Source organism: Amycolatopsis sp. NPDC058986 (assembly GCF_042741125.1).
Lineage (GTDB): Bacteria > Actinomycetota > Actinomycetes > Mycobacteriales > Pseudonocardiaceae > Amycolatopsis.
This window is the reverse complement of sequence record NZ_JBHYJW010000022.1, coordinates 1-55,426: the sequence shown is the minus strand read 5'-3', so window position 1 is coordinate 55,426 and position 55,426 is coordinate 1. Positions and strand designations below refer to the sequence as shown.

Sequence of the window (55,426 nt, the reverse complement as noted above, 5' to 3'; positions counted from 1 at the left end):
GGGAAAAGCCATCGCGGCCTCCAGTGAGTAGCAACCGTTCGGTTGCTACCTTATGGCAACCGAACGGTTGCGTCAATGGGTGCGAAAACAGGTTGTGACCGCGGCGAAGGAGGTGCGAGCCTCGGCGACGTGCTCGCCGAACTGCACCTCCACTTCCATGGCTGTATCCGCGCTCCCGCGCTGCTCGATCATCTCGCGCGGGCCGAGCACGTGCTGTGGGACTGGTACGAAACGGAAATGGCGGCCGCGTATGGGGTCGTGCCGCCGGCGCGGCAGCTTGTCGAGCGGTACCGGGCTGGTGACGAGACCGCGGCCGACGAGTTCGGGAAGCTGTTCGTGTTCGGCGACGCGGACGCCGGCACGTTCGCCCGTTTCCAGGCCAAGGCGAACCTGCTGTGGCTCGCGGCGCGGCCGGAAGACCACTCGAAGCCGTGGTCCGACACCGCGGGCGAGGTCGCCCGGTTCGCCGCGGGGATCCGTGTCGAGCATCGGCGGCAGGGCGTCGAGTACGCGGAGTTCCGGATCAGTACCGACATGGTCGCGGCGGCGTGCAGTGGCGCCGAAGACGGGCTTATCGAGCGTTTCGCGATTTCGTTGCCACGTAAGGACCCCTGGCCGGAATGGGCACGCGTTCAGGAACTTGCCTTGGGTCCGTTTGGGGCTTCGGTGACCGGTGTGGATTTCTGCGCCAACGAGGAAGGACATCCGCCGAAGCGCAAGGCCGCGTTCTTCGCCGCCGTCCACGACTTCAACGCGGTGCATCCGGAACGCGCGCTGGCGATTCTGTACCACGTCGGGGAAAGCTTCGGCGACAAGAGCTTGGAAAGCGCGGTGCGCTGGGTGGACGAGGCGGCCGAACTCGGGGCGCACCGGCTGGGGCACGCGATCGCGTTGGGCGTGGAGCCCGCAGTTTTCGGCGCTCACACCCGTTCGGAGCCCGTTGCCGAGCGCCGGGACCAGATCGCCTACGACCTTCGCCACCACGACGGACTGCGCGCCGTCGGCGTCCACGTCGATCCGGCCTCGCTGCGCGAGGAACTCACCCGGCTCGATGCGATGCCCGACGACGCGAGCATCACCGTCGGCTACGACCACGCGCGACTCGCCGAGGTCCGTCGCCGCCAGGATTACGCCATCGCCAGGGTTCGCGCGACCGGTGCGGTGGTCGAGGTTTGCCCGACGTCGAACCGGCGGATCGGCGGATTCACCGACCCCGCACAGCATCCGGTCCACCGATTCCTGTCGGCGGGGCTGCCGGTCGTGGTCTCCTCCGACGACCCAGGCATCTTCGACACCACGCTGTCCGACGAACTCGACTGGGTCTGCGAACACACCGGCGGCGGCGAAGACCTACGTCGGACATTGCTGGAAACCGCACGGCAAAGCCGCTCCGAAGCCCTCACCGGCCGAGAACCCGCGTGACCAAACGGAGAACTCGCGTGATTGAACGGAGATCTCGCGTGATTGGGTGCGCACCCCGCCCAATCACGCGAGTTCCGTCTCTGATCACGTGAGATCTCCGGCTGATCACGCGAGACCGCTGTTCGATCACGTCATCAGCGTTTTGCGCGCCAGCCCAGGGCCAGGACGGCTTGGACCAGTTCCTGGTAGCTCGGCTTGACCTCTTCCAGGTAGCGCTCCAGGTACTGTGGCCGGGCGGTCGATACCGGTTCCGGCTCCTCGATGTCCAGCCAGACCAGCCGTTCCACGTTGTGCAGCGCCATTTTCCACCAGCGGGCGGCGCGTTCGGCGGCACGCTCCTCGCGTTCGGTGGCGGCGGCGACAGCGGCCTGCGCGTCGGCCATCGCGGCTTCGAGCTCGTCGACGCGGGCGAGTTCCCAGTTGCGCAGGTTCTCGGCCGAGCCCCTGGCCATGCCCACGATTTCCTTGTACCGCATGGCGGCGGTGACACCGTCGTCGGTGGTCATGACACGCCAGTCCCTTCGGAATCGGGCCGCTGGAACGGGATGATCACTTCGGGCGCGCCATGGGTGCTGCGGTCGAAGAACAGCGCCCGGCCCGGGCGCGGTGACCAGTGCACGACCTGGCCCGCGGCGAACGGCGACAGCTCGTTGCCCTGCACGTCGAGCGCCGCCCAGGTGCCGATGTCGTCCGTGCCGCCGAAACCGAGAGTGTCTTTCAGTCGCGCGATACTGCGCCACCAGCCGATGGTGTGAATACCGTGGCCGGGGCCCTGCTTGAGCAGCGTGCGCAGATGGTCGAGCCCGCTCTTCGGCTGCCCGACCGCCTTGGCCTCCAACGCGGGCAGTGCCGCGTCGACACCGTACAGCAGCAGAATCTTCGCAGTGTCCCCTGTGGACAGTCCGTCGACGATCTCGCCCAGCCGAGCTGGAAGATCATCGGTGAGATCGACCCGGTGGCCCTCGTGCCGCAACCGTTCGGCCAGCTCGCCGACGGCCGGGGCGCAGGCCTCGACCGGGCAGCTCACCACGAACTCGACCGCCCCGCGCTCGTACTGGCGGGCTAGCGACCGCACCGCAGAGTCCATGATGGACAGTGCCTCCGCGGTCGCCGCGCCCAGCACGGCGATGTTGCGGCCGGGCGCGGGCGGGAGGTCGACGCCGCAGGCTGCCTCGGTGACGTCGATCGACTGGCCGAGCAGCGCACGGGGTTTGGTGTTCGGTTCCAGGCCCGTGTACACCGGGAAGTGTTCCAGGATCGGCGAATGCGCGCCGTCGAACAGGCGCGGCCGAGCGAAGCTGTCCGCGTATTTCTCCCACAGCTTGTGCTGCAGGTCGACGAAGACGTTCTTGCTGCTCGCGTCCGGCACGTGGGCCAGCTGGTTTCCGTGCGCCACACCGGAATCGTGGTTGAGCACGGCGTGCCACTTCGGCGCGGACACCGCCGCGTTGTTGGTCTCGGCGAGTACGCGCCGCGCCTTCGGCATCGCGATGCGCAGCGTGCACTGCTCGAACACCGCGGGCTTGCCCCAGAACGCCTCGATGCCCGCGACGTCCTGGCTGGCCAGAACCAGGTGGATACCCTGCGAACGCCCACGCCGCGCGATGTCCTCCAGCAGCTGGGTCGCCTGCGCGGTGACACCGTCGCGCCCGGCGAACAGGTACTGGAACTCGTCGATCACCGCCACGATCCGCGGCCAGTGCCCCTCCGGGTCCTGCTCGCGCAGGTCCGCGAGGTTCGTGACCTCGTGTTCCTTGGCCGCGGCGGAGCGGCGCCGTAGTTCGTCGGCGAGGAATCGCAGTAGTGCCAAGCCGAATTCGCGGTCGGTGTTCACGTTGACGCCGACGAGCCGGGCGTGCGGCAGCCAGCTGGCGTCCTTGCGGCCGGGCGCGAGCCCGGCGAACGACACGCCTTCCTTGAAGTCGAGCAGGTACAGCGCCAGCTCGTCCGGACCGTACCGCGCGCACATACTGCCCAGCATCGCGTAGAGGAAGTTCGTCTTCCCCGAACCGCTCGGGCCGCCGATGAGCGCGTGCGGGCTCGCGTCGCCGATGACGACCTCGACCGGCTCACCTTCGAAAAACCCTACGGGCGCACGGAGTTCACGCGCGGAGCTCTCCTTGCCGAACTCGGTCGGCAGCAGATCGGCGAACGAACGCGGGCCGCCCTGCTTGGCGATCAGCGCCTCGGCGATCCGGCCCGCGGCGCGGATGACCTGGCCCGAGGGCAGTGGCGCATCCAGATCGACGACAAGGTCGGTCCCGGTCATGCTGCTGATCGCGCGGCGGTCGTCGATGAGGCTGAGCGTTTCGACCGCCGCGTTCACCGCGGTCGGCACGTCCACCATGATCAGGCAGATACCCGCCGCGAGCGCGCCGGTCGCGACCCGCTTGAGTTCCCTCGCCCGTTCGGGTTCCAGGGTTTCGCCGTTGCCGTAGAGCACCGCGATGCGGAACGGTTCGACCCGTTGCCCGCTCGCGCGGCGGATTTCCCGCAATGTCGTGTGCCCCGCCTGCATCCCGGTGGCGTGGATGCGGCGGATGTGCCCGGCGAGCTCGTCGAGCAGGTCTTCGAGCCGTCCCGGGTCGTACAGCGTCAGCGCGCTGGTGCGGCTGAGCGGATAGAGGTCCGGCAGGATCGCGGTCAGCTGCCCCATGTCCCAGAGGTGCACCCGGACCGCACCGGGTTCGAACGTGCTGAGCACGCGGATGAGCAGGTTCTGCACGATCGCGTCGATGGCGGGCCGGGTCTTCGGCGCCGACGTGATCGCCAGATGGGATTCGTCCAGCAACGGGACGGCGACGTCGAAGGTGCGGGCGATGTCGCGGCCCGCGGTGGTCACCGAGCCGACCCGCCACAACCCCGGCGCGGTGATGCCGGGGTTGTGGCCGACGCGGCCGAGCCATTCGCCCGGTGGCCGTCCGGCCGGACCGGGTGCGTTGGCGGCGACCAGTTCCCGCAACTCGTTCGGCCCCGAGGACCAATCGGTGTAGTACGCACTGCGGACGCCGCTCAACGCGGTGAAGACGTCGTGCGCGGCGGGGTGACGGGACCATTCGTGTTGCTGCTCGGTGCTGGCGTGGTCCATGCCGACCTTGACGATCTGCTGTTCCAGCTCGAGTTTGGCGAGCTCGGCCGCCGCGGCCTTGCGGGCGCCCGCGGCGGCGCCGAGCACCAGCCCGATCTGGTGCCGGACCCGGTTCAGCGCGGTCCGTACCCGATCGCGCTGTTCGGCTGCCTTGCTCTTCATGGGAATTCCCTAGAGACGTGACTGGTAACCGCTTACCAGGTCGTCGGCGGTGGCGAGCCGGGAGAGGAGCTGTTCGAGCCCCTCGTCGGCCTGCGCGAGCTGCACAGGGAGCCAGGGATCGGCCTTGGCCTGTGCGTCGACCAGTGCCCGCCGGGCGTCACCGAGCAGGCTCTTGGCCCGCTCGGTGTGGGCCCGCCCGTTCGCCAGTCCGTCCTGGACCGCGGTCAGCAGTTGGTGGAGCTCGGCGAGTCCCATGTGGGAGGTCAGAGCCGTGCCGAGTAGGAGTCGGCCGAGGAAATACCCGCCTCGATGGTGCTTTGCATACCGCTGATGCCATTCAGCGCTTCGGCGAGCAGGCCGTGAGCCTGGTTCACCTCTTGCTGACTGCTGCCCTGCGTCGCCTGCGCGAGCGATTGCTGGGCTTCTTCGAGAGATTGCGCGGCCTGCTGAAGTGCGGCGATGCTCGCGGACGCCTTCTCGTTCGCGAGCGCGATACCAGCGCGGATCTCTTCGACTCCGGCCATGGGGGCGGACTCCTTGGGAAGTGTGAGGCTGGAAACGAACTAGTACAAACTTAGCGTGATCAAGTGACTCTGGTAAGTGAAGGTTAGGGTGGAACCAACAAGGCCCCGGACGTGAAAAATGTCCGGGGCCTACGGGCTTGCGAACGTACCGGATTCGAACCCGCGCAGGTGTCGTGCATCGGGGCTTGTGCCCCGCTGGCCCCAGGTCAGTGGGGTATTCGTGACACGGTGAACCTCCGCGAACCGGTACGAACGAGACGGTGATTGAGACTAGCGTGGGCATCGGACCTCACCGCCACCGGAGCCGACTTCGTTGTCGCGGCAACGACGGCGGGGCGCCGGGCTCGCACCCGGCGGCGTTCGTGACCAGTGAGGACCGGTCGGGCGGCGACGCCGGCGCGCAGCCGGAGCCCCGTACCGGGTCGCCGAGCTGGATGAGGCCAGTATGGCGCTGCCGGAGGTGTTGGGGGACAAGGCAAATGCCAGGTTGGCAACAGGATTGACAAGCGGGGCGGGGATGTCACCGCCGCGTGGTTCGGCGCCGGTTACGCGGTTCGGCAGGCACCCGATCGGTCGTCTCCCCCGACGAAGCCCGCTACGGAAAACGCCGGGTGCTCGTTGAAGGAACACCCGGCGTTTCGCCTGGTTACCGCTGCGGAGGATACAGGATTCGAACCTGCGAGGGCGTGAACCCAACACGCTTTCCAAGCGTGCGCCTTAGGCCGCTCGGCCAATCCTCCGTGGGAAACGATACCGGATGGGTCGGCGCCGGTGCACAGGAGGTCTGACCTGCGCGAAGGTCAGGCAGGCGCGGCGGGGAACACGTCGGCGACGACGCAGGTGATGTTGTCCGGCCCGCCGCCGTCGTTGGCGAGGTCGATCAGGGTGGGCACGGCTTCGGCGGGGTCGGGCTTGGCGGTGAGAATCTCCCGGATGGCCGATTCGGCCGCCGGAGCGGTGAGCCCGTCGGAACACAACAGGTAGCGATCACCGGGTTCAGGGGTGAACGTCCACAGATCGGGGTCCGGCGCGCCGGTGCCTTGAAGCGCTTTCATCAGCAGGGAGCGGCGTGGGTGCCCGGCCGCTTCGTCGGGGGCGATCCGGCCGTCTTCGACCAGCGCCTGTACGAACGTGTGATCACGGGTGATCCGGTGCAGTTCGCCGTGCCGCAGCACATAACCGCGTGAGTCGCCGATGTGCGCGGCGGCGAAGCGGGAGCCGTCGAACAGCAGCGCGGTGAGGGTGGTCCCCATGCCTTCGGTGGCGGGTTCGCGGGCGGAGATCTCCGCCAGCCGGACGGGGATCCGGTGCACCGTTTCGCCCAGTGTCGCCTGGAGGTCGAGCGCGGCGGGGTCCAGTGCTCGCAGTTCGGCGTCGAGTTCGCCGAGTACCGCGACCGCGGCGGCGCTGGCGACTTCGCCGTACGGCTGGCCGCCGATCCCGTCGGCCACGGCGAGCAGGCGCCCGCTGGCGTAGACCGAGTCCTCGTTCACGTCCCGGCGTCGTCCGACGTCCGACCCGGCCGCGTAGCGCAGGACGTAGCGCGGCGTCTGCTGCTGTGTCATGGCTCCCATAAAAGCATTGGTTGACTCAGTTCACAAGCAAAGCTGGCGAAAACAGAAGTTGCGACTTACAGTGGCCGGTCATGGACGACGCGACGATCAGCGCGGTCGAGATCGCCCGGCTGGCAGGGGTGGGGCGCGCCGCGGTCAGCAACTGGCGCCGCCGGTACGCCGACTTCCCGGCACCGACCGGCGGCACCGCGTCCAGCCCGCTCTTCTCCCTCGCCGCGGTCCAGTCCTGGATGGCCGCCCGGGGCAAGCACTTCGAACTCACGACAGGTGAACGAGCCTGGCGGCGATTACGTGCCCTTGGCGACGATCTCGATCTCGGAGCCCGCCTGAGCAGGGCCGGGGAGTACCTCGTCCACCGGCACGAGGACGTCGATCCCGAACTCGCGTCGCTGCTCGACGACCTCACCGCCGAGATCGGCGCGGCGGCCGCCTTCGAGCTGTTGTTCGGCCGCTACGTCGAGGCGCACTCGCGGCAGCTTTCGAACACGCCGGAGCCGATCGCGTGTCTGATGGCCCGGCTCGTCGGCAGGGGCGCGGAGACCGTGCTCGACCCGGCCTGCGGGTTCGGGACGCTCCTGCTGTCGAGTGTGGCACCCAAGGTCCTCGGCAGGGACGCCGATCCGATCGCCGCGTCGATCGCCGCGTTGCGCCTGGCCCTGCACGACTACGACGGGGAAGTGCGCGTGGCGAATTCCTTGCGGGAGGACGGGTTCTCCGGGGCGATCGCGGACGCCGTGCTGTGCGACCCGCCGTTCAACGAACGGGTGTGGGGGCACGACGAGCTGATCGGTGACACCCGCTGGGAATACGGGCTCCCGCCGCGCGGTGAGTCCGAACTGGCCTGGGTGCAGCACTGCCTCGCGCGGGTGAAACCCGGCGGGCTGGTGGCGATCCTCATGCCCGGCGCGCCCGCCGCGCGCCGCAGTGGCAAGCGGATCCGCGGGAACCTGTTGCGGGCGGGGGCGTTGCGCGCGATCTTCACCCTCGCGCCTGCCGGGCCGGACCTTTGGCTGCTGCGACGTCCCGAGCCGGGCGGGCAACCGCCGTCGACCGTGCTGCTGGCAGGGCCGGTCGACGAACCGTCCACAGTGGAGCGACTGTGGCGGGAGTACGAGCGCGATCCCGGGGAGTCGGGGACCCGGATCATCGACGTGCTCGACGACGACATCGACCTCACCCCGGCCAGGCGTCAAGGCGGTGCGGAGGATTCCGGGCGCGCCTTCGCCGAGGCGTACGAACGGTTTTCCGCGCTACCGTTGGCCGTGCCGTCGTTCGAACCAGGCGACGCGGAGCCCGCGTTCACCACGATCGGCGAGCTGCTCAAGGCCGGGGTGATCGAACTGCGGCACGCCCCGGCGCGGACGGTCGAAGGCGAACACCCGCAGCTGACCCTCGACGACCTGGCCGCCGGACGCGCGCCGACCGGTCGGGCTGAGGCGGCGGCCGGTGAGGTGCTGGCCGCGGCGGGTGACGTCGTCGCGTCGGTGACCGGGCTCGCGCGTGTCCATAGTGGACCCACGGTGCGGGTCGGGCCCGCGCTGTCGGTGTACCGGGTGGATCCCGAACGACTCGACGCGTGGTTCCTGGTGGGCTGCCTCCGCGCCGCGGAGCTGCCGGCGAACTCCGGCTCGACCCGGATCGACGTGCGCCGGACGCGGATTCCGCGTCACCCGGTGGAAACGCAGCGTGTCCACGGCCGCGCGTTCGCCCGGCTGACCGCGTTCGACGACGCCGTGCGCGAGGCGGCGGAGATCGGCCGAACGCTGGTCAGGCTAGGATTTGCCGGGCTCACCGAGGGGCGCCTCGAGCCGGGAAGCGCGCAGGGGTGAGGTCGGGAGGTCACACAGGAGGCCGGATGCTCATCGCCGATCGCTACGAGCTCGACGAACTGCCGAGAGGGCGCGGCGGGATGGGCTCGGTGCACGGCGGCCACGACCGCAGGCTCGGCCGCCGGGTCGCGGTCAAACTACTGCGGCTGCCCGGCGGCGACGAGGAACTCGAGCAGCGGTTCGCCAGAGAGGCCCGCATCCTGGCGACACTGGATCATCCCGGTGTGCCGACGTTGTACGACTTCGGGACCCACGACGAGCGGTTGTTCCAGGTCATGCAGTTCGTCGACGGGGTGACCGTCGCGGATCTGCTCGCCGAGCACGGACCGCTGCCGGTGCCGTGGGCGGCGGCGATCGCGGCGCAGGCGTGCGCGGTGCTGACCGCGGCGCACGCGCTTTCGGTCTGCCATCGCGATCTCAAACCGGCGAACCTGATGTTGTGCCCCGACGGCAGTGTCAAGGTGATGGACTTCGGGCTCGCGGTGCTGCGGGAGGCCGACGTCGCGCAGTTCACCAGGGCGGGGCAGATCCTCGGCACACCTTCGTACATGGCGCCGGAGCAGATCCAGCGCGGCGTGGCCGAACCGCGCAGCGACCTGTATGCGCTCGGCTGTGTCCTGCACGAGATGCTCACCGGCGTCCAGCTGTTCAGCGGTCCGACCGCGTACGCGGTGTTCGAGAAGCAGGTCAAGGACGCACCGTCCGCAATACCGGGTGTGCCACGCGAACTCGACGCCGTCCTCGCCGAGATGCTGGCGAAGGATCCGGAACGTCGTCCGGCAGGTGCGGCCGTGCTGTACGACCGCCTCGGCCCGTTCGCGCGGAACCTCCCGCCACTGCCCGGTTTCCTGCGCCCGGCCGACGAGCCGAGCCCGGGACGGATGTATGCGCGCATGGTCGGCGAAGTCCTTTCCGGATAGTCCTTTGAGGACGACCGTTGTGGACGGTGGTCAGCGGGCGGCTGCGACGGCGCGCTGCTCCGCCAGCGGCAGCCGCAGTTGCTGGATGCGGTAGTAGGTCAGCGCGTTCTGCACGCCGATGCTGACCCCGATGGTCAGCGCGATGGACGCCGAGGTGAGCGGACCGGTGATGCCGAGCACCGTGCCCAGGCCGACGAAACCGAACCGCACCGCGATGGTGACCACCCAGAGCAGCACCGTCATCGCCGATCCCTTCTGGAACGTCGTCCCGGCGCGTTCGGTCAGCGTGGTGGAGGTGGAGCGGATCGCGCCGAGCACGGCGAGCACCGCGACGTCGGCGGCGAGCAGGCCGATTTCGGCGGCGGACGCGCCGGGCAGTGCCTTGATGGTGAAGAACCCGCCGATCGCCACGAGCAGCAGCGGCAGCTTCGCCAGGCCGCTCCGGGTGAGCAGCGTGCCGCGCAGCTGCGTGTAGATCACCTTGTAGAAGACGAGAGCCGCGACCCCGACGTAGAGCAGGATGGTGGTTGCGGTGTTCATGGCTGGGTACTCCTTCGATCAGGCGGGCTTGCCGTGTGTTCCCAGCATCGGCGGAATGGGCTGGGGAAACGTCGGCGTACGGGCCGGTCCCGGGTTGAACCCGATCTCAACCCAGGGGTGGAGACGCCAGGCCACTCGATCGTGGCCTTTCGGGGCGACCAGGACCGGGGCGATGCTCGTCAGCAAGGCGGATCACGAAAACGGGAGGTGACAGACATGCGGACGACGAAGCGGCTGCTCGCGGGGTCGGCCGCGCTGGCGACGACGTTCGTGCTGGCCGCGTGCACCGGTGGAGGTACTTCGGGCGGTGTGGCGGCGCCTGCCGCGATGGCCGTCCCGGCCCCGGCGAGCGCTCCGCCCCCGACCGCGCCCTTGCCACCGCGGACCGACACCGCCGCGTCGGTGGCGTCGCACGGCAAGGTCGTTTCGGCGACGTTGCATGGCACGACGAAACCCGCGTCGCAGCCAGTGGCGAAGGATTCCGGGGTGCCGTGCGCGGATGCGGTGAAGTCACCCGGTACGAGCGCGTGTGCCGACATCTCGGCACACCAGGCGTGGCTGCTGCAGGGCGGCAAGGTGATCTACGGCCCCGTGCCGATGCTGCCGGGCCTCAAGAGCTACCCGACACCGACCGGCACGTTCCACGTGCTGTCCAAGGTGAAGAACTTCTGGTCGACGGAGTTCAAGGCGCCGATGCCGAACTCGGTGTTCTTCTACCCCGGCGACGCGTTCCACTCGGGCAGCCTGTCGCAGTACTCGCACGGCTGCATCCACCTGTCGTCCGGCGCGTCGCTGACGTTCTTCAACACGCTCCACGTCGGTGACGTCGTGCAGGTCGTCTCGTAGCTCAGGTGCCGAGCAGGTCCGCTGGGGTCGTGCCGGTCGTGGTGAGCGGGAGGCCGAGCGCGGCGCGTTCGGTGAGCCAGGCGCTGGGCCGGTAGCGCGGGTCACCGGTGCTCGCGGTGAGGCCGCGCAGGATGAGCAGCAGTTCGTCCGCGCCGAGCGCCTCGCCCCAGGCGAGTGGACCGCGAGGGTAGCCGAGCCCGAGCCGGACGGCGGTGTCGATGTCGGCGGGCCCCGCGAGCCGCTGTTCGGCGATGAAGCAGGCGGTGTTGACGATCGAGGCGAGCAGGCGTTGCGCGATCGGGGCCGGTCCGTCGCGGACGACGCTCACCGGGCGCCCGGTCGCGGCCAGCGCACCCCACATCGCGCGTCCCGCGGCGCGGTCGAGGCCGGGATGCACGGACAGCGTCAGCCGCCGCTCGAAGCGGCCGAGCGGATCGACGCCGCCGACCCGCTCGGGCGGTAGTCCTGCCCGGCGCGCGGCGTCCACTGTGGACTCTCCGAACGGGGTGACCAGAAGGACGGCGTCGGGGTAAGCGTCCGAAACCACCTGGACGCCGGCGCTGCCCAGCAGCCGGGCGAGGCCTTCGTCGGCCGCGTACACCGGGCAGTCCGGCGTGGGCGGCGGGGTGGGCTCGGGTTCGACCTGCTGGACGCCGTCCTCGTAGCAGTAGAAGCCTTCGCCGTTCTTCCGGCCGAACAAACCGGCCGCCACGCGCGGTCGCGTCAGCCACGAGGGCCGCAGCCGGGGATCGCCGTGGAACCCGCTCCAGATGCTTTCGAGGACAGCATGGGAGACGTCGAGACCGGTGAGGTCCAGCAGCTCGAACGGGCCGAGCTTGAGGCCGAGCACGTCGCGGGCGATGCGGTCGATGTCGGCGGGCGCGGCGATGGCCTCGGAAAGGATCTGCAGCGCCTCGGTGCCCAGGCCACGACCGGCGTGGTTGACGAGGAAGCCCGGCGCGTCGGGGGCGAGCACCGGTTCGTGGCCCCAGCGGCGGACGAGGTCGAGGGCCGCGCCGGGCAGCCACTCGGCGGTCCGGGCGCCGGGCACGACCTCGACCAGGCGCATCAGCGGAACGGGGTTGAAGAAGTGCAGGCCGACGAACCGGGCCGGGTCTTCGAAGCCGGTGGCGATTTCGGTGACCGACAGCGAGCTGGTGTTCGTGGCGAAGACCGTTCGTGGCCCGCAGACCCGTTCCAGCTCGGCGAAGAGCGTCCGCTTGGTTTCCAGGTCCTCGCGGGCGGCTTCGATCACCAGGTCCACGTCGTCGGCCGGAGCGGTGGGACTGTCGACGGCGACGAGCCGGGCCTTGATGGCCTCGGCGTCCTCTGTGGACAGCTTTCCCTTCGTGGCGAGCTTGCCGGCCATGCCGCCGATGTACTCGATGGCACGCACGACGGCGTCCTGCTGGACGTCGGCCAGTTCGACGGTGACCCCGGCGGTGGCGGCGAGCTGGGCGATGCCTCGCCCCATCACGCCGGTCCCGACGACCCGGATCCTGCCGACCTGTGCTGCCCACTCCGTCACGTCGCGCCGCCTTCCGCCGATGTCCTTCTCCCGCGAAAGGTACCGTCTCGGCCGTGATGGCGAAGCGGCTGACGCGGGCGGAAAGCCGCGAACGGACGAGGGAGCGGCTGCTCACGGCCGCGGCCGAGCTGTTCGCCGAGCGCGGGGTCAACGGGACGTCGGTCGAGCAGATCGCCGAACGGGCCGGGTACACGCGCGGTGCGTTCTACGGCAACTTCGAGGGCAAACACGAGCTGGTCGTCGCGCTGCTCGCCCAGCGGAGAGCACGGGAAGCCGACGAGATCAGTGCTCTCGCCGAGGGCGTGGGGTCGTTCGAGGAGATGCTGCGACGCCTGCGCGGGTGGCACGTCGAACGGGCGCGGCACCTGCCGGACTGGTTTATCCTGCGGACCGAGCTGACGCTGTACGCGCTCCGCAACCCTTCGGCCAGGCCACTCGTGGGCGCGGGCGAACTCGAGGCGCGTGCTCTGCTCGAGGGCGGGATCTCCGCCGAGCTGTCCCGGCGTGGTGTGCGGTCCCCCGCGGATCCGGAGTTCCTCGCGCTGATCGTGCACGCGCTGGAGGACGGGCTGCTGCGTCAGCGATTACTGACCCCAGACGGCATCGGCGACGACGTCGTGGTGGACGCGCTGGAACTGCTCATGCGGTCCTGGTCTTCCAGTACTCCCGCGGGTCAGAGCCCGACGTAGTCCGCCATCCGCTCGGTCACGTAGTCGAAGTACATGTCGGACGGGTCGACGCTGCCCACGTACTGGCCGAACAGCTCGAAGCTGATCGTCCCGAACAGCTGGGTCCACGCCGTGATCAGCCGGAGCATCGTCTGTGCGTAGATGTCGACGCCCAGTTGCTCGGCAACCGTCTCGACCTGCTCGCGCAGCCGGGGGTCGAGGATCTCCTGACGCGGAGTGCGCAGGTCTTCCAGCCGCATCGCGTTGATCAGCGCCCGTGCGACCCGGCCCGCCGGGGCGATCGTGTCCTGGGGCGCCTGGTAGCCGGGGATCGGTGAGCCGTAGATCAGCGCGTACTCGTGCGGATGTTTCCTGGCCCATGCGCGGGTGGCGTGCCAGATCCGGCTCCACCGTGCGCGGGGCGCGATGCCCGGCTGGTTGTCGGCCTGTTCGGCCGCCTCGCCGATCGCGTTGTAGGCGTCGACGATCAACTCGGTCAGCAGGTGGTCGCGGCTCGGGAAGTACCGGTACAGCGCCGAAGAGACCATGCCCAGCTCGCGGGCCACCGCGCGCAGGGAAAGCCCGTTCGCGCCGACTTCGGCCAGCTGGCGGCGGGCCTCGTCCTTGATCTCCTTGGCCAGTTCGGCCCTGGCCCGTTCGCGAGCGGTCTTCGGCGCGGTCATGGTGCTCAGTGTGCCAGGAATGAGAGCAGTGCACAAAATCGAGAGCACTGCTCTTGACTAAGACCGGTGCTCTGGTGTTCACTGCTCTTAACCGAGAGCACTGCTCTCGCATGGGATCAGCGATCGCGGATCCGCGGAACGAGGAGGACGACATGGACAAGCGATACGTCGAACCGGGCAAGGCCACCGCAGTGTTCAACCGGGTGATCCAGGGCCTGACCAAACTGGGCGTGAGCGTGTGGGGCAGCCGGGTGCTGGTAGTGCGGGGGCGCAAGAGTGGCGAACCGCGGTCGGTGCCGGTCAACCTGCTGACGCTGGACGAGAGCCGATACCTGGTCGCTCCGCGAGGCGAGACCCAGTGGGTGCGCAACCTCCGTGCGGCCGGTGAGGGACAGCTCCGCGTCGGGCGCCGGACCGAGGACTTCGGCTACCGGGAGCTGACCGACGACGAGAAGCCCGCCGTGCTGCGGGCCTACCTGCGGCGCTGGAAGTTCGAGGTCGGCGTGTTCTTCGACGGCGTCGACGACAAGTCGAGCGACGAGACGCTACGCGGAATCGCCCCCGGATACCCGATCTTCCACGTTCTCGCCCGAGGCTGACGAAGCTGACGGCGCCCTCGGAGCCGATGGCTTCCGCCGGGTCGCGGTCGCGGCGACCAGCACGACTCCGCCGAGGAACGCGACCAGCCCGATCAGGAACCAGAGCTTCTGCCCGGTCATGAAGCTGCCGCCGAGCACGCCGATGCCCTGGAGCACCCAGACCGCGCCGACCAGTGCGAGCACCACCCCGACCGCGAGCAGGATCCAGCGCTTCATGGCTCAGCTCCTCCCGTCACCGGCGTCCAGTTTCGCATCGCGGGCGCCGGGAGGCGAGCCATGACCCGCCCACTGTCCACAAGGGACTCACTTGTCGACGAGATCGTTCTTGTAGGCGTAGACCACCGCGTGCACCCGGTCGGGCAACCCGAGCTTCGACAGGACCCGCGACACGTGCGTCTTCACGGTCTCCTCGCCGACGTGCAGCCGCCGCGCGATTTCGGCGTTGCTGCACGCGTTCGCGATGAGCAGCAGCACCTCGCGTTCGCGGGAGGTCAGGCGGGACAGCTCGGGCGGTTCGGCGGTGGGCGGTTCGAGGCTGCTGGTGAACTTCGCTACCAGCCGCCGGGTCACCGACGGATCGATCAGCGCGTCCCCGCGCGCCGCGACCCGCATCGCGGCGACGAGTTCCTCCGGTGCGAGGCTCTTGAGCAGGAACCCGGAGGCGCCCGCGCTCAGCGCGCGGTAGACGTACTCGTCGGCGTCGTAAGTGGTCAGCACGAGGACTCGGGTGTCGTTGCCCGGCGTCGCGAGGATCGCTTCGGTGGCGGCGAGGCCGTCGAGCCGGGGCATCCGGACGTCCAGCACGGTGACGTCGGGCCGCAGCCGCGCGGTCTCGGCCACCGCCTCGCGACCGTCCGCCGCTTCGCCGACGCAGGCGAAATCCGGCTGGGTGTCCAGCAACGCCCGCATCCCGGACCGGAACATCGCGTGGTCGTCGGCCAGCAACACCCTGATCATGAACTCTCCACGGGAAAAATCACCTTCACCTGCCAGTGCTTTCCATCGGGCAGCTGACCGTATTCGACCTTCCCGCCGAACAACGTCACCCGCTGCCGGATCCCGCTCAGCCCGTGATGGGCGCGGTTCGCGGCCGCGGCGGGGCGACGGTCACCGAGACCGTTGGTGACGGTGAGGACGAACTCGGTGCGCCGATGGTCGAGTTCGATCTCGACCGGTCCTTCGCCGTGGCGCAGCGCGTTCGTCAGCGCTTCCTGCGCGATCCGGTACAGCGCGATGTTCAGCGAATCCGGCAGATCCCGTGGCTGCCCGCGCACGATCAGCCGCGCGGGCAACCCGGCCGCGCGGACGGTGTCGAGCAGCTCGTCGAGATTTTCCAGCCCTGGTTGCCGTTGCGGCGCGTCGGTGCCGGTGGCGTGCAGCAGGTCGAGCAGCCGCCGCAGATCGGCCATGGCGGCCCGGCTGGACGACTCGACCGCGCCCAGCGAACGACGTACCGCGGACTCGCCGTCGGCGGGCAGCCCGAGCCGCGCGGCGCCGGCGTGCACGCCGATCGCGCTGACATGGTGCGAGATGACGTCGTGCAGATCGCGCGCGATGGTGGTGCGTTCCTCGATCACCGCGCGGCGTACGGCTTCCGCCTCGTTCTGGCGGCGTTGTTCGGCAGCGAGTTCGAGATCGGCGATGTAGGCCCGCCGTGCCGTGGTGTACCGGCCGACCAGCCACGGCAGCAGCCCGGACACCGCGATGCCGATCACGAGCAGCCGCCAGTCGCTTGCCGTGCGGCCGCCGGCGAGCAGGTCGTTCGTGGTGAGCCCGGCCAGCATCGCGGCGAGCGCGAGGAGCGCGGGCACCGTCCGCAACCACGCGCCGGAGCGATATCCGGCGATGAGGACGCCCGAGTTGTTGACGGCGATGTAGCCGCGGCAGTCGCAGAGCAGCAGCGGGGCGGCGACCAGCACTACCGCGTGGGCGAGCGAAACCCAGCCCGCGTACCGCGCCGGGCCTGCCAGCGCGGCGTTGACCGCGATACCCGCCAGAAGCAGCGCCCACGCGCGCCAGCCCGCCTCGGGGAACGGGCCGCGCAGGACGAACAGCGCGGCGTCGGCGATCAGGCAGACCAGCGCGACCAGCAGCGACTGGCGCGTCAGTGATCCGCTGATGTCCCGCACCAGCCCAACTCTGCCCTACTTCACCGCCGTCCGGGGCGGGTAAGCGTTAGTTGCCGCCCCGCCGTCCGGTGCCCTGTCCCTGGCGTTGTCCCTGCTGGCCGATGGTCGTCGCGGTGGCCGTCTGCCCGGACACCTTGGCGACCACGGTCACCGTCTGCCCGGTCTTCGGGTCGCCGGTCTTCTTGGTCGACGAGTCGATCGTGTAGGTCTGCTGGTAGCCGTCCTTGCTGGTCAACGAGATCGATGTCGCGCTGATCGCGGTGATGTCGCCGGTCTGCAGCCGCTCGGTGGTGTAGCCGCCATCGCGGTCCGCGACGACGAAGTCGCCGTGCAACGCGTTGCGCAGCGCCGCGGCGCCACCACCCGCGTTGTTGCCCTTGCCAGGCTGCCCGCCGGGGCCAGGACCACCGGGGCCGCCCTGATTGCTTGGCCCCTGCGTCTGCGCGTTGTCGCTCCCGCTCGCGCTCGCCCAGATCGCGGCGCCGCCGCCCGCCACGATCACGACCGCGATGCCCGCGGCGATCGCGGTCTTGCGGCCGGACCAGGACTTCTTGGCGGGTGGCTGGTCGCCCCAGTTCGCCTCGGACGGCGGGTTCGCCGGCTGCTCGGTGCTCATCGTGTTTCCTCCGGTCGTACCTGTCTGGACGCAGCGTCGTTCCGCCCGCTGTGCGAGACCTGTGGTGCCGGTGGGTGCCTGCTGTGTGGGTGACGGCCGTGGTCACCGGTTCAGGTGAGGCTCACAGGAAACGCACAGCCGTCCCACAGCGAGACCTCACGCGCGGGCCCGAGGATGAGGCACTATGAGGGAGCTTGCGACCGAATCGAGGACATAATGCGCCAAAAGGGATTGGGCACAGTCTCGCGGAGCGAGTCGATCGCATGAGCGGTATGGACGCGACGGCGCACGGCAAGACCGAGCTGCGGCGTGCCGACGGGAGCCCGGTGCGGGTGCTGGTCGTCGACGACGAGAACACCCTGGCCGAGCTGGTCTCGATGGCCTTGCGGATGGAGGGCTGGGAGGTCCGCAGCGCCGGTGACGGGGCCGAGGCGGTGCGCGTCGCGCGGGACTTCCGGCCCGACGTCGTCGTGCTCGACGTCATGCTGCCCGACTTCAGCGGCCTCGAAGTGCTGCGCCGCATGCGCGCCGAGGCACCGAACCTGCCGGTCCTGTTCCTGACCGCGAAGGACGCCGTCGAGGATCGCATCGCCGGGCTCACCGCGGGCGGCGACGACTACGTGACCAAGCCGTTCAGCCTCGAAGAGGTCGCGCTGCGGCTGCGCGCGCTGTTGCGCCGCGCGAACGGCGTGCTCGGCGCGAGCGGGTCCACCCTCGTCGTCGGCGACCTGACCCTGGACGAGGACAGCCGCGAGGTGCACCGCGGCGGCGATCTCGTGCCGCTGACCGCGACGGAGTTCGAGCTGCTGCGCTATCTGATGCGCAATCCCAAGCGGGTGCTGAGCAAGGCGCAGATCCTCGACCGCGTGTGGAGCTACGATTTCGGCGGCCAGGCCAACATCGTCGAGCTCTACATCTCCTACCTCCGCAAGAAGATCGACGCCGACCGTGAGCCGATGATCCACACCATGCGCGGCGCCGGGTATGTACTCAAACCAGCCGCCGGCTGAGCCCCGCCCGGCTCGTTCCCGCCGCCCGTGGTCGTTGCGGCGGCGGCTCATCGTCCAGCTCGCCGCCTTGCTGGCGCTGGTGTGCCTCGTCGTCGGCGTCGTCACGGAGTTCGCCCTGCGGGAATTCCTGATCGGCCAGCTCGACAACCGGCTCAGCGCGGCGAGCGACCGCGGCAGCAAGGGATCGTCCGACCGTCCACCGTGGACTTCCGGCGGCCGCCCGCCGCCGGATCCGCTGCGGGCGCTCGGCCAGGGTGACGGCACGCTGGCCGTCCAGGTGCACGGCTCCAGCGCCGACGGCAAGGTGCTGCGTTCGGTCAAGGGCCGGATGGAGTTCCAGGAGGTGCCGTCCGAAGATCTCCGTACCCTGCTGCGGGTGCCGCCGAACGGGACCAAGCGCACGGTCGACCTCGGCTCTCTCGGCGATTACCGGGTGGTGGCAGGGCACAACGCGAAGGGTGACTTCGTCCTCGTCGGGCTGCCGATGAAGGACCTGGCCGAAACCCTGTGGCGGCTGGGTTTCATCTTCGCCGCTGTCGCTTTCGGTGGGCTGGTGCTCGCCGCGGCCGTCGGCGCGGCGACGATCCGACGCACGATGAAACCCCTCGACAGATTGGCAGCGACCGCCACGAGAGTGTCGGAACTGCCACTCGATCGAGGCGAGGTGGCGTTGTCGGAACGAGTGTCCGATGTGGACACCGACCCGCGTACCGAGGTCGGTAAGGTCGGATCGGCGCTGAACCGGATGCTCGGGCACATCGCGAACGCGCTCGCCGCGCGGCAAGCCAGTGAGAGCCGGGTGCGCCAGTTCGTCGCCGACGCCAGCCATGAGCTGCGCACGCCGCTCGCCGCGATCCGCGGGTACGCGGAGCTGACCCGTCGTAGCCGGGAGAACGTGCCCCCTGACATCGCCTTCGCGATGAGCCGCGTCGAATCGGAATCCGCGCGCATGACGACGTTGGTAGAGGATCTGCTGCTGCTCGCGCGGCTCGATTCCGGGCGTCCGGTGGTGCACGAGCCGGTGGACCTCTCCCGGCTCGTCGCGGACGCTGTCGCCGACGCGCACGCGGCGGGCCCGGAACACAAGTGGCTGCTGGACGTTCCCGGCGAACCGCTGGAGGTGCTCGGCGACGCGGGTCAGCTGCACCAGGTCGTGATCAACATCCTCAACAACGCGCGCACCCACACCCCGCCGGGGACGACGGTGACCGCGAATCTGTCCACTGAGGACGGCGTGGCGCGGCTGCGGGTCGCCGACGACGGCCCGGGAATTCCGCCGGAGGTGCTGCCCGAGGTGTTCGAGCGGTTCGCGCGCGGCGACAACTCGCGCTCGCGTGCCGCCGGTAGCACGGGCCTCGGACTGGCGATCGTCGCCGCCGTGGTGGCCGCGCATCGAGGCCGTGTCAGTGTCCAAAGTCGACCCGGCCGGACGGAGTTCGAGATCCTCTTCCCGGTGGCGCCCGCTCACAGGTAGGCCACAGGCCGCCCACAACCACGGCACATTCCGGCCGGACAGGGTGGCGGACATGACGAGTGCCCCCGCCCTGACTTCGCCGCGTCTCGCCGAGCCACTACCGGACAAAACCACCGCGACCCGGCCGCGCTGGGTCCGTCCCTCGGTGGTCGCGCTGCTGCTCGTGACCGCCCTGCTCTACCTGTGGAACCTGTCGATCAACGGCTGGGGCAACAACTTCTACGCGATGGCCGTGCAGGCCGGAACCGAGAGCTGGAAGGCGTGGTTCTTCGGATCGCTTGATCCCGGCAATGTGGTCACAGTGGACAAACCGCCGCTTTCGCTGTGGCTCATGGGGCTTTCCGGGCGGGTCTTCGGGTTCTCGTCGTGGAGCATGCTCGTCCCGGACGCGCTTGCCGGGGTCGCGTCCGTCGGCCTGCTGTACCTGGCGGTGCGCCGCCTCTCCGGCCCGGGGGCCGGCCTGCTCGCGGGATCCGCGCTCGCGCTGACCCCGGTCGCCGCGATGATGTTCCGCTACAACAACCCGGACGCAGTGCTGGTGCTGCTCCTGGTCGCCGGTGGCTACTGCGTCGTGCGGGCGTTGGACAAGGCGAGCACGAAGTGGCTGCTGCTGGCCGGGGTCGCGGTCGGTTTTGGTTTCCTTGACAAAATGTTGCAGGCGTTCCTTGTGCTGCCCGCATTCGTGCTCGTCTACCTCGTCGCGGCCCCGACGTCGCTGGGCCGCCGGATCTGGCAACTGCTCGCGGCGGCGGGTGCGGTCGTCGTCTCGGCGGGCTGGTGGGTCGCGGCGGTCGCGTTCTGGCCGGCGTCGGACCGGCCGTACATCAGCGGATCGACGGACAACAGCGTGCTGGAACTGGCCTTCGGCTACAACGGCCTCGGCAGGATCTTCGGCAACGAGCGTGGTGGCGGTGCACGCGAGGCGGCGCGTGCGGTCGCCGAAATGCCCGCCGGTGCCGAGATGTTCCGTGGCGGCCCCGGTTTCGGCGGCGCGACCGGCATCACGCGGTTGTTCAGTTCCGAGTTCGGCACCGAGGCGTCGTGGCTGCTGCCCGCCGCGCTGATCGGGCTGGTCGCCGGGTTGTGGTTCACCCGCCGTGCGCCGCGGACCGACCGGACGCGGGCCGCGCTGCTGCTGTGGGGCGGCTGGATGGTCGTGACGGCGGTGGTGTTCAGCTACATGAGCGGCATCATCCACCCGTACTACACGGTTGCGCTGGTGCCGGGCATCGCCGGGACGCTGGCCGTGTCGACGCGCGAACTGTGGCGGGGGCGCGGCAACATCGCGGCCCGTGCGGTGCTCGCGGTGATGCTGGCCGTGACGGTCGCGTGGAGCTTCGTCATGCTGGCGCACACGCCTTCCTGGCAGCCGTGGATCCGTTACACCGTCCTGGTTCTCGGTGTCGTCGCGGTGTTCGCGCTGCTGTTCGGCGCCGATCGGATCCGGCGGCTCGCGCCTGCGGTGGCCATCGCCGGACTCGTCGCGGCGTTGCTGGGGACCACGTCGTTCACGGTGGCCACGGCGGCGACGCGACACTCCGGAGGAACCCCGTCGGCCGGCCCCGCAGCCGTGGCGTCGAAGGCGCGTGGCTTCGGCGGCGGCGCACGAATGGAACGTCTTCCCGGTGCTTCGCAGGGTGGCCGCGGTGGCTTCGAGGAAAGCGCCAATGCCCAGGTGATCGCGTTGCTCAAGGCGGACACGACAACGAAATGGGCTGCCGCCCAGCCGAGTGCGAACGCCGCCGCGTCGCTGGCCCTCGGCAGCGGCCGCCCGGTCATCGCGATCGGCGGCTTCAGCGGCAGCGACCCGGCGCCCACGCTCGCGCAGTTCCAGCAGTACGTCGCCGACGGCCAGGTGCACTATTACGTCGCGGGCGGCCGTGGCGGTGGTCCCGGTGGCAGTCGTGGCACGGCCGGGTCGATCACGACGTGGGTCGAGCAACACTTCACGTCGCTCAATGTGGGTGGCACGACGGTCTACGACCTGACGAAGCCGCTTTCGCGGTGAGGGTTTCGGCTGAGCTGAAATAGCTTGGCAAATGGTGCGCACACTGAAATCCTTTCAAGGGGACTTTCCTCTACTGCACCCCAGGGAGGAAAGTCCCCTTCAGCTCACTTCGGCAACGGGGCCTGGTCCAAGCGCAGCTGACCGTAGTGCGCGGAGGTGCGGACTGCGTCGAAGCCGTAGTCGATCATCGCGGTCTCGTAGGCGCGCAACGCCGGGATGAGTTCGGTGCCGCGCTTCACGTTGACGAGCCGGGCGGCAAGCGTGTCCGCGTCGCGCAGCGCGATGTTCGCGCCGACCCCGACGGCCGGGCTCATCGCGTGAATCGCGTCGCCGATCAGTGTGACCGCGGTGGTGGGCCACTGCGGGAACGGCACACTGGACCGCACGAAGATCGGGAAGACGGTCTCGGTTTCTGTCAGTTCGACAAGTTTGCTGACGGCCGGATTCCATTCCCGCGTCATCGCCACGACCGCGTCACGCAGCTGTTGGCCGGTGGCTTGGCGCAATTCCTGGTCGGTGAACGGCAACACTTCGGTGCGTGCCCCGAACAGGCACATCACGTAGTCGTCGGTGTCGGTCAGCTCCAGCGTCGGCGCGAGCTGCGCCACCGCTTGCTTGGCCGGACGCCGGGAATGCACCGGCGCGATACCGACATGCCGGCGGTCGGGCCCGGTGATTCCACTGTAGAGCGTGAACATCTCCTCGGGGATCAGCTCGGCGGTCTCCGGTGTGAGTGGGAAGCGTCCGTACAGGATGCGCACCCCGGTGTCCATGACGTGTGCCTGGGGCAGATATTGCCGCCGTACCACCGAGTTCACGCCGTCCGCAGCAACCAGGAGATCGCCGGTCGCGTCGGAGCCATCTGCGAAGAGCGCGGTCACCGTGCCGTCGCCGTTGGTCCGGTATCCGATGCATTCGCGCTCGAACGAGACGACGTCGTCGAAGCCATGGAGGAGAATCTGCCGCAGCGTCAGGCGATTGACCGCGACGTTGCGATCCTTGGGCGGCTCGATCTGTCCACTAAGGAATGCGGCACGGGATGGTGACGAGCTGGTCTCCCACACGAGTTGGCTGAGCGGCGGCGGCAGAAGTCGTTCGAGCGCGTCGAGTCCCTCCGGCGTCAGCCGCAGGCGATAGCCCTGCAGCCGCGAGGTGGGCGATTCCTCTCGCTCGTAGACTGCGACGTCGATGCCGCCGCGGCGGAGGCCATGGGCGAGGGCGAGCCCACCCAGCCCGGCGCCGATGACGAGTACACGTAAGTTTTCGGGCACAGTAATTCCCTCTCTTGGTACGGCAAAGAAAGGGACGTCCTGGACGCACCGAATCGGCGCGTGTACGAGCGCGAAGCGCCGCCCGGACTACCCCACCGGGCTGTGGCTTTTCGACGTCCTAGGCCACGATAGCTTCCGCCGGAGCCGATTTGTCAAGCACCGATTCCGCGGCTGGCAGCGGCCGGACCTGGTGTCCCGAACGGGCCGTTGGGGACGCTCAACGTCTCGTACGGAGCGTTCGCGACATGCCCGTCGCCGCGCGTCGACCGCTGCCTCCGGAAAACCTGTTGTCTGGCGGTCCGGTGGTTGACCATCATGGCGAGCATGGAGTCGTGAGCAGTGATGCACATGCGGAATGACGGCGGAGTCGGGTCACTCCCCGTCCCTCCATCCTGCCGTTCGGAGCCCGCACCGTTTAGCGGTACGGGTTCTTTCACGCGACGTGATGTCCGACGTCGCGCCTGTCTCGGTCGTCTGGCCGAACGTCACTGAATTCACGAGGTATTCGGCGTGCGCTAAAGCGCTGTCCGTTACCTCCTCCATGAACCTGGGAATTCGCCGTGAGCGACTTTCGCAATACCCGTGTGCCCGCCGACATCGACCGGAAAGCGCTGTGGTTGGTCCGAGAACTCGGACTCCCCGCCATCGTCAAAGCATGTGTGTCGTGCAGGTCCACACGTCACCGTCCCACCGGGAAGTTCCGGGTGAACGCGAGTGGCAAACTCCTCGACGTCTGGATGCTGATCTGCTGCGCACTGTGCGGCCGCACGTCGAAAATTCCCATCCACGAGCGAATCCATGTGCAGACGCTCGAACATACGCGGCTGCTGATGTTCGAGAACAACGATCCGGCCATGGTGCGGCAACTGGTCATGGACGCGGCGCTGGCCGCCAAGTCCGCCTACCGGCTCGACTGGAGCGGAACCTGGAAGCTGGAGACCGACCTGCCGTTCTACGAACTCCAGCCCGAGAATCCGGAACCACTGGCAGTCTTCGTCCGATTCGAGCTCCCGGCACCCATCCGGGTCGAGAAGCTACTCACGACCGGCTTCGACCTGAGCCGCTCCGTCGTGCGAGACATGGTCGCGTCCGGCCGCCTGCACATCCCCATGGCCGCCGACACCAAGTCCCGCGAAGACTTCACCTTTTTCGTCGTTCCCGATCCTGAAGTCGGGCCCGGATGACGGCATGGCGCGATGTCCCGAATGGGCCATTGGGTTGCCTGATCGCGGGTCGCTATTTCCCAGGTCCGGTCTGACGCGGCTGGGCTGAAGGGGACTTTCCTCGCATCGCATGCGACGAAAGTCTCCTTCAGCTCGTCGGACGAGACGAAAGTCCCCTTCAGCTGTCCGGGGTCCACGTCGAGTTGGCGCCACACAGGACCAGGCATGCCAGCTCGGCTTCGACCCGGCCGGACAGCCAGAGCGCGAACGGGACGGCGGCGGCCGGTTCGACGGCCAGCCGGAATTCGGCCCACAGCCGATCCCGCGCGGCGAGGATTTCCGCGTCGCTGACGAGGGTCGAAGTCACCGACGGGCCACTGAGGACCTGGAACGCGATGGTGCCGACGCGCGTCGCGCCCAATGCGGACGACGCCACCGAGTCGAGGGTGACGTCGACCGGTTCGCCCGCTGAGAGCGCCGCATGCAAACAAGAGCAGTGCTCCGGTTCGACCGCGAAGATCCGGCGGCCGTCCGCGCCGAGTGTGACGCCGGAGGCCAATCCGCCACCGCCTACCGAGGCCACGATGGCGTCGACGTCCGGAGCGTCCTCGACTATCTCGACGGCGATGGTGCCCTGGCCTGCCACGACCGCGGGGTCGTCGTAGGCGTGGAGGTACCGCGTGCCCGGCGCGTCCGCCGCGGCCAGCGCCTGTGTGGCCGCCTCGCCGTAGGTCGCACCGTGCTGGACGAGCTTCGCGCCGGTCTGTTCGATCCGGACGGTCTTCGCTTTCGGAGCGGATTCGGGGACGTACACGGTCGCCGGAATGCCCAGCAGCGCGGCGGCGGTCGCGACGCCGAGGCCGTGGTTGCCGCCGGACGCCGTCACGACGCGTTCCGGGCGCGGGCCGTCGAGTAGCGCGTTGGTGGCGCCGCGGAACTTGAAGGACCCGCTCCGCTGAAGATGCTCGAGTTTGAGCACGAGCGGGCGTCCGTCCACTTCGGCGCGCAGCAGCGGGGTGTGCCGACTGTAGGGACGGATCCGCTCCGCGGCGGCGTGGATGTCCGCCGCGGTGGGTAACACGATCGGGTTGGGCATAGCTCCCACTCTTGCATTCGGGCTGGTCATCAGCATCGTCGCACTCCGAATCGCGAAAATTGTGTCGCGCATTCAGAGTTTTGCCTGGTCGGCCGACAGAAATAGAGAGTCGTCAAACTGCTTGGTAGGCATTGTCGGGATCTCCCGCAGGTCGCTAGGCTCTCCTCCCTGGGAGACAAGGGGTGGCGAACCCTTTACGCAGCGTGTTCACTCTTCACTGGATGTGGTGAACCCGTCGCAGCCTCTCTCGGAGCAGAAAGACCCGCGACTGGACGCGAGGAGTAATCGATCGCACGGCCCTGACGACGCCCATCAGCGGCCGAGCGCCGCAGTCCCCCGAATCCACAACGCCCCGAACCCTCCTCTCCCCCTCCCCAGGAGTTCGTTGTGATTTCCCGCTTTCGCCCCCGTGTGCTGGTGGCGATCCTGTGTGCACTCACGCTGGCAGGTGTCGCCGCGCTGTCCGGCTGCAGCAGCAGCGACGCCAGCCGCGGCAGCAAGATCACGCTGGGATTCAGCGCGTGGCCAGGCTGGTTTCCCTGGCAGATCGCCCAGGAAAAAGGCCTGTTCGCCAAAAACGGTGTCGACGTCGAGCTGAAGTACTTCGAGAGTTACACCGACAGTATCAACGCCCTCTCCAGTGGTGCCATCGACGCGAACAGTCAGACGCTGAACGACACGCTTTCCTCGGTGAGTGGCGGCGCCAAGCTGTCGATCGTGCTGGTCAACGACAACTCGACCGGTAACGACAAGATCATCGCGCGGGACGGGATCACCAGCGTCGCCGACCTCAAGGGCAAGAAGGTCGCCGTCGAACAGGGCGCGGTCGACCACTACCTGCTGCTGCTCGCGTTGCAGGAAGCGCATCTGACCGAAAAGGACATCCAGCTCGTCCCGCTCGTCACCGACGCCGCCGCGGCCGCGTTCGTCGCGGGCCAGGTCGACGCCGTCGCCGCGTTCGCGCCGTTCACCTCGAAGGCACTGGAGCGCCCCGGCAGCCGTCCGATCGCGACGTCCGCCGAGTTCCCCGGCGCCATCCCGGACCACCTGGTCACCTCGGCCGCACTGGCGAAGGACCGGCCCAAGGACGTCCAGGCGCTGGTGAACACCTGGTTCGACACCATGAAGTGGATCAAGGACAACAAGCCGGCGGCCGTCGACATCATGGCCAAGCGCGGTGGGGTCACCCCGGCCGACTACAACACCTACGACGCGGGCACCACGATCTTCACCCGCCAGCAGAACCTGGACGCCTTCACGCCGGGTGTCACACCGGCCCATCTGGACTTCCAGTCGAACAAGATCATCGACTTCCTCGTCGGCACCGGGCTGGCGAAGGCGCGGCCGTCGATTGACGGGCTGTTCGAAGACAAGTTCGTCAAGGCGGTCCCGCAGTGACCGGAACCTCCGGTGGCAATGCCCCGTCGAGCTCGCGGATCTCCGCGGGCTCGGCGGAGGAGCGTCAGGCCGCGGAGCTCGAAGCCGAGGCGCGACTCGCGGAAGAACAGGAAGCGACAGCGCGACGGCCGCGAGCCGACTGGACCCCGCTGCCGCGCCGCGCCGGGATCAAACCGGCTTCGTCGCTGCTGAGCATCCGCACGCCGATCCCGCAGGCCTGGCGGTGGACGCTCACCGTGCTGTCGCTGGCGGTGCCGTTCCTGGCCTGGGTCGCGCTCGGCGCGAGCGGGGCCGTCACCGCGACGTTCCTGCCCTCGCCCGGTGCCGTGCTGTCGGCCGGGCTCGAGATGATCCGCTCGGGAGACCTCGCCGCGGACTTGGGCGCGACCGCGAGCAGGGTGCTGTACGGGTTCGGGCTCGCGGTCGTCGTCTCGGTGCCGCTCGGCATCGTGATGGGGACGTTCAGCGCGGGCCAGTTCGCTTTCGAACCGGTCATCGGCCTGCTGCGCTACATGCCCGCAAGCGCTTTCATCCCGCTGCTCATCATTTGGCTCGGTCTCGGCGAACCGTCGAAGATCGCGATCCTGTTCCTTGGCACGGTCTTCTTCAACACACTGATGACCGCCGACGTCGTCCGTGGCGTGCCGCGTTCGCTCATCGACGTCTCGTACACGCTGGGCGCGCGCCGCGGCGAGGTGCTGCGCAAGATCGTCGTGCCGCATTCGCTGCCCGGGATCATCGACGCGATCCGCGTCAACGCGGCGGCCGCGTGGAACTTCGTCGTGGTGGCCGAGCTGATCAACTCGACCGAGGGCCTCGGCTACCGGATCATCCGCTCGCAACGGTTTCTGCAGACCGACCGGATTTTCGCGGTGCTCGTGGTGATCGGTGTCGCCGGGCTGGTGATCGACGTGGCGCTGCGGCTGCTGCGCACGCGAGTGGGGAAGTGGACGGCATGACGGCGTTGCTCGAACTCCGCGGTGTGGCCAAGGACTATCCGGTGCGCGGCGGACACGTTCGCGCGCTCGACGGGGTCGATCTGGACGTCTCGCCAGGCGACTTCGTCTGCGTCGTCGGCGCCAGCGGGTCCGGGAAGTCGACGTTGTTGTCCCTGATCGCGGGATTGTCCGGGCCGTCCGCGGGGCGGATCACGCTCGACGGCGTCCCGGTCACCGGGCCGGGCCCGGATCGCGGGCTCGTGTTCCAGTCGGGAGCGCTGTATCCGTGGCGCACGGTCGAGCGGAATGTCGCTTTTGGACTGGAACTCCTCCCGATCGACGCCGCCGAGCGTGCCCGCCGCGTCGACTGGTACCTCGCCGAAACCGGGCTGACCGCGGTGCGGCGGTCGCTGCCGAAACAGCTCTCCGGCGGGCAGCAGCAGCGAGTCGCGATCGCGCGGGCGTTGGCGTGCGAGCCCGAAGTGCTGCTTCTCGACGAACCCTTCGGCGCCTTGGACGTCCAGACCAAGGAGGACATGCAGGTCCTGATCAGGCAGGTGTGGCAGGACACCGGCACGACCGTGCTGATGGTGACCCATGACGTGGAGGAGGCGGTGTTCCTGGGCAGGCGGGTCGTCGTCCTCGCCTCCGATCCGGGGCGCGTGGCCGCCGACGTCGAGGTGTCGCTGCCGGACGATCGCGACCTCGCGGTCAAGCGCGCACCGGAGTTCCTCGCGTTGCGTGCCTCGATCGAGGACCTGGTCCGGGAACAACACCGCGGCAGAGTGGCCCGCGGTGTCAGCGGCTGACACACGGTGACACGAGCGGAACGGGATGGGGAAGGCATGAGGCACGGCAGGACGAAGCCGGGGCGCACGGCCCGGATTCGTGGCCGGTCCGGGGTGAAGAAGTTCCTGGGCAGGCTGGGAATCCGCGGCAAGCTGAACCTGCTCCTCCTGCCACCGCTGGCAGCGGTGCTGCTGGTCTCCGTCCCGTTCGTGGTGATGCAGGCGGGAAGCGCGCGTTCGGCGGGCCAGACGGCGGACGTGGCGCGGCAGGCCGAGCAGCTCGGTGGCCTGATCTGGCAGCTCCAGCGCGAACGGCTGCTCACCGCGGCCTACGTCGCGTCGCCGTCGGCCGGCGACGGTGACATGACGCGTCAGCGCCGCACCGTCGATTCGACGGTGAACGAGGTGCGTGCCGCGCTCGGCCCGGACGCGCCGGACGAACTCGCCGCGGCACTGGTCCGGATCGGCTCGCTCCAGGAGCTGCGGCAGAACGCGGTGCGCCGCGGTGTTTCGCTGGACGGCGTCGCGCGTACCTACCACGCCGTCATCGGCGCGGTCATCGACTCGCTGCGGCTCACCGCGCAGACCACCGGCGACGCGGACGGCAACCGCCAGCTCTCCGCGCTCGAGGCGCTGCTGCGCGCGAACGAGGAGAACTCGTTGCGCGGTATGGCTTTGATCGTGTCCGCGGTGTCCCCCGAGGCGGGCCGGACCGTGCTCGGCGACGCCACGTTCCAGGGGCCGATCTTCACCGAGCGGTTCGTCCAGCAGGCCGACGTCGCCCAGGCCGCGCTGGCGGTGAAGGTCGACCAGGGCGACGCCGCCCGCAAGATCGACGACCTCGCGGCTTCTGTGCCTCCCACGGGAAACCAGGCGCGGACCGAGTCGTACGTCGGCGACGTCCTCGCTACCGCCGACGGGCAGTCCAACCAGCGCAAGCACGCGCAGGACGAAGTGATCAGCCAGATCACCGCCGCGGCGTCCGCGCGTGCCGACGCTGCCACCCGTCTCGTGTGGGCGGTCGGCGCCGGTGCGGCCGTCCTTTTCGGACTGGTCGCACTGCTCGCCATCGCGGTCAGCCGCTCGATCGCGGATCCGTTGCGCCGCTTGACCTCCGCCGCGACCTCGGTCGCCGATCTCGCCGACACCGAGCTGGTGCGGGTCACCGACACCGAGGGTGACGAGGAGCAGAAGCCGCAGCTCGCGACCATCGATGTCGCGTCGTCCGACGAACTCGGCAAGCTCGCCGAGGCGTTCAACCGGGTCCAGACCACCGCGTCCAGCCTGGTCGAACGCCAGGCGCTGACCCGGCGCAACACCAGCCTGATGTTCGCCAACGTCGCCAAGCGCACCCAGAACCTGGTCGGCCGCCAGCTGGCGCTCGTCGACGAACTCGAACGCAACGAGCAGGACGTCCAGCTGCTCGAACGGCTTTACCGGCTCGACCATTTGTCGACTCGCCTGCGGCGCAACGCGGACAACCTGCTTGTCGTGTCCGGTACTTCCGACGAGTCACGCATCGCCGGGCCCGTCGACCTGTCCACCGCGTTGCGCTCGGCGCTCGCGGAAATCGAGGACTACCAACGGGTTCACCTCAGTGTGGTGGCCGAGATCCTGCTGAACTCGGCCTTCGGCGCGGATCTCGTGCTGATCTGCGCCGAGCTGCTGGAGAACGCGACGTCGTTCTCACCGCCGGGTTCGGTGGTCGAGGTCCGCACCGCGTTCGACGAGGACGGCTCGTGCGTCGTCAGCATCGTCGACCACGGGATCGGGATGACCAAGGACCGGCTGGCGGAGGAAAACCGGCGGCTGGTGGAACGCGAACGGCTCGAACTCGCGCCGACGAGCGTGCTCGGCCTGTTCGTGGTCGGCCGCCTCGCGCGGCGGCACGCGCTCACCGTGGACCTCGACGAGACGCCGGGAAGCGGCGTGACCGCGCGGGTGCGGATCCCGCATTCGCTGTTCACCCACCAGACACCGAGGCCGCTGCCGACGACCGGGATCCCGGCGCCGGTCGAGCCCGCGCCGGCCCCGGTGCCCGCCCCTGTGGAGCACGCGGCGCCGGTGTCCGTCCGCGTCGAGCGCGAGGAACCCACCGAACTGCCGATGCCCGCGATTCCCGCGCTCGTTGTCCCGGCGGCCAGGCAGGGGCACGGATTCCGGTGGTTCCGCCAGACCGACCAGTCGGCGCCCGGCCACATTCCCTCGGTCGGTTCGCGGATGCAGAACACCACGACGGTTCTCGATGAACCGGTCGTCGAAGAGCGTCGAGGCGGCCTTCGCCGCCGGGTCGCCGGAGCACAGCTCCCCGGTGCCGCGGCGCCCGCACCCGCGCCGGAAACCACGCCACGGCACGACCCGGACGCCGCCCGCCACGCGCTCGACGGTTTCCAGGAAGGCTTCGCGAAGGCGTCCGCGGCACCGGCCGCAGCACCGGCACCGGCACCGGCAAAACATGCCGCGCCGACGCCTGTCGCGCCACCAGCGCCTGTCGCACCAGCGCCTGTCGCACCAGCGCCTGTCGCACCTTCGCCGCCGACGATGACCGCACAACCGGCACAACCGCTCGAACGCGGCGGGCTCATCCGCCGCGTGCCGGGAGCCCAGCTCGCTCCCGGCCTCCGGCAACAGGCGGCGCCCCGCCGGCACGCGAAGCCGGTGACGTCACCGTCGGCCGGTGCCGCGTGGCCGCGACGCGACCCCGACGCGGAACGGGCGGCCTTCGACTCGTTCACCGCAGGTTTGGCCAAGGCCGCAGTACGGCCGGATCCGATGGAAGAGAGCACGAAATGACCACACCCGCACCCGGCGTCAGCGTTGAGGCCAAGAACTTCAACTGGCTGGTCAACCGGTTCGCCCAGAACACCGCTGGCGCGATCGCGGCCATCGCGGTGTCGGCCGACGGGCTGCTGATCGCGATGTCGTCGGAACTGGAGCGGTCCAACGCCGACCGCCTCGCCGCCATCTCCTCGGCGATGCTCGGCCTCGCCAACGGCGTCTCCGACAGTCACCCGCTCGGCGCCCCGGACAAGGTCATCATCGAGCTGGAGCGGGGCTACCTGCTCGTCAGCACGATCAGCATCGGCTGCTCGCTCGGTGTCCTCGCCGGGAAGCAGTCCAGCCTGGGCACCATCGCGTACGAGATGGCGATGTTCGCCAACCGCGCCACCGAAGTGCTCACACCCGGGCTGATCGAGGAGCTCAAGAACACCGTCGGGATGTAGCGCGGATGAGGAGGACGTCCATGAGCGATGCTTGCGAGCGAATCACAGACATCATGCGCCAGGGGGAATTGGACACAGCCTCGCGAAGCGAGTCGATCGCATGAACGGCGACGATCCGTCGCCCGGCCTGGAGGACACCGGGGTTTCCCTGCTGCGGCCCTACCTGCTGACCGCGGGCAGGGCCCAGCCCGTCGACCACACGCTGGAAATCGAGGCGCAGGTGCTGACCAGCAGGCTCGGCGCCGCCTCGCATCCCAAACTCACCTTCGAACGGCGCGAGATCGTCTCGCTGTGCCGCAAGACGATGTCGGTCGCGGAGATCGCGGCGCTGCTCGGCCTGCACATCGGGGTGGCGCGGGTGCTGGTGGCCGATCTCGCCGCGCTCGGCTACGTCGTCGTCCGAAGACCGGGCAACCACGTCTCCCACGATCTCGGAATGATCGAAAGGATCATTAGTGGACTCAACGCCATACGCTGACCCCGCGGGCGCCACCGCCCGCCCACCCGCCCCGGTGAAGATCGTCATCGCGGGCGGCTTCGGGGTCGGCAAGACGACGGCCGTGTCCGCCATCTCGGAGATCAAGCCGCTGACCACCGAGGCCGCGATCACCTCGGTCGCCACCGGCGTCGACCGGACCGGGCACGTCCCGGCCAAGACCACGACCACCGTCGCGCTCGACTTCGGCTGCATCACCATCGACGAAGAGATCAAGCTGTACCTGTTCGGCACCCCCGGCCAGGACCGCTTCGGCTTCATGTGGCAGGACATCGTCAACGGGGCGCTCGGCGCGCTCGTCATCGTCGACACCCGGCGCATGGACGACTGCTACCCGGCCGTCGACTACTTCGAGAAGGCCGGGCTGCCGTTCGTCGTCGCCGTCAACATGTTCGACGGCTCCCTCGCGCACCAGCTCGACGACATCCGCTGGGCACTCGCCGTCGGCGAGGACGTCCCGATCATCACGTTCGACGCCCGGCAGAAGCTGTCCGTCCGCGACGCGCTGCTCGCCGTCCTGCACAACACGTTCAACCGGGCGCGCGCCGCGGCGGGTGCCCCGTAGGCCGCTCCTGGTGTACCGCTACACTGGGCGACGGACCCCGCGCGGCGTCCACCCTGTGAACCTCCCCAGGGCCGGAAGGCAGCAAGGATAAGCAGGCTCTGGCGGGTGTGCGGGGTCCCCTATACTCGTCGCTTCGCGACTTCGCTGAGGCCGCCCCCCGGGTGTCTACCCGGGGGGCCGAGCCCCCCGGACCCCCACGGTGCGGCAACTCCCGACCCAGCGTGGTCCCGGCCTGGCGGCCTCGGGCCTGGCGGCCCTGGCCTTCCTTTTGCCGTAGTCCGTGAATGCCACATTGAGGGAATCAGAGTCCCTCAATGTGGCATTGACGGACTATAGAGGGCCAGGATGCGGCGTAGGGCCTGGTGCAGGGCCTCTTGGGGGGTGTCCGGGCGGGTGGGGGAGCGCCAGGCTACGAAGCCGTCGGGGCGGATCAGGGTGGCGCCGGTGCGGGTCAGGCCGTAGGCGGTGGTGAAGCGGTCTTCGGGATCCTGCAGGTCGGTGCCGATGTGGTGGATGTGCAGGTCGAGGGTGAGGTCGTCCGACACTGTCTTGGCCGCGGGGATCCATTGCCCGCCATCTGGGGCTGCGAGCAGGGTGAAGGCGTTGGTGAAGAGGTCTATTGTGGACAGTTCGGTGTCGCCTTGGGTGAGGCGGACGTGGGGTGCGCGCAGGCCGGGGTGGCCGGTGAAGGTGCTGGGGTTCGCGACTGGAGTGAGGGAAGTGTCCGGAGTGGACGGTTCGGTCAGGATGGCTGGTGAGGTGTAGCGGTAGCCGAAGGTCACGGCGAGGTCCTCGGCGGCCGAGACCTCCTCGGTGGTTCCCTGGTAGCGGAGGTTCAACAGCCGGATCGACTGCTCCAGCGTGACCCTGGCGACCGGGCGGCGTTCCTGCTCGTAGGTGTCCAGCAGCGCCTCGTCCGCCTGGCCGTTGAGCACCGCGGCGAGTTTCCAGGCCAGGTTGTGCGCGTCGGCGATCCCGGTGCTGGCGCCGTAGGAACCCGCGGGCGGCATGACGTGGGCCGCGTCGCCGGCGAAGAACACCCGGCCGTCGCGGAATCGCTGGGCGATCCAGGCGCCGCTGGTGCTGTGCGAGACCTTCTGGCGCCATCCGGGCACCGGCGGTACCAGCCTGACGTCGAGATCCGGCTTCCCGACCGCGGTGCGGACCAGCTCGACGCAGCGTTCTTCGGTGAAATCGTCCGGGTTTTCCCCCTTCGCCGGGTCGTACGGCATCCCCAGCATCCAGCGCCCGAGCTGGCGCATCGGTACGAGCACCGTGCCGGTCCTCGGCTGGTCGAGGTAGGCGAGCAGGAACCGGCGCCCTCGCAGTGCCTCGGTGAGGTCGGCCTCGAAGAGGCAATACAGGACGTGACCTCGTGGGGAGAGTTCGTCCGCGCCGACACCGAGTCGTTCGCGGATGCCGGCGCGGTTGCCGTCGGCGGCGACCAGGTAATCGGCGCGGATCGAGTATTCGACGCCGTCCTTGCGTACTACGGCCATGACCCCATCGGTGCCGGAGTCGAGCGAGATCAGTTCGGTGCCGAAGCGCACGTCGGCGCCGCTGCGTTCGGCGTGGATGCGCAGGACGTCCTCCAGATCGTCCTGGTCGACCAGTCCCCAGTCCGCAGGGCTGAGTTCCGCCGGCGGCCGGAGCTGGTCGAGCACCTCCACGCGGAAGCGTTCTTCACCCGTCAGGGTGGCCGCGCCGATCATCCCCGGCAGGTCGGCCAGGATCGACGTGCGGGCGCGGATGTCCTCCTCCAAGCCGAGTGCGCGGTAGATCTCCATCGTGCGAGGGTTGAACGCCCGCGCCTGCGGCATGATCGCCGTCGACGGATGCCGCTCGACCAGGATCGGGCGGATTCCTTGTCTCGCAAGGAAAAGTGCAGTGGACAGGCCGGTGGTGCCGCCGCCGGCGACGAGGACGGCGGTCTGCTGTGGTTCGCTCATGTCTCCATAATCAAGTGACTGCATCACTGTGTCAATCGTTTGTTTGATTGAGTGGTTCGTATAGTTGATAGTGCCAAGTGCAGGTATAGTCCCGGGCGTGTCCCCTTCGAAGGCCCGCAGGTCACCCAAGCCACAGGAACGGCAGCGCGATCCGGAACGCACCAGGAAACTCCTCCTGGACGCGGCGGCGGCCGAGTTCGCCCGGCACGGGTTCGCGGGCGCGCGGATCAGCGCGATCGCGGCACGCGCCGGGGTCAACCAGCAGCTGATCTCGTACTACTTCGACGGCAAGGAAGGCCTCTACCAGGCGCTTTCGGACAGCTGGTGGCAGTACGAGAACGAGCTGGTGACCTCGGACATGAAGCCGTCCGAAGGGATTCGTCAGTACGCGCTGGAGGCGCTGAAGAACCCGGACGGGGTCCGGTTGTTCGCGTGGGGCGGCCTGGAGTACAGCGGCCCGCAGGACGACCCCGACCAGGTGCGGCGCGCGGAGCGGATGCGGCGCAGCGTCGACGGGATCCGCGCCCTGCAGGAGTCCGGGCAGCTGCCCGCCGAGGTGGACCCGGCCTGCCTGATGATCATGCTCATGGCCGGGGCGATGGCGACCACCACACTGCCGCACGTCATCGAGGGTGTCTGCGAGGTCGATCCCCGGTCACCCGAGTTCATCCGCCATTACGCCGATCAGGTCGCCATCGTGACCCGGCTCCTGGGTCTCGACCCCGCATAGCGGTACTCCTCGGGACAGCGTTACGAGCGGTGGGCGGTTTCCGCCAGGGAATCGGCAGCGCGCCCGGCGCGCTTGAATTCGTCAGGTGTTGCGGGGGTGTGGCTGTAGCTCGCTTTGGTTTTCAGCTTGAGCAGGGTTCTCAGGTGCTTGGTCGCGACTTTGTCGGCCTTTGCCGGCAGGTTGACCGCTTCCTCGTGGTTCTCGCCCTGTGCGTATTCGCCGAGGCCGGCACAGCAGATGACGTCCGAGGCCGCGATGCCGGCGTGGACGCACAGGGTCACTTACGCGTCGGCGATGTCTTCATGGTCGCCGGCGAGATCACGGATCATGTCCGCCGCCGTCAGGAACTGGTCGGCCTTCTGCATCCGGCCGCGCCGGATCGTCGCGTCGCACGGTTTCGTTCGCATCTCAGGTCTTCGTCTCTCGCGATTGCCGGGCAAGCCAGGCGCGACTGCCCAGCACAGTGAGGCCGTCGCGAACCACGTCGCGGAGGACAGGCTCGTCGTGCCCGCGGGAAATCACTTCGCCGGCAGTGAACTCCAGCGGCCGGATGTCGTTGCCGACCCAGCGGGACATATCGGTCACCAAGGCGTCGACCTGTGCTTCCCACTGGTTTTCGTCAGCGTCGTCCGGCCGCACCAGGAGAAGATCTATGTCGCTTTCCGCCGTCATGGACCCCCGCGCGGCCGAGCCGAATATCGCGGCATACACCGGCGGCATCCGCCATGAGCCCAGCCGCTCCTCGATGCGCTTGAGGAGAGCCTTCTGAAGCTGGGCCAGCCCGACGATGTGTTCGGCGGCCAGGTGGTCACGGTTGAGCCGGTACGCGAACGCGTTGCCCACCCGGTCGGCCAGGACAACGCCCTGTTTGGTCAGGCGCCGCAGGACTTTGCGAATGCCTTCCTCGGAGTGGCGGGGCAGAACACGGTGCAACTGCCCGGTGGTGAAGATGGCGTCATGGTTGGCGAGTACGGCGAGGACATCGCCATCGAGTGTGGGAGTGACTGTCGACAGCGGTCGGCCCAGGTCCATCGAGTACCTCCCCCGCTCGTCGAATGTGCCAACTATAGTACAGGTAGCCGGACTATAGGCCAGATAGGCGGCCTATAGTCCGCCTATAAGCGGTAGCTCGCTGGCCTAGAACAGACCGAGGACGTCGTCGGGCGGCGCGGGTGCCTCCGCCGGCGCGTCGTCGAAGATCGGCGTGGCCTTGCCGCGGAGTTTGCGCAGTTCGGCGTCGCTTACGCAGCGCGCGGGGAAGGGCGACGACGCGGTCCGGGCGGCCACCGCGGCGACCGGGAGGTCCACGCGCGAGGCGGCGAACACGAGGTTGCCGAAGCGGCGGCCGCGCAGCACGGCGGGTTCGGCCAGCAGAAGAGCGTGCGGGAAGACCTCGGCCAGCGTCGCGATGAAGCGGCGCGCGAACGGCAGCCCGGGGCCGTCGGTGATGTTCGCGAGGTACGTCCCGGCCGGGCGCAGAACCCGCGCGACGTCGGCGGTGAACTCGACGGTCGCCAGGCCACCGGCCAGTTTCGCGCTCTCGAAGGCGTCGGCGATGATGACGTCGGCGGTCGCGTCGCGGCGGCTGGCGACCCCGGCGCGGCCGTCCGAAACGCGGACGCGCAGGTTCGGCACTTTGAGGCCGAGCTGGGTGCGGACCAGTTCCACCAGCTCGCCGTCCGCGTCGAAGACGTGCTGGCGTGAGCCGGGCCGGGTCGCGGCGACGTAGCGGGGCAGCGTGCACGCGGCGCCACCGGCGTGCAGTGCGTCGAGCGGGCCCGGCGGGAGATGGTCGACGACGTCGGCGATCCGGCGGACGTAATCGAACTCCAGGTTCGTCGGATCATCGAGGTCGACATATGACTGGGCTACGCCGTCCACCGAGAGCAGCCAGGCATTCGCGTTGTCGGCGTCCCGGAGCAGTTCCGCGATGCCGAAGCGGACGGGGTATTCGCCCGGGGTCGGATGGGCCTGCCGGGTGGGCCGGTTGCGGGCTGATCGGGCATGGCTCACCGGGCGAGCCTAGTTGTGTCGTGCCCTACCGGTACCCTCGCGACGTGGCTCTCGCGCTGTACCGCAAGTACCGTCCGGCGACCTTCGCCGAGGTCGTCGGTCAGGAGCATGTGACCGAACCCCTCCGCACCGCGCTCGCCGCGGGTCGCATCAACCACGCGTACCTGTTCTCCGGTCCGCGCGGCTGCGGCAAGACGTCGAGCGCGCGCATCATGGCGCGCTCGCTGAACTGCGCCGAGGGGCCGACACCCGACCCGTGCGGGAAATGCAATTCCTGCAAGGCGCTCGCGCCGGAGGGGCCGGGCAGTGTCGACGTCACCGAGCTCGACGCCGCCAGTCACGGTGGTGTCGACGACGCGCGCGAACTGCGGGACAAGGCCTTCTACGCGCCCGCCGAATCGCGCTATCGCGTGTTCATCATCGACGAGGCGCACATGGTCACCACGCAGGGCTTCAACGCGCTGCTGAAGATCGTGGAAGAGCCGCCGGAACACCTGATCTTCATCTTCGCCACGACCGAGCCGGACAAGGTGCTCACCACCATCCGCTCGCGGACGCACCACTACCCGTTCCGGCTGATTCCGCCGAGTTCGATGCGTGAGCTGCTGGAGCGCAACGTCGCGGACGAGGGCGCACAGGTCGAGTCCGCGGTGTACCCGCTGGTCGTCCGCGCGGGCGGCGGCTCGGCGCGGGACACGCAGTCGGTGCTGGACCAGCTGCTCGCCGGGGCCGGTCCGGATGGCGTCACCTACTCCCGCGCGGTCGCGCTGCTCGGGGTCACCGACGTCGCGCTGATCGACGACATGGTCGACGCGCTGGCCGCGGAGGACGCGGCGACCGTGTTCTCCACGGTGGAGAAGCTCGCCGACGCCGGGCACGATCCACGCCGGTTCGCGACCGACCTGCTCGACAGGCTGCGTGACCTGGTGCTGATGCGTTCGGTGCCGGACGCCGCCTCGCGGGGCCTGGTATCCGCGCCGGACGACGAGCTCAAGCGGATGGACGAGCAGGCGCAGCGCGTCGGACTCGCCACGCTGTCCCGCTACGCCGACATCGTCCACAATGGACTGCTGGAGATGCGCGGCGCGACCTCGCCGCGCATGGTGCTCGAACTGCTGTGCGCGCGGATGCTGCTGCCTTCGGTCACCGACGCGGAAAAGGCGTTGCTGGCCAGGATCGAGCGGCTCGAACGCCGGGGGCCGGTCGCGGGTGGCGGCGGTGAAGCGGGTGCCGAGGCTCCGGCGCGCACCGCGCCGGAGCGCGAGTTCCAGCGTCCTTCCCAGCGCGCGGCCGCACCGGCCCAGCCCGCGGCCCCTGCCCAGCCCGCGGCACCGCAGGCCGTCGCGCCCGCGGCCCCGGCTCGTCCGGCACCGGAGCCCGCTCCCACGCCACAGGCGGCTCCCGCGCCGGAGCGGTCGTTCACCCGTCCCTCGGCGGCGCCCGCCGCCGAGCAGACTCCGCCTGCCCCTGCTCCCGCGAGCGCGCCGCCGTCGCGGCCCGTGGCACAGCCGGAACCGCGCGCGGCCGAACCCGCTGCCGCGCCGGCCGCAGAGTCCGCCGCACCGGCGGAGTCCGGCGGGCTGGACGCCGCTGCCCTGCGCACCGCCTGGCCACAGCTGCTGTCGGCGCTTCGGCAGGTCCCTGGTGGGCGCAGCCTCGAGGCGATGCTGACGCAGGCCACCGTGGTCGGCGTCGAGGGCTTGGTCGTCACGCTGACGCACAAGTCCGAACCGCTCGCCCGGCGGCTGTCCGATCAGGCCAACGCGCAGAAGATCGCCGGGGCACTGAAGACCGTCGTCCCGGGTGAGTGGCAGGTGCGGTGCGTGCACGGCGCCGCCGCGGCGGCCGCACCCGCCCGGCCCGCGGCGCAGCCCGCACAGCAGGCGGCGCCCGCGCCGGAGCGGTCGTTCACGCGCCCATCGGCGGCCGCCGCACCCGCGCCCGCCGAGCAGAGTCGTCCCGCGCCGAGCCGTCCCGCACCGGAGCCTGCCGCGCCGTCGCGGCCGAAGGTGACGACTGCCGAGCCCGACATCCCGCTCCCGCCGGAGCCGATGGAGGACGACGAGGAGCTCTACTCCGAGGACGCGAGCCCGGCGCCGCCCGCTCCGCCACCGCCGCCGGAGGAGGACCCGCACGACATCGCGCACAAGCTGATCTCCGACCACCTCGGGGCGCGGCCGCTGGATCAGCCGAGGTAGGCCTCGATGGCGGCGGCGATCGCCGTGGCGTAGCGCTGACGTCCGTCCGCGCTCGTCATGGCCGCCGCTTCGGTGGCGTCGCGCATGTTCCCGCATTCGACGAGCACGGCCGGGCGGGTCGAGAGGTTCAGGCCCGCCAGATCGTCGCGGGGTGCGAGACCCTCGGCGCCGATGTAGTTCGCGGTGCTGAAACCCTTGTCCCGCAAGGTGTTCCGCATTGTTCGCGCGAGTTTCGCTGCCGGTTCACCCTGCGCGTCATTCAGCGGCGGCGACGAGTACGCCACGTGAAAGCCGTGCGCGCCCGCGGAATTCGAACCGTCGGCGTGGATCGACACGACCGCGTCGGCGTTCGCGTCGTTCCCGGTCGCGGCCCGTTGGTCCACACACGGTCCGGCGCCGGAATCGTCCTGACGCGTGTAGACGACCTTGATTCCCTTGGCGCCCAAGGCAGTGCCGACCCGCTGTGCGACGTCCCAGGTGAACGCGTGCTCGGGGTAGCCCGCGTTCGTCGACGTTCCCGTGGTGTTGCACGGCTTCGTCCTGCCGCGTCCCGCGGGCACAAGGCGGTTGATCTCGGCGAGGTGCGCGGCGCTGCCGCCGTTGTGTCCGGGATCGAGCACCACGACTCGCTCCGGCGGCGCCGATGTCGTCGTGGTCGCCGGTGTGCTGGGCGACGTCTTCGGTGCGGGTGGCGCGGCGACGTCGCCGGTTCCGCAGGCGCCCAGCAGCAGGCACGAGACCAGCAGCGGAGAGGTCACGCGGTGTCGCACGGCGACCACGGTGCCACAGCGGATCCGCTTCGCCGGTCAAGACACCCTGGGCGGCCTCGACCGGGGGACCCGCGGACGCGGCTACCCTGGGAGGACACAGACAGAGAGGATCGTGCGGATCATGGTGCAACCCGGCGGCGGCTTCGACCTGTCGCAGATCATGCAGCAGGCCCAGCAGATGCAGCAGAAGCTGGTCGAAGCGCAGGACGAGCTGGCCAAGACCGAGGTCACCGGTACCTCGGGCGGCGGGCTGGTCACCGCGACCGTGTCCGGCGACGGTCAGCTCAAGACACTGGCGATCGACCCCAAGGTGGTGGACCCGGACGACGTGGAGACGCTGTCGGACCTGGTCGTCGCCGCGGTGCGGGACGCGTCGGCCAGCGCGCAGAAACTCACCGAGCAGAAGCTGGGCCCGCTCGCGGGTGGCCTCGGCGGCGGTGGCGGTATGCCGGACCTCGGCGCCCTCGGCTTCGGCGGCTGACAGCCCGGTGTACGAAGGTGTCGTCCAGGACCTGATCGACGAACTCGGCAGACTGCCGGGGGTCGGGCCCAAGAGCGCGCAGCGCATCGCCTTCCACTTGCTGGCGACCGATCCCGCCGACATCGCGCGGCTGCAGGACGTGCTCGGCAAGGTCAAGGAGGGCGTGCAGTTCTGCGAGATCTGCGGCAACGTCGCCGAGCAGGCGACCTGCCGCATCTGCCGCGACGCGCGACGCGATCTGAGCGTCATCTGTGTCGTGGAGGAGCCCAAGGACGTGCTCGCGGTCGAGCGCACCCGCGAGTTCAAGGGCCGCTATCACGTGCTCGGCGGGGCGCTCGACCCGCTGTCGGGGATCGGGCCGGAGCAGCTGCGTATGCGTGAGCTGCTGGCGCGGATCGGCGAAGCGGACGTCACCGAGGTGATCATCGCGACCGACCCGAACACCGAGGGTGAGGCCACCGCGACGTATCTCGTGCGCATGCTGCGGGACTTCCCCGGCCTGTCGGTCACCCGGCTGGCGTCGGGCCTGCCCATGGGCGGCGACCTCGAATTCGCCGACGAGCTGACCCTGGGCCGCGCTCTCTCCGGCCGCCGCGCGCTCTAGTTTTTGGTCCGCGGGGGGCCTCCTTGAGTGACTTTGGGTCACTCAAGGAGGCCCCCACGGACTTTTCGCGTGCGGGTGGCGCCGGGTCGGGTGTCGCGAACGCGTCGTTCGGGACGCTCAACGTCGCGAACGGAGCGTTCGGGACGCAGCGAGGATGCGGTGAGCTGCTTCCGGCGGTCGGCATGTGCTGAAGGACGCCTTCGATGCGCTCGATGCACTGAAGGCGTCCTTCAGCACGGCTAACGCACTGAAGGCGTCCTTCAGCACCCGGCCGCCACTCACCACGCTGCTCCACGGGCTCCGGCCGAGCCCGGGAGACTCAGAGCCCCTCGATGTGGCATTCACGGCCCCGGAACGCCTTCCCGTCGGAGTTGTCCACAACGGTCCCGGCCATCCACAGATTCGCCGAGCACCCCCTCCGCACACCCCCACGGCGATACGATGGTTGCAGGGGTGCCCCCGGGAGGGTGGGGGTATACCCAGGGGATCCCGAACCCCTCCTCCGTCCACTTCGGACAAAAGCCGACAGCATCGTCGCGGCCGCATGTGGGCCCGCTCCAAAACCGGGAACTCTCAGCAGTAGCCCAGCTGTGCCAGGGTGTTCACGACGATCTCGGACGGGTGGTACTTGTCCATCCAGGATTCGCCGCGCCGGTTCTGGTAGGTGTCCAGGAAGTTCTGCAGCTTGTCGCCGCGCATCTCGGTCAGCACGACCGTCTCGCCGAGGTGCTGCGGCGTCTCGGTGCGCTCGCGGTGCACGGCGCACGGCAGGCCGAGGTAGTAGCACTCGGCCGAAAGGCCACCGGAGTCGGTGACGACGTACTCGGCGCGGGCCACCAGCGGCAGGAACTTCAGGTACCGCATCTTCGGCTGGACGATGAACTGGTCGTCGAAGATGTTCCCGATGCCGAGCGCGCGGATCTTCTCGCGCTCCGGCGCCCCGGCCATGTACAGGATCGGCATTTTGCGGCTCTGCTCGCGCAGGATCTCCAGCGCCTCGCGGTACTTGTCCGGGCGCGACACCAGCTCGAAGCGGTGCAGTGTGGCGAGGCCGAACTTCTCCGGCAGGTTCGGTACGTCCAGCGGCTGCCCGATCGCCAGCCGCATCGCGTCGATCGCGGTGTTGGCTTCGGTGTCGACGACGACGCCGCGGGCGTTGCGCAGGTTGTTCACCTCGCGCGCGCTCGGCGCGAAGTGGATGTCCACGATCTTCGCCGCGATCTTGCGGTTCAGCTCCTCGGGCAGCGGCGACAGGATGCTGCCCGACCGCGCACCCGCCTCGACGTGCCCGACGCGCGACTTCAGGATCCGCTTGCCGATCAGCGAGCCGTACGGCGTGGTGAACGTGTCGCCGTGGACCAGCACCAGCGGCGGACGGCCGTCCTCGGTCAGCGCGGCACGCAGCTCGGCGCGGCGGCTCCACGCGGTGCGCAGCACCTGCGCGGCCCAGCCCGGCACCTGCGCGGGCGACTCGAGGTTGTGCGCCTTGTCCTGCGGCACCAGCCAGACGTCCGGCTCCGGCATGTTCAGATCGGCGAGCACGTCGGCGACCTCGTCCACGTGCTGCGCGGTGAACCAGATCTTCGGCCGCACGCCGCGTTCGGCGATCCCGTGGTAGACCGGCGCGATCTTGATCAGTTCCGCGGTGGTGCCGAGAATGAAGGAAATCACCGTAGGGCCCATTTCTGGTCGGGTGTTGCGGTGCCCGAAGGATACTGGTCCCCCGTTATCGCGTAGCCTCGGCCCGGTGAGTGCCAACACGCTCCTCCCGAGGCTGTCGGTCGTCATCCCGGTCTACAACGAGCAGGACTGGATCGCCGAGAGCGTCGGCGCCCTGATCGCCTCGGCACGGGCCGCGCAGTGGCCGGTCGAGGTCGTCGTGGTGGACGACGGCAGCACCGACGCCACCCCGGAAAGGCTCGACGACCTGCGCGAACGGCATGGCATCACGGTGCTGTCGCAGCCGAACAGCGGCCGCTTCGAGGCCCGCCGCGCGGGCATCGCGAAGGCCTCCGGCGAGCACATCCTGCTGCTCGACAGCCGCGTGATCGTGGACACCGGCTCGCTCACCTTCCTGCGCGACCAGCTCCGCGATCACCCGGACAGGGCGGTCTGGAACGGGCACATCAACGTCGCGTCCGAACACAATCCTTACGCCGGTTTCATGGCGGGCCTGGTCAAGATCCCCTGGCGCCGTTACTGCGCGAACCCGCGGCTGATGTCGTTCGGAATCGAGGAATTCGACGTCTTCCCCAAGGGGACCGGATTCTTTTCCGCGCCGCGCAAGGTCCTCGAAGAGGCATCCGACGCCTTCGTCTCCCTTTTCGACGACGTGCGTTTCGCCAGTGACGACACCGGTGTCCTGCGCTGGATCGCCGAGCGGCACCGCATCCATCTCGCCCCGGAGTTCTCCGCGACCTATCACGGCCGCGACTCCTTCAAGAAGTTCGTCGCGCAGTCGTACTTCCGCGGCACCACGTTCGTCGACTCCTACCTCGCCTCGCCCGGCCCCGCCCGCAATGGCCTCTTCGCCGCGTTCGGTCTCGGACTCCTCGGCCTCGGCGTCGCCGCCAAGCGTCCGAAGACCGCCGTCGCGCTCGCCGCCGCCGGTTCGGCCGCCGCGGGCGCCGCGGTGACCCGGTTCGGCGCGACCAAGGCGGAGGCCCGCGCGGTCGCCCAGCTCACCCCGGTGTTCGCCGCGGGCTTCGGGGCGGGTGCGATCCGTGGCCTGGTGATGGCACTGCGTGCCCGGCTGCGCCGATGAGCACCGTGACCGACAACACCGACAGCACCGGCAACGCGGCAGGCGTCGACGGCAGGGCGCTCGCCAAGGACACCGGGAAGTCCGCCGGAAAAGTCGGCCTCTCCCTGCTGATCGCCATCGGCCTCGGCTACGTCCTGACGCTTGTCATCGGCCGGTTGCTCAGCCCCGCCGACTACGGCGTGTTCAGCTCGTTCTGGGGCCTGCTGATGGGCCTCGGCAGCGCGCTCTCGCCGCTGGAGCAGGAAATCTCCCGCCAGTCCGCGGTGGCGGCGCTGGACGGGAAGAAGGCCGGGAAGTCGTCGATCAGGGCGATGACGATCGGCATGGTCATCGTCACCGCGATCGCTCTGCTCACGCTCGTGCCGATGATCGGCGACAGAGTCTACTCAGGACACACCGAGCTGGCGATCATCGTGCTGTGCGGCGCCATTTCGTTCGCCTGCCAGTTCTCCGCGCGCGGACTGCTGATGGGGCACAACCGGATCAGGTCGTACTCCTGGCTGGTGATCGCCGAGGCGGTCGTCCGCATTGCCGGGCTCGGCGCGGTCGTCGTCGCGGGAATCACCGGGCTGGTGCCGCTCGCCATCGCGGCCGCGCTCGGCTCGTTCGCCTGGCTGGTCTTCGCGCGCCCGGTCACCCAGCTGGTCGACCCGCATCTCGACGGCGAGGCCTGGCGCCCGCTCATCGGCCGGATCGTGCTGCTGCTCATCGGGTCCGGGCTCGCCGCCGCGGTGATCGGCGGCTACCCGACGCTGATCAAGCTCCTGGCGCCCACCCCGGACGAGACGAAGTTCGGGGTGCTGGCCGCCGCGCTGATGGTCGCGCGGGTGCCGCTGCTGCTGCTCTCCCCGTTGCAGGCGCTCGCGGTGCCCACCGCGGTCCGGCTCTCCAGCACCGCCGAGGGCATGCACCGGCTCCGGCGCATGCTCGCCGTCGGCACGTTGGGCACCCTCGTGCTCGCGGCGGTCGGCGCGCTGGTCGGCTTCCTGATCGGCCCGTGGCTCATCAAGCTCCTGTTCGGCGCCAATTTCGTGGCCGAGGCCTGGTGGATGACCGGCCTGGTCTGGGGCACCGTCCTGCTGACCGCGATGCAGCTCATGGCCGCCGTGCTCGTGGCGCGGACCCAGGCCAACAAGGTGCTGCTGACCTGGGCGTCGGTCACCCTGACGACGGCGCTGATCCTGCTGTTCTTCCCCGGCGACGCCATTCTCCGCGCGGTCGTCGGGCTGGGGGCCGGGCCGACCGTCGGGCTGGCCGTCGTGCTCGTGTTCGTCCTGCGCCGACCGGCCAGCGCGAGTGGCGATGAGGCGTCACAGTAATGTGGCCGCGGGTCTGCGCCGTCCGTGGGGACGGCGCGTAACGCTGGTGAAGTTGGGACAGCGAATTCGATGAATGTAGTTCTCGTTCTGCTCGCGTTCTGGCTGCCGGGCTTGGTGTTCGGCGCGGCGATCAGGCTGCGTGGCTGGACACTCGCCGCCGCCGCGCCGCTGCTGACGTTCGGGATCGTCGCGCTCGGCATCCCGGTGCTCGGCGGTCTCGGCATCCGCTGGGACATGCTCGACGTAGCACTGTGGACAGTCGTGCTCTCCGTCGTCGGCTTCGCGCTGGCGTTTGCCGTGAACCGGTTCACCGCACGACGTCATCCGGAATGGGCCGAACAGGACGAGAACAGGCCGAAGCGTTCGCTGCGCGACCACGTCCTGATCGGACTGGGCGTCCTGGCCGGCATGGCCGTCGGCACCATCACCTTCCTTCGCGGCACGCACGCGATCGACCGCGTCCAGCAGGGCTGGGACGCGCCGTTCCACGGCAACCTGGTCCGCTGGATCGCCGAGCACGGTGACGCGCGGCCCTCGACGGTCGGCACGATCGCGAACGTCCCGAACGAGACCCACTACTTCTACCCGGACACCTACCACGCGCTGCTCGCCCTCGTCTTCGGCAAGGGCGGCCTGACGATGATGCCGACGCTGAACCTGGCGGTGCTGGCGGTCATCCTCACCGTGCCGCTGGGCGTCGCGGCGATGTGCAACACCTGGCGCATGCCCGCGATCGGCGTCGCCACCGCGGCCGCCGTCACGACCTGGTTCACCTCGTTCCCGTACGACTCGCTGTGGCGCGGTCCGCTGTGGCCCTACGTCGCCGGTGTGGCGATGATCCCGGCGATGCTCGCGCTCGCGCGCCTGATCCTCGAACCCCGCGGCATCGCGGGGCCGGTCGCGATCGGCGTCGGCGTCGCGGGCCTGGCCGGGCTGCACACCAGCGTCGTCTTCGTCGTCATCCTGTACTTCCTGCTCATCCTGCTCGCGGTCGTCTTCAAGTTCGAGAAGATCGATTGGCGGCGCTCCGCGGCTTCCCTGATCGCGACGGTCGGGCTGGCCGTCGTGCTCGGCGTGCCCGTCGTGCTGCCCTCGCTGTACAACGTGGGTGGCGTCACGAGCGCGTGGTGGGCCTCCGAGGCCACCGTGACCGGCGGGATCGGGGAGACGATCACCTTCTCGCCGATGGCCGCGTTCCCGCAGTGGTGGATCGGCATCCCGGCGATCATCGGGATCTTCCTGATGGTCAAGCACCGCCGCATGCTGTGGATGGTGGCCGCGTACGTGCTGCTCGGCGGCCTCTTCGCGGCGACGGTGTCGCTGGAGACCAACCTCGTCCACACCCTGACCGGGATCTTCTACAACGACCACTGGCGCATCGCCGCGCTCGTCCCGCTGGCAGGCGCGGTCGCGGTCGGTGAGTTCGTGAACACCGGCGCGGAGAAGTTCGCCGGCTTCGTGGAACGCCGCAAGCCGAACTTCAAGCCCGCGACGGTCGCGATCGTGGCCGCGCTGGTGATCGGCCTGGTCATGGCAGGGCTCAGCAAGGGCGCCTACATCGGGCGCAACTCGTCGGCGCTGGGGCGGAACTACGGCGACGGCCCCACGGTGTCCAAGAAGGAAGAAGAGGCGTACGCCTGGCTCGCCCAGCACGTCGGGCCCGGCGAGAAGGTGATGAACGACCGCAAGGACGGCTCGGTGTGGATGTACGCCCTCGCCGGTGTCACCCCGGTCGAATGGACGTTCTACGGCGCGCCGTTCGAGAGCACGGCCGGATTCCTCACGGTCTACCTCAACGACATCAACAAGAACCCCACGGTGCGTAAGGACCTCGCCGAGGAGAAGGTGCGGTACGTCGTGGTCGGCCGGGGCATGGTGACCCAGGACGCGTCGGACCGGCGCGCGGTCGGCCTGGAGCGGCTGGACAGCACGCCAGGGTTCAAGCGGGTCTTCCACAACGACGACGCCTCGGTCTACGAGATCGAGGGCATGCGCGACGTCGTCGCGGCCGGGGCCGCGCCCGGGTCCGGAACTGCTCACGGCAAGTAAGAAGCTAGAGTGGATCCCGTGTCTGTGACAGCACCGGCGGCCTCCGTGACCAGCCGTCGCGTACTCATCGTGATGCCTGCCCTCAACGAGCAGGCCAGTGTCGGCGCTGTGATCGAGCAGGTGAAGCAGTCCCTGCCGGGCGCCGACCTGCTGGTCGTCGACGACGGATCGGTCGACGACACGGCCAAGCTGGCCAGGGCCGCGGGAGCGGACGTGGCACGGCTGGCGGTCAACCTCGGCGTCGGCGGCGCGATGCGCACCGGCTTCCGGTACGCCGCCGCGCGTGGCTACGACGTCGTGGTGCAGGTGGACGCGGACGGCCAGCACGACCCCGAAGAGGTCGCCGCGCTGCTGCGCGGGCTGGACGAGGCCGACATCGTCATCGGCTCGCGGTTCGCGGGCAAGGGGTCGTACAAGGCCAGCGGGCCGCGCAAGTACGCGATGGTCGCGCTGTCGATCGTGTTCTCCCGGCTCGCCCGCCGCAAGCTCACCGACGTCACGTCGGGATTCAAGGCGATGGGCCCGAAGGCGATCAAGCTCTTCGCCGCGTATTACCCCGCCGAGTACCTCGGCGACACCGTGGAATCGCTGGTGCTGGCCATCCGCGCGAAGCTCGTCATCGCCGAGATCCCGGTGATCATGCGGGAACGTGCCGGCGGCACGCCCAGTCACTCGCCCATCAAATCGGCCGTCTACCTGAGCCGGGCCGGTCTCGCGTTGCTGCTGGCGCTGGTGCGCCGCCGCCCCGCGGTCGACTCGTCCGACTCGGCGTAAGAAGGAGGTCACGTCCATGGACGGCTGGCGCGTTCTCAGCATCGTCGTCGCGTGCCTGGTGCTGTTCGTCGTCCTCGAGATGATGCGCAGGCGCAAGCTGCGGGAGAAGTACGCGGGCGTGTGGCTCATCGTCTCCGTCGGCGTCGTCGTGCTCGCGGTCATCCCGCAGGCCGCGGAGTTCCTGGCGAAGATCACCGGCGTCAAGACGCCGTCGAACCTCGTCTTCCTGCTCGCCGGAGTCGTGCTGGCACTGGTCGCGCTGCACCTGTCCACCGAGGTCGGTCACCTGGAAGAGGAGGTCCGTACCTCCGTCGAGGAGATCGCGCTGCTGCGCTGCGAGCTCGAGGACACGAAGAAGGAACTCGAGAGCCGGATCGCCGAGCTGGAGGCCAGGACGTCGGCCCCGGACGACGTCAAGGGCCTGCCCGAGGCGGACACCGTCGCCAAGGCGAGTTCGGTACGCGCGCGCTGATCGACGCGGTCCTCGCGGCACCGCCACGGCTCGGGAATGTGCGCCTGCTGGCTGTTGACGGTCCGTCAGGCGCGGGAAAGTCGACATTCGCGCGCTCCATTGTGGCGGATTTCCGGGCACGAGATGTGCCCGTTGTTCTCTTGAGCACCGACGAATTCGCCACCTGGAACGATCCGGTGGCCTGGTGGCCACGGCTCTTCGAAGGCGTTTTAAGGCCCCTCTCCGATGGTTCTCCCGGTGCTTACCGGCGGATGGAATGGCCACCTGAAGGCCCCTGTCTCGGCGCTTCGGTGACCGTTCCGGTACCCGAAGTACTGGTGCTGGAGGGCGTTTCCAGCGGCCGGAGTTCGGTGCGGCCGCTGCTGTCCCACCTGTGCTGGGTCGACGGCGGTGACGAGGCGGCGCGACTGGCCCGCTCGGTCGCCAGGGACGGTCTGGACCACCGCTCTGACCTGCGGCGATGGCAGCTCTTCGAGCGTGGCTGGTTTGCCGTGGACGGTACGCGCGAGGCCGCCGACAGTCACGTGGACTGAACCACGTCCGGGGGAACCCTGATGCGTCCATTTGTGTCATTGGCTGTGCGCTCATTGCAGCAATCGCCCTGAAACCGCTACCTACCGTCAGGATTTACCAACGCATTGCGGTTATTTTGGCTGCTACGTAGCGCGATCGTAACCTCGCGTGCTTAAGTGCGGGGCGAGTTCCCGCTAGTGTCGGCGAACACACCGACCGTCGGCTGAGTTTCTGACCGACCGGACGGTGACTAAACACCGAACATCTCCCAAGGGGTGTCAGATGCAGCAATGGCGGCTGACCCGAACGCGCCGTATTGCCCTGATCGGGCTGGCCGGCGCGGTCGCGGTCTCGTTGTCCGCGTGTGCAACGTCCAAACGAGACGAGGCCGCGGGAGGTGGTTCCGGCGGCACGATGATCTTCGGCAACGCGGGTAACCCGAAGATGCTGGACCCGACGTTCACCGACGAGGGTGAGACCTACCGCATCACCCGGCAGATGCTGGACACGCTGATCCAGAACAAGCCCGGCACCGCCGACCTCGAGCCCTCGCTGGCCGAGAAGTGGGAGCCCAGCAACGACGGCAAGACGTGGACGTTCACCCTCAAGAAGGGCGTCAAGTTCCACGACGGCACGCCCTTCAACGCCAAGGCGGTCTGCTTCAACTTCGACCGCTGGTACAACATGAAGGGCGATCTCGCCCAGAACGCGATGATCTACTACGGCGACGTCTTCGAGGGCTTCGCCAAGAACGAGGGCACCGCGACCGGTGACCCGGTCTACAAGTCCTGTGAGGCCAAGGACGACTCGACCGCGGTCCTCAACCTGAGCAAGGCCAAGGGTGCCTTCCCCGCCGCGTTCACACTGCCCGCGTTCGCGATCCAGAGCCCCGACGCGATCACGAAGCACAACGGCAACCAGGTCACCGGCTCCAGCGGTGCGCCCGTCTTCAGCGAGTACACGTCGAAGTTCGTTTCCGGCACCGGTCCGTTCAAGCTGGAGAGCTGGGACCAGGCCAAGGGTGAGGTCACCCTGGTCAAGGCGACCGACAGCCCGAGCCAGCAGGCCAAACTGGACAAGCTGATCTTCAAGATCATCCCGGACGAGAACGCCCGCAAGCAGGCGCTGAAGGCCGGCGACGTCCAGGGCTACGACTTCCCGGCGCCCGCCGACTACGGCCTGCTGCGCAACGACGGCGAGCAGGTGCTCATCCGCCCGTCGTTCAACCTGCTCTACCTGGGTATCAACCAGTCGGGCAACCCGAAGCTGAAGGACCCGAAGGTCCGCCAGGCCCTGGCGTACGGCATCAACCGCGAGCAGTTCGTCAAGACCAAGCTGGCCGAGGGCTCCGAGGTCGCGACCGAGTTCGTGCCGAAGGTCATCTCCGGCTACACCGACGACGTCAAGAAGTACCCGTACGACAAGGAGCAGGCCAAGAAGCTGCTGCAGGAGGCCGGCGCGACCGACCTCACGCTGAAGTTCTACTACCCGACCGAGGTCACCCGGCCGTACATGCCGAACCCGGCCGACACGTTCACCGCCATCTCCGAGGACCTGAAGGCGATCGGCGTCAAGGTCGAGCCGGTGGCCAAGCCGTGGAACGGTGGCTACAAGGAGGACGTGCAGCAGCTCGGCAAGCAGGACATCCACCTGCTGGGCTGGACCGGCGACTACAACGACGCCGGGAACTTCATCGGCACGTTCTTCGGCCGCAAGAAGAAGGAATTCGGTTTCGACAACGCCGAGCTGTTCAAGACGCTGGCCGACGCCGACGCGGCCCCCGCGGGTGACGCGCACGCCAAGGCGTACCAGCAGGCGAACAAGGCGGTCATGGACTACCTTCCCGCCATCCCGATCGCCTACCCGGCGCCCGCCATCGTGGTCGGCCCGAAGGTGAAGGGCCTGGTGGCCAGCCCGCTGACCGACGAACGTTTCAACACCGTGAGCGTCGGCTGATCCCGACCGCATAGCGAGGGCCAAGGGGCAGGCGCGATCGCGCCCGCCCCTTGGCCCTGCTTCCCGGGCTGGCAACAAAGGAACGCACGTGCTCCGTTTCATCGTGCGTCGGCTGCTACAAGCGATCCCGACGCTCCTGCTTCTGTCCATTTTGGTCTTCGCCTGGCTCCGCTCGCTTCCCGGAGGACCCGCCTACGCGCTTCTCGGGGACAAGGCGACGCCGGAGAAGGTGGAACTCCTCAATCACTCCCTCGGCTTCGATCAGCCGATCTTCATCCAGTACTTCAAATTCCTCGGCCGGGCCGTCACCGGCGACTTCGGCGCTTCGCTCGTTTCCGCGCAGCCGGTCATGGGCGAGATCGGGCGCTTCCTGCCCGCGACCATCGAACTCGGCCTCTCCGCGATGATTCTCGCGATCGTGCTGGGCATCCCGTTCGGCTATCTGTCCGCACGGTTCAAGGGCGGCGCGGTCGACAACATCATCGTCGTGCTCACCCTGGTCGGTGTCGCGGTGCCGGTGTTCTTCCTCGGCTACATGATGCAGAACGGGCTGGCCTCACCGCTGGGACTTCCTTCCCAGGGACGGCAGAGCGCGGGCCTCGACGCCACCAACGTCACCAACTTCGCTGTCCTGGACGGCATCCTGACCCAGGAATGGGACTCGATGTGGGACGCGATCAAACACCTGATCCTGCCCGCGTTCGCGCTGGCCACCATTCCGCTCGCGGTGATCACCCGGATCACCCGCGCCTCGGTGCTCGACGTGTTCAACGAGGACTTCATCCGCACCGCCAACTCCAAGGGCCTGACCCAGCCCGTGGTGCGACGGCGGCACGTGCTGCGCAACGCCCTGCTCCCGGTGGTCACCACCATCGGCCTGCAGACCGGCGCGCTGCTCGGCGGCGCGGTGCTGACCGAGCGGGTGTTCAACATCCGCGGCCTCGGCTATCTGCTCGCCGAAGGCATCGAACGGCGTGACTATCCCCGGCTACAGGCGCTGCTGTTGTTCGGTGCGCTGGTGTACGTGCTGGTGAACATGCTGGTCGATATCTCGTACGGGCTCATCGACCCGAGGGTGCGTGTCGGATGAACACTCTGCTGAACAAGAAGAAGGAGCCGATCGACAAGCTCGCGTCGGCCGCCGCGCGGGGGCACAGCCTCGGCGGTGAGGCGCTGCGGCGCATGCTGCGCAGCCCGGTGGCGATCACCGGCGGCGTGATCACCATCCTGTTCGTGCTGCTGGCGATCTTCGCGCCGCTGCTGGCGCCGAAGGACCCGCTCGCGCGGTCCTTGCAGGACAAGGTCAACCTGGGCCGCGGCATCATTCCCGGCGCGATGCCGGGATATCCGCTCGGCGTGGACGACTTCGGCCGTGACTTCCTGTCCCGGCTGATCGTCGGCGCGCAGCAGACGTTGCTCGTCGGTGTCCTCGCGACGCTGATCGGCGTCGTCCTCGGGATGATCCTCGGCGGGCTCGCGGGCGCCTTCGGCGGCTGGGTCGACACGCTGATCATGCGCATCGTCGACGTCATGCTGGCGTTCCCGTCGCTGCTGCTGGCGATCTCGATCGCCGCGTTGTTCGCGAAGCCGAGCCAGTGGACGGTCATTCTCGCCGTGTCGATGATCGGTGTGCCGATCTTCGCGCGGCTGCTGCGCGGTTCCATGCTCGCGCAGCGCACCAGCGATCACGTGCTCGCGGCGACGTCGCTCGGCGTGAAGCGCGGGGCGATCGTGCTGCGGCACATGCTGCCGAACTCGCTCGGCCCGGTCATCGTCCAGGCGACGCTGACACTGGCGACGTCCATCATCGAGGCGGCGGCACTGTCGTTCCTCGGTCTCGGCGACCCGGACCCGTCGCGGGCGGAATGGGGCCTGATGCTCGGCAATGCCGCGCACAAGTTCCTCGACATCCGTCCGGAGCTGGCGTACTACCCGGCCATCGCGATCATCGTGGTCGCGCTCGGGTTCACACTGCTCGGCGAATCGCTCCGTGAAGCCCTCGATCCGAAGAACAGGCGGTGATTTTCCGTGGCATTCCAAGAAGTTCATGGCCTGCACGTTCGGCGAGTCACTGTGGCCGGCCCTCGATCCGAAGAACAGGCGGTGCTGTAACACATGGCACTCCTTGAAGTTCGCGACCTCAGCGTCGTATTCCAGCGCCGCGGCGAGCGGCCGTTCACCGCGGTGGACGGGGTGAGCTTCGACGTCGAACCCGGCCAGACCGTCGGGCTGGTCGGCGAATCCGGCTGCGGCAAGTCGGTGACGTCGCTGGCGATCATGCGGTTGCTGGCCAAGCGCGGCAACAAGGTCAGCGGTTCGGTCTCGTTCGAGGGCACCGATCTGCTCACGTTGTCGGACAAGGAAATGCGGGACCGCCGCGGGCGGGACCTCGGCATGGTGTTCCAGGATCCGCTGTCCTCGCTGAACCCGGTCATCCCGATCGGGCTGCAGATCACCGAGGTGCTGGAGCGCCACCGCGACATGCCGCGCAAGAAGGCGGCGATCGAGGCCGTCGAACTGCTGGACAAGGTCGGCATTCCCGACCCGTCGCGGCGGCTTTCCGAGTACCCGCACCAGCTTTCCGGCGGGATGCGGCAGCGCGCACTGATCGCGATCGCGCTGGCGTGCCGTCCCCGGCTGCTCATCGCGGACGAGCCGACGACCGCGCTGGACGTCACCATCCAGGCGCAGATCCTGGCGCTGCTGCGCGAACTCGTGCAGGACACCGGGACCGCGCTGATCATGATCACGCACGATCTCGGTGTCGTCGCCGGGCTCTGCGACGAGGTGAACGTGCTCTACGGCGGCAAGATCGTCGAACGCGCGCCGCGGCATCAGCTCTTCGCCGAACCACGGCATCCGTACACGCACGGCCTGCTCGCGTCCATCCCGCGGCTCGACGCGGGACGGGGCGAGAAGCTGATCCCGATCAAGGGCTCGGTGGCCGACAACATCCCGTGGGAGGGCGGTTGCGCGTTCGCGCCGCGCTGCCCGAACGCGCTGGCGGTGTGCCGTGAGACGTCGCCGCAGCTGGTGCCCGAAAACGGGGGCCTGCTGCGTTGCCACAACCCCGTGCGGCCCGCGGTCGCGGCCGGAGGAGGGATCCGATGACCGAGACGAACAGCGACGTGCTGCTTGAGGTCGACGACCTCAAGGTGCACTTCCCGATCAAACGCGGCATCGTGATCGACCGGACGATCGGGCACGTCTACGCCGTCGACGGGGTCAGCCTGTCGATCCGGCGCGGTGAAACCTATGGCCTCGTCGGCGAATCGGGTTGCGGTAAGTCCACTTTGGGCAGAGCGATCCTCCGGTTGAACGAACCGACCAGTGGCAGTGTCGTCTTCGACGGCACCGACGTCGCGAAGCTCAAGGGCGAGGCGCTGCGCAAGTCCCGCCGCCGGATGCAGATGATCTTCCAGGACCCACTGTCCAGTTTGGACCCACGACAGTCGGTGGAGTCCATTCTGCTCGAAGGCATGCGCGCGCACGGCCTCGACAAGGACAAGGAGGCCACCGACCGGCGGTTGCGTGAGCTGCTGGCCGCGGTCGGCCTGCCGGAGACCGCGCTGCGGAAGTACCCGCACGAGTTCTCCGGCGGTCAGCGTCAGCGCATCGGCATCGCGCGGGCGCTCGCCGTGGAGCCCGACCTCATCGTCGCCGACGAGCCGGTGTCCGCATTGGACGTTTCGGTGCAGGCGCAGGTGGTGAACCTCCTGGAGGATCTGCAGGAGGAGCTCGGCCTGACCTACCTGGTGATCGCGCACGACCTCGCGGTGGTGCGGCACATCTCCGACCGGATCGGCGTGATGTACCTCGGTTCCCTCGTCGAGGAAGCCGACGCGGACGCGCTGTACGAGAACCCGCTGCATCCGTACACCAGGGCGCTGCTCTCGGCGATCCCGGTGCCGGACCCGGCCGTGGAGGACAGCCGGGAGCAGATCCTGCTCGCCGGTGACCTGCCCTCTCCGGCGGCGCCGCCGAGCGGCTGCCGGTTCCACACCCGGTGCCCGTGGCGGCAGGAGAGCCTGTGCTCGACCGACCGCCCGGAGCTGCGGGACGTCGGCGGCCAGCGCGTCGCGTGCCACTACGCGGAGGACATCCGCGACGGGCGGATCACGCCGCACGAGGTCGAACCGGAGCTGGTCGAGCTGACCGGCGCGCTCAACCCCGACCTCGGCCCGCCCGACGTCGGCACCGCCGCCGAAATCCTCTAACCAGTCCACCCGGCCCCCGGCAAATGCCGTTAAGGCCACCTTACGGGCGTCCGACGCC

53 protein-coding genes, 1 tRNA gene, 1 other RNA gene and 1 pseudogene (1 of these 56 cut by a window edge) are annotated in these 55,426 nt (G+C 69.0%); 33 read left to right on the top strand and 23 right to left on the bottom strand.

The window, feature by feature from the left end; translation table 11 throughout:
• Positions 1–12, bottom strand: partial view of an SRPBCC domain-containing protein gene (locus tag ACFW0G_RS20515; protein ID WP_378326926.1) — the 5' end (the start) only. The gene continues 420 nt to the left of window position 1, outside the view; only the first 12 of its 432 coding nucleotides appear in the window; the start codon lies at positions 10–12; the stop codon falls past the left edge of the window.
• A 63-nt stretch (positions 13–75) separates the two neighbouring features.
• Here ACFW0G_RS20515 and ACFW0G_RS20510 point away from each other — a divergent pair, with 63 nt between their 5' ends.
• Entirely contained in the window at positions 76–1,422 is a 1,347-nt protein-coding gene (locus ACFW0G_RS20510; RefSeq protein WP_378326925.1) for a hypothetical protein, read from the top strand.
• A 134-nt stretch (positions 1,423–1,556) separates the two neighbouring features.
• Here ACFW0G_RS20510 and ACFW0G_RS20505 read toward each other — a convergent pair whose 3' ends face one another.
• The 6 genes from ACFW0G_RS20505 to ACFW0G_RS20480 form a co-directional block, all read right to left on the bottom strand.
• The gene (locus ACFW0G_RS20505) at positions 1,557–1,928 is read right to left on the bottom strand and encodes a hypothetical protein (protein WP_378326924.1); all 372 of its coding nucleotides are present in this window, start codon (positions 1,926–1,928) and stop codon (positions 1,557–1,559) included.
• On the bottom strand, positions 1,925–4,672 hold the full coding sequence (locus ACFW0G_RS20500) for an FtsK/SpoIIIE domain-containing protein (RefSeq protein ID WP_378326923.1): 2,748 nt from the start codon (positions 4,670–4,672) through the stop codon (positions 1,925–1,927). Before ACFW0G_RS20500 ends, ACFW0G_RS20505 begins: the two co-directional genes overlap by 4 nt.
• A gap of 9 nt (positions 4,673–4,681) precedes the next feature.
• Entirely contained in the window at positions 4,682–4,927 is a 246-nt protein-coding gene (locus tag ACFW0G_RS20495; protein ID WP_378326922.1) for a hypothetical protein, read from the bottom strand.
• A gap of 8 nt (positions 4,928–4,935) precedes the next feature.
• Complete coding sequence (locus ACFW0G_RS20490) at positions 4,936–5,196, bottom strand: hypothetical protein (protein WP_378326921.1); 261 nt, start codon at positions 5,194–5,196, stop codon at positions 4,936–4,938.
• 655 nt (positions 5,197–5,851) lie between these two features.
• Positions 5,852–5,936, bottom strand: a tRNA-Ser gene (locus ACFW0G_RS20485).
• A 60-nt stretch (positions 5,937–5,996) separates the two neighbouring features.
• Positions 5,997–6,761: a PP2C family protein-serine/threonine phosphatase gene (locus tag ACFW0G_RS20480; protein WP_378326920.1), complete on the bottom strand. Its 765-nt coding sequence runs from the start codon at positions 6,759–6,761 to the stop codon at positions 5,997–5,999.
• An 80-nt stretch (positions 6,762–6,841) separates the two neighbouring features.
• Between ACFW0G_RS20480 and ACFW0G_RS20475 the strand changes: the two genes are divergently transcribed.
• Together ACFW0G_RS20475 and ACFW0G_RS20470 are read left to right on the top strand one after the other, a co-directional pair.
• A complete protein-coding gene (locus ACFW0G_RS20475) occupies positions 6,842–8,599 on the top strand; it encodes a class I SAM-dependent DNA methyltransferase (protein ID WP_378326919.1) in 1,758 nt (585 codons plus the stop codon).
• Between the two features lie 26 nt (positions 8,600–8,625).
• Positions 8,626–9,519 carry a serine/threonine-protein kinase gene (locus ACFW0G_RS20470; protein ID WP_378326918.1) on the top strand — a complete coding sequence of 298 codons (894 nt, stop codon included), beginning with the start codon at positions 8,626–8,628 and terminating at the stop codon, positions 9,517–9,519.
• Positions 9,520–9,549: 30 nt separating this feature from the next.
• Here the strand turns inward: ACFW0G_RS20470 and ACFW0G_RS20465 are convergent, their stop codons facing one another.
• Complete coding sequence (locus tag ACFW0G_RS20465) at positions 9,550–10,059, bottom strand: hypothetical protein (protein ID WP_378326917.1); 510 nt, start codon at positions 10,057–10,059, stop codon at positions 9,550–9,552.
• Positions 10,060–10,275: 216 nt separating this feature from the next.
• Between ACFW0G_RS20465 and ACFW0G_RS20460 the strand changes: the two genes are divergently transcribed.
• Entirely contained in the window at positions 10,276–10,905 is a 630-nt protein-coding gene (locus ACFW0G_RS20460; RefSeq protein ID WP_378326916.1) for a L,D-transpeptidase, read from the top strand.
• Position 10,906: 1 nt separating this feature from the next.
• Here ACFW0G_RS20460 and ACFW0G_RS20455 read toward each other — a convergent pair whose 3' ends face one another.
• Positions 10,907–12,433, bottom strand: a complete 1,527-nt coding sequence (locus ACFW0G_RS20455) for a 3-hydroxyacyl-CoA dehydrogenase (RefSeq protein WP_378326915.1) — start codon at positions 12,431–12,433, stop codon at positions 10,907–10,909.
• A 56-nt stretch (positions 12,434–12,489) separates the two neighbouring features.
• Between ACFW0G_RS20455 and ACFW0G_RS20450 the strand changes: the two genes are divergently transcribed.
• Complete coding sequence (locus ACFW0G_RS20450) at positions 12,490–13,122, top strand: TetR/AcrR family transcriptional regulator (protein WP_378327002.1); 633 nt, start codon at positions 12,490–12,492, stop codon at positions 13,120–13,122.
• Here ACFW0G_RS20450 and ACFW0G_RS20445 read toward each other — a convergent pair.
• Positions 13,107–13,784 carry a TetR/AcrR family transcriptional regulator gene (locus ACFW0G_RS20445; RefSeq protein ID WP_378326914.1) on the bottom strand — a complete coding sequence of 226 codons (678 nt, stop codon included), beginning with the start codon at positions 13,782–13,784 and terminating at the stop codon, positions 13,107–13,109. The two genes, ACFW0G_RS20450 and ACFW0G_RS20445, sit on opposite strands and share 16 nt — an antisense overlap.
• 152 nt (positions 13,785–13,936) lie before the next feature.
• Between ACFW0G_RS20445 and ACFW0G_RS20440 the strand changes: the two genes are divergently transcribed.
• Positions 13,937–14,383: a nitroreductase family deazaflavin-dependent oxidoreductase gene (locus ACFW0G_RS20440; protein ID WP_378326913.1), complete on the top strand. Its 447-nt coding sequence runs from the start codon at positions 13,937–13,939 to the stop codon at positions 14,381–14,383.
• Positions 14,384–14,404: 21 nt separating this feature from the next.
• Here ACFW0G_RS20440 and ACFW0G_RS20435 read toward each other — a convergent pair.
• The 4 genes and pseudogenes from ACFW0G_RS20435 to ACFW0G_RS20420 form a co-directional block, all read right to left on the bottom strand.
• A pseudogene (locus tag ACFW0G_RS20435) lies at positions 14,405–14,599 on the bottom strand (hypothetical protein); the annotation flags it as partial.
• Between the two features lie 87 nt (positions 14,600–14,686).
• Positions 14,687–15,340, bottom strand: a complete 654-nt coding sequence (locus ACFW0G_RS20430; RefSeq protein ID WP_378326912.1) for a response regulator — start codon at positions 15,338–15,340, stop codon at positions 14,687–14,689.
• Entirely contained in the window at positions 15,337–16,512 is a 1,176-nt protein-coding gene (locus ACFW0G_RS20425; protein ID WP_378326911.1) for a sensor histidine kinase, read from the bottom strand. The genes ACFW0G_RS20430 and ACFW0G_RS20425 overlap by 4 nt, the downstream gene beginning before the upstream one ends.
• Before the next feature lie 46 nt (positions 16,513–16,558).
• Complete coding sequence (locus ACFW0G_RS20420; protein WP_378326910.1) at positions 16,559–17,128, bottom strand: hypothetical protein; 570 nt, start codon at positions 17,126–17,128, stop codon at positions 16,559–16,561.
• Between the two features lie 263 nt (positions 17,129–17,391).
• Here ACFW0G_RS20420 and ACFW0G_RS20415 point away from each other — a divergent pair, with 263 nt between their 5' ends.
• From ACFW0G_RS20415 to ACFW0G_RS20405, 3 genes are read left to right on the top strand one after another with little or no spacing between them, the layout of a single operon-like run.
• Positions 17,392–18,138 (top strand): response regulator transcription factor, encoded by a 747-nt coding sequence (locus ACFW0G_RS20415; protein ID WP_378326909.1) that lies wholly within the window; start codon positions 17,392–17,394, stop codon positions 18,136–18,138.
• Positions 18,113–19,612: an ATP-binding protein gene (locus ACFW0G_RS20410; protein ID WP_378326908.1), complete on the top strand. Its 1,500-nt coding sequence runs from the start codon at positions 18,113–18,115 to the stop codon at positions 19,610–19,612. The genes ACFW0G_RS20415 and ACFW0G_RS20410 overlap by 26 nt, the downstream gene beginning before the upstream one ends.
• 52 nt (positions 19,613–19,664) lie before the next feature.
• The gene (locus ACFW0G_RS20405; RefSeq protein ID WP_378326907.1) at positions 19,665–21,620 is read left to right on the top strand and encodes a glycosyltransferase family 39 protein; all 1,956 of its coding nucleotides are present in this window, start codon (positions 19,665–19,667) and stop codon (positions 21,618–21,620) included.
• Positions 21,621–21,724: 104 nt separating this feature from the next.
• Here ACFW0G_RS20405 and ACFW0G_RS20400 read toward each other — a convergent pair whose 3' ends face one another.
• Positions 21,725–22,891, bottom strand: a complete 1,167-nt coding sequence (locus ACFW0G_RS20400) for an FAD-dependent oxidoreductase (RefSeq protein ID WP_378326906.1) — start codon at positions 22,889–22,891, stop codon at positions 21,725–21,727.
• 560 nt (positions 22,892–23,451) lie between these two features.
• Between ACFW0G_RS20400 and ACFW0G_RS20395 the strand changes: the two genes are divergently transcribed.
• Positions 23,452–24,075, top strand: coding sequence for a DUF1062 domain-containing protein (locus tag ACFW0G_RS20395; RefSeq protein ID WP_378326905.1), 624 nt, complete (start codon positions 23,452–23,454; stop codon positions 24,073–24,075).
• A 157-nt stretch (positions 24,076–24,232) separates the two neighbouring features.
• On the opposite strand, the gene ACFW0G_RS20390 is transcribed toward ACFW0G_RS20395, so the two are convergent.
• Complete coding sequence (locus tag ACFW0G_RS20390; protein WP_378326904.1) at positions 24,233–25,150, bottom strand: threonine/serine dehydratase; 918 nt, start codon at positions 25,148–25,150, stop codon at positions 24,233–24,235.
• Between the two features lie 387 nt (positions 25,151–25,537).
• On the opposite strand from ACFW0G_RS20390, the gene ACFW0G_RS20385 reads away from it, so the two are divergent.
• The 8 genes from ACFW0G_RS20385 (at position 25,538) to ffs (ending at position 32,683) form a co-directional block, all read left to right on the top strand.
• On the top strand, positions 25,538–26,548 hold the full coding sequence (locus ACFW0G_RS20385) for an ABC transporter substrate-binding protein (RefSeq protein ID WP_378326903.1): 1,011 nt from the start codon (positions 25,538–25,540) through the stop codon (positions 26,546–26,548).
• Positions 26,545–27,507: an ABC transporter permease gene (locus ACFW0G_RS20380; protein ID WP_378326902.1), complete on the top strand. Its 963-nt coding sequence runs from the start codon at positions 26,545–26,547 to the stop codon at positions 27,505–27,507. Before ACFW0G_RS20385 ends, ACFW0G_RS20380 begins: the two co-directional genes overlap by 4 nt.
• Positions 27,504–28,295 (top strand): ABC transporter ATP-binding protein, encoded by a 792-nt coding sequence (locus ACFW0G_RS20375; RefSeq protein ID WP_378326901.1) that lies wholly within the window; start codon positions 27,504–27,506, stop codon positions 28,293–28,295. Before ACFW0G_RS20380 ends, ACFW0G_RS20375 begins: the two co-directional genes overlap by 4 nt.
• 36 nt (positions 28,296–28,331) lie before the next feature.
• Complete coding sequence (locus ACFW0G_RS20370; protein ID WP_378326900.1) at positions 28,332–31,067, top strand: nitrate- and nitrite sensing domain-containing protein; 2,736 nt, start codon at positions 28,332–28,334, stop codon at positions 31,065–31,067.
• The gene (locus ACFW0G_RS20365; RefSeq protein ID WP_378326899.1) at positions 31,064–31,498 is read left to right on the top strand and encodes a roadblock/LC7 domain-containing protein; all 435 of its coding nucleotides are present in this window, start codon (positions 31,064–31,066) and stop codon (positions 31,496–31,498) included. The genes ACFW0G_RS20370 and ACFW0G_RS20365 overlap by 4 nt, the downstream gene beginning before the upstream one ends.
• Before the next feature lie 100 nt (positions 31,499–31,598).
• On the top strand, positions 31,599–31,976 hold the full coding sequence (locus tag ACFW0G_RS20360) for a DUF742 domain-containing protein (protein WP_378326898.1): 378 nt from the start codon (positions 31,599–31,601) through the stop codon (positions 31,974–31,976).
• A gap of 34 nt (positions 31,977–32,010) precedes the next feature.
• Complete coding sequence (locus ACFW0G_RS20355; RefSeq protein WP_378327001.1) at positions 32,011–32,559, top strand: ATP/GTP-binding protein; 549 nt, start codon at positions 32,011–32,013, stop codon at positions 32,557–32,559.
• Between the two features lie 29 nt (positions 32,560–32,588).
• Positions 32,589–32,683: signal recognition particle sRNA small type (ffs, locus tag ACFW0G_RS20350), an RNA gene on the top strand.
• Between the two features lie 187 nt (positions 32,684–32,870).
• On the opposite strand, the gene ACFW0G_RS20345 is transcribed toward ffs, so the two are convergent.
• Positions 32,871–34,508, bottom strand: a complete 1,638-nt coding sequence (locus ACFW0G_RS20345) for an FAD-dependent monooxygenase (protein WP_378326897.1) — start codon at positions 34,506–34,508, stop codon at positions 32,871–32,873.
• 97 nt (positions 34,509–34,605) lie between these two features.
• Between ACFW0G_RS20345 and ACFW0G_RS20340 the strand changes: the two genes are divergently transcribed.
• Positions 34,606–35,238 (top strand): TetR/AcrR family transcriptional regulator, encoded by a 633-nt coding sequence (locus tag ACFW0G_RS20340; RefSeq protein WP_378326896.1) that lies wholly within the window; start codon positions 34,606–34,608, stop codon positions 35,236–35,238.
• A 20-nt stretch (positions 35,239–35,258) separates the two neighbouring features.
• Here the strand turns inward: ACFW0G_RS20340 and ACFW0G_RS20335 are convergent, their stop codons facing one another.
• The 4 genes from ACFW0G_RS20335 to ACFW0G_RS20320 form a co-directional block, all read right to left on the bottom strand.
• On the bottom strand, positions 35,259–35,519 hold the full coding sequence (locus ACFW0G_RS20335) for a hypothetical protein (RefSeq protein WP_378326895.1): 261 nt from the start codon (positions 35,517–35,519) through the stop codon (positions 35,259–35,261).
• Entirely contained in the window at positions 35,520–35,645 is a 126-nt protein-coding gene (locus ACFW0G_RS20330; RefSeq protein ID WP_378326894.1) for a hypothetical protein, read from the bottom strand.
• A gap of 1 nt (position 35,646) precedes the next feature.
• Positions 35,647–36,270: a nucleotidyltransferase domain-containing protein gene (locus ACFW0G_RS20325; RefSeq protein WP_378326893.1), complete on the bottom strand. Its 624-nt coding sequence runs from the start codon at positions 36,268–36,270 to the stop codon at positions 35,647–35,649.
• 105 nt (positions 36,271–36,375) lie between these two features.
• Complete coding sequence (locus ACFW0G_RS20320) at positions 36,376–37,251, bottom strand: spermidine synthase (RefSeq protein ID WP_378326892.1); 876 nt, start codon at positions 37,249–37,251, stop codon at positions 36,376–36,378.
• A gap of 44 nt (positions 37,252–37,295) precedes the next feature.
• Here ACFW0G_RS20320 and ACFW0G_RS20315 point away from each other — a divergent pair, with 44 nt between their 5' ends.
• Complete coding sequence (locus tag ACFW0G_RS20315; RefSeq protein WP_378326891.1) at positions 37,296–39,449, top strand: DNA polymerase III subunit gamma and tau; 2,154 nt, start codon at positions 37,296–37,298, stop codon at positions 39,447–39,449.
• Here the strand turns inward: ACFW0G_RS20315 and ACFW0G_RS20310 are convergent.
• On the bottom strand, positions 39,437–40,228 hold the full coding sequence (locus tag ACFW0G_RS20310) for an N-acetylmuramoyl-L-alanine amidase (protein WP_378326890.1): 792 nt from the start codon (positions 40,226–40,228) through the stop codon (positions 39,437–39,439). The genes ACFW0G_RS20315 and ACFW0G_RS20310 overlap by 13 nt on opposite strands.
• Before the next feature lie 112 nt (positions 40,229–40,340).
• Between ACFW0G_RS20310 and ACFW0G_RS20305 the strand changes: the two genes are divergently transcribed.
• Together ACFW0G_RS20305 and recR are read left to right on the top strand one after the other, a co-directional pair.
• Positions 40,341–40,700: a YbaB/EbfC family nucleoid-associated protein gene (locus tag ACFW0G_RS20305; protein ID WP_378326889.1), complete on the top strand. Its 360-nt coding sequence runs from the start codon at positions 40,341–40,343 to the stop codon at positions 40,698–40,700.
• Between the two features lie 7 nt (positions 40,701–40,707).
• Positions 40,708–41,304, top strand: coding sequence for a recombination mediator RecR (gene recR, locus ACFW0G_RS20300; RefSeq protein WP_378326888.1), 597 nt, complete (start codon positions 40,708–40,710; stop codon positions 41,302–41,304).
• A 573-nt stretch (positions 41,305–41,877) separates the two neighbouring features.
• Here the strand turns inward: recR and ACFW0G_RS20295 are convergent.
• Positions 41,878–42,987: a UDP-N-acetylglucosamine 2-epimerase gene (locus ACFW0G_RS20295; RefSeq protein WP_378326887.1), complete on the bottom strand. Its 1,110-nt coding sequence runs from the start codon at positions 42,985–42,987 to the stop codon at positions 41,878–41,880.
• 64 nt (positions 42,988–43,051) lie between these two features.
• Here ACFW0G_RS20295 and ACFW0G_RS20290 point away from each other — a divergent pair, with 64 nt between their 5' ends.
• The 11 genes from ACFW0G_RS20290 to ACFW0G_RS20240 all read left to right on the top strand — a co-directional run bounded on the left by ACFW0G_RS20290 (position 43,052) and on the right by ACFW0G_RS20240 (position 55,368).
• Positions 43,052–44,068 carry a glycosyltransferase family 2 protein gene (locus ACFW0G_RS20290; RefSeq protein ID WP_378326886.1) on the top strand — a complete coding sequence of 339 codons (1,017 nt, stop codon included), beginning with the start codon at positions 43,052–43,054 and terminating at the stop codon, positions 44,066–44,068.
• Complete coding sequence (locus tag ACFW0G_RS20285; RefSeq protein WP_378326885.1) at positions 44,065–45,387, top strand: lipopolysaccharide biosynthesis protein; 1,323 nt, start codon at positions 44,065–44,067, stop codon at positions 45,385–45,387. The genes ACFW0G_RS20290 and ACFW0G_RS20285 overlap by 4 nt, the downstream gene beginning before the upstream one ends.
• Positions 45,388–45,456: 69 nt before the next feature.
• On the top strand, positions 45,457–47,436 hold the full coding sequence (locus tag ACFW0G_RS20280; protein ID WP_378326884.1) for a DUF6541 family protein: 1,980 nt from the start codon (positions 45,457–45,459) through the stop codon (positions 47,434–47,436).
• A 72-nt stretch (positions 47,437–47,508) separates the two neighbouring features.
• On the top strand, positions 47,509–48,210 hold the full coding sequence (locus ACFW0G_RS20275; RefSeq protein ID WP_378327000.1) for a glycosyltransferase family 2 protein: 702 nt from the start codon (positions 47,509–47,511) through the stop codon (positions 48,208–48,210).
• Between the two features lie 16 nt (positions 48,211–48,226).
• Positions 48,227–48,682 carry a DUF2304 domain-containing protein gene (locus ACFW0G_RS20270; RefSeq protein WP_378326883.1) on the top strand — a complete coding sequence of 152 codons (456 nt, stop codon included), beginning with the start codon at positions 48,227–48,229 and terminating at the stop codon, positions 48,680–48,682.
• Between the two features lie 44 nt (positions 48,683–48,726).
• A complete protein-coding gene (locus tag ACFW0G_RS20265) occupies positions 48,727–49,215 on the top strand; it encodes a uridine kinase (protein ID WP_378326999.1) in 489 nt (162 codons plus the stop codon).
• 262 nt (positions 49,216–49,477) lie between these two features.
• Positions 49,478–51,151 carry an ABC transporter substrate-binding protein gene (locus ACFW0G_RS20260; RefSeq protein ID WP_378326882.1) on the top strand — a complete coding sequence of 558 codons (1,674 nt, stop codon included), beginning with the start codon at positions 49,478–49,480 and terminating at the stop codon, positions 51,149–51,151.
• 88 nt (positions 51,152–51,239) lie between these two features.
• A complete protein-coding gene (locus ACFW0G_RS20255) occupies positions 51,240–52,241 on the top strand; it encodes an ABC transporter permease (RefSeq protein ID WP_378326881.1) in 1,002 nt (333 codons plus the stop codon).
• The gene (locus ACFW0G_RS20250) at positions 52,238–53,173 is read left to right on the top strand and encodes an ABC transporter permease (protein ID WP_378326880.1); all 936 of its coding nucleotides are present in this window, start codon (positions 52,238–52,240) and stop codon (positions 53,171–53,173) included. Before ACFW0G_RS20255 ends, ACFW0G_RS20250 begins: the two co-directional genes overlap by 4 nt.
• Before the next feature lie 93 nt (positions 53,174–53,266).
• Complete coding sequence (locus ACFW0G_RS20245) at positions 53,267–54,262, top strand: ABC transporter ATP-binding protein (RefSeq protein ID WP_378326879.1); 996 nt, start codon at positions 53,267–53,269, stop codon at positions 54,260–54,262.
• Entirely contained in the window at positions 54,259–55,368 is a 1,110-nt protein-coding gene (locus tag ACFW0G_RS20240) for an ABC transporter ATP-binding protein (RefSeq protein ID WP_378326878.1), read from the top strand. Before ACFW0G_RS20245 ends, ACFW0G_RS20240 begins: the two co-directional genes overlap by 4 nt.
• Positions 55,369–55,426 lie beyond the last annotated feature (58 nt).

Bases quoted from the DNA above. Each gene is read 5' to 3' on its own strand.
- ACFW0G_RS20510 (WP_378326925.1), top strand. From the start codon at position 76: ATGGGTGCGAAAACAGGTTGTGACCGCGGCGAAGGAGGTGCGAGCCTC.
- ACFW0G_RS20505 (WP_378326924.1), bottom strand. From the start codon at position 1,928: ATGACCACCGACGACGGTGTCACCGCCGCCATGCGGTACAAGGAAATC.
- ACFW0G_RS20500 (WP_378326923.1), bottom strand. From the start codon at position 4,672: ATGAAGAGCAAGGCAGCCGAACAGCGCGATCGGGTACGGACCGCGCTG.
- ACFW0G_RS20495 (WP_378326922.1), bottom strand. From the start codon at position 4,927: ATGGGACTCGCCGAGCTCCACCAACTGCTGACCGCGGTCCAGGACGGA.
- ACFW0G_RS20490 (WP_378326921.1), bottom strand. From the start codon at position 5,196: ATGGCCGGAGTCGAAGAGATCCGCGCTGGTATCGCGCTCGCGAACGAG.
- ACFW0G_RS20480 (WP_378326920.1), bottom strand. From the start codon at position 6,761: ATGACACAGCAGCAGACGCCGCGCTACGTCCTGCGCTACGCGGCCGGG.
- ACFW0G_RS20475 (WP_378326919.1), top strand. From the start codon at position 6,842: ATGGACGACGCGACGATCAGCGCGGTCGAGATCGCCCGGCTGGCAGGG.
- ACFW0G_RS20470 (WP_378326918.1), top strand. From the start codon at position 8,626: ATGCTCATCGCCGATCGCTACGAGCTCGACGAACTGCCGAGAGGGCGC.
- ACFW0G_RS20465 (WP_378326917.1), bottom strand. From the start codon at position 10,059: ATGAACACCGCAACCACCATCCTGCTCTACGTCGGGGTCGCGGCTCTC.
- ACFW0G_RS20460 (WP_378326916.1), top strand. From the start codon at position 10,276: ATGCGGACGACGAAGCGGCTGCTCGCGGGGTCGGCCGCGCTGGCGACG.
- ACFW0G_RS20450 (WP_378327002.1), top strand. From the start codon at position 12,490: ATGGCGAAGCGGCTGACGCGGGCGGAAAGCCGCGAACGGACGAGGGAG.
- ACFW0G_RS20445 (WP_378326914.1), bottom strand. From the start codon at position 13,784: ATGACCGCGCCGAAGACCGCTCGCGAACGGGCCAGGGCCGAACTGGCC.
- ACFW0G_RS20440 (WP_378326913.1), top strand. From the start codon at position 13,937: ATGGACAAGCGATACGTCGAACCGGGCAAGGCCACCGCAGTGTTCAAC.
- ACFW0G_RS20430 (WP_378326912.1), bottom strand. From the start codon at position 15,340: ATGATCAGGGTGTTGCTGGCCGACGACCACGCGATGTTCCGGTCCGGG.
- ACFW0G_RS20420 (WP_378326910.1), bottom strand. From the start codon at position 17,128: ATGAGCACCGAGCAGCCGGCGAACCCGCCGTCCGAGGCGAACTGGGGC.
- ACFW0G_RS20415 (WP_378326909.1), top strand. From the start codon at position 17,392: ATGAGCGGTATGGACGCGACGGCGCACGGCAAGACCGAGCTGCGGCGT.
- ACFW0G_RS20410 (WP_378326908.1), top strand. From the start codon at position 18,113: ATGTACTCAAACCAGCCGCCGGCTGAGCCCCGCCCGGCTCGTTCCCGC.
- ACFW0G_RS20405 (WP_378326907.1), top strand. From the start codon at position 19,665: ATGACGAGTGCCCCCGCCCTGACTTCGCCGCGTCTCGCCGAGCCACTA.
- ACFW0G_RS20390 (WP_378326904.1), bottom strand. From the start codon at position 25,150: ATGCCCAACCCGATCGTGTTACCCACCGCGGCGGACATCCACGCCGCC.
- ACFW0G_RS20375 (WP_378326901.1), top strand. From the start codon at position 27,504: ATGACGGCGTTGCTCGAACTCCGCGGTGTGGCCAAGGACTATCCGGTG.
- ACFW0G_RS20370 (WP_378326900.1), top strand. From the start codon at position 28,332: ATGAGGCACGGCAGGACGAAGCCGGGGCGCACGGCCCGGATTCGTGGC.
- ACFW0G_RS20365 (WP_378326899.1), top strand. From the start codon at position 31,064: ATGACCACACCCGCACCCGGCGTCAGCGTTGAGGCCAAGAACTTCAAC.
- ACFW0G_RS20360 (WP_378326898.1), top strand. From the start codon at position 31,599: ATGAACGGCGACGATCCGTCGCCCGGCCTGGAGGACACCGGGGTTTCC.
- ACFW0G_RS20345 (WP_378326897.1), bottom strand. From the start codon at position 34,508: ATGAGCGAACCACAGCAGACCGCCGTCCTCGTCGCCGGCGGCGGCACC.
- ACFW0G_RS20330 (WP_378326894.1), bottom strand. From the start codon at position 35,645: ATGCGAACGAAACCGTGCGACGCGACGATCCGGCGCGGCCGGATGCAG.
- ACFW0G_RS20325 (WP_378326893.1), bottom strand. From the start codon at position 36,270: ATGGACCTGGGCCGACCGCTGTCGACAGTCACTCCCACACTCGATGGC.
- ACFW0G_RS20305 (WP_378326889.1), top strand. From the start codon at position 40,341: ATGGTGCAACCCGGCGGCGGCTTCGACCTGTCGCAGATCATGCAGCAG.
- ACFW0G_RS20295 (WP_378326887.1), bottom strand. From the start codon at position 42,987: ATGGGCCCTACGGTGATTTCCTTCATTCTCGGCACCACCGCGGAACTG.
- ACFW0G_RS20285 (WP_378326885.1), top strand. From the start codon at position 44,065: ATGAGCACCGTGACCGACAACACCGACAGCACCGGCAACGCGGCAGGC.
- ACFW0G_RS20280 (WP_378326884.1), top strand. From the start codon at position 45,457: ATGAATGTAGTTCTCGTTCTGCTCGCGTTCTGGCTGCCGGGCTTGGTG.
- ACFW0G_RS20275 (WP_378327000.1), top strand. From the start codon at position 47,509: ATGCCTGCCCTCAACGAGCAGGCCAGTGTCGGCGCTGTGATCGAGCAG.
- ACFW0G_RS20270 (WP_378326883.1), top strand. From the start codon at position 48,227: ATGGACGGCTGGCGCGTTCTCAGCATCGTCGTCGCGTGCCTGGTGCTG.
- ACFW0G_RS20260 (WP_378326882.1), top strand. From the start codon at position 49,478: ATGCAGCAATGGCGGCTGACCCGAACGCGCCGTATTGCCCTGATCGGG.
- ACFW0G_RS20250 (WP_378326880.1), top strand. From the start codon at position 52,238: ATGAACACTCTGCTGAACAAGAAGAAGGAGCCGATCGACAAGCTCGCG.
- ACFW0G_RS20245 (WP_378326879.1), top strand. From the start codon at position 53,267: ATGGCACTCCTTGAAGTTCGCGACCTCAGCGTCGTATTCCAGCGCCGC.
- ACFW0G_RS20240 (WP_378326878.1), top strand. From the start codon at position 54,259: ATGACCGAGACGAACAGCGACGTGCTGCTTGAGGTCGACGACCTCAAG.